The sequence below is a fragment of the Actinomyces sp. 594 genome (assembly GCF_019325145.1).
Classification (GTDB): domain Bacteria; phylum Actinomycetota; class Actinomycetes; order Actinomycetales; family Actinomycetaceae; genus Actinomyces.
The window spans coordinates 1-48264 of the sequence record NZ_PIZC01000015.1; the positions used below are offsets into that span (position 1 = coordinate 1).

38 protein-coding genes, 1 tRNA gene, 4 pseudogenes, 1 CRISPR repeat array and 1 riboswitch are annotated in these 48264 nt (G+C 68.4%); of the genes and pseudogenes, 20 read left to right on the top strand and 23 right to left on the bottom strand.

The genetic code is table 11. The features are described from left to right. The 4 genes and pseudogenes from GZ998_RS02090 to GZ998_RS02105 all read right to left on the bottom strand — a co-directional run. Positions 1–287, bottom strand: a pseudogene (locus GZ998_RS02090) (hypothetical protein); the annotation flags it as partial. 288 nt (positions 288–575) lie between these two features. Further along, positions 576–1127 (bottom strand): hypothetical protein, encoded by a 552-nt coding sequence (locus GZ998_RS02095; RefSeq protein WP_219108690.1) that lies wholly within the window; start codon positions 1125–1127, stop codon positions 576–578. Then, positions 1120–1308 carry a helix-turn-helix transcriptional regulator gene (locus GZ998_RS02100; RefSeq protein ID WP_161923293.1) on the bottom strand — a complete coding sequence of 63 codons (189 nt, stop codon included), beginning with the start codon at positions 1306–1308 and terminating at the stop codon, positions 1120–1122. The genes GZ998_RS02095 and GZ998_RS02100 overlap by 8 nt, the downstream gene beginning before the upstream one ends. Positions 1309–1449: 141 nt before the next feature. Further along, the gene (locus tag GZ998_RS02105; RefSeq protein WP_162679279.1) at positions 1450–1872 is read right to left on the bottom strand and encodes a hypothetical protein; all 423 of its coding nucleotides are present in this window, start codon (positions 1870–1872) and stop codon (positions 1450–1452) included. A gap of 132 nt (positions 1873–2004) precedes the next feature. On the opposite strand from GZ998_RS02105, the gene GZ998_RS02110 reads away from it, so the two are divergent. Genes GZ998_RS02110 through GZ998_RS13290 form a run of 3 tightly spaced genes read left to right on the top strand, consistent with a single transcriptional unit; the run spans position 2005 to position 5032 of the window. Continuing rightward, positions 2005–2148, top strand: coding sequence for a hypothetical protein (locus GZ998_RS02110; protein ID WP_162679280.1), 144 nt, complete (start codon positions 2005–2007; stop codon positions 2146–2148). Continuing rightward, a complete protein-coding gene (locus tag GZ998_RS02115) occupies positions 2145–4004 on the top strand; it encodes a helicase-related protein (protein WP_219108693.1) in 1860 nt (619 codons plus the stop codon). The genes GZ998_RS02110 and GZ998_RS02115 overlap by 4 nt, the downstream gene beginning before the upstream one ends. Continuing rightward, positions 3992–5032, top strand: coding sequence for an ATP-dependent helicase C-terminal domain-containing protein (locus tag GZ998_RS13290; RefSeq protein WP_219108695.1), 1041 nt, complete (start codon positions 3992–3994; stop codon positions 5030–5032). Before GZ998_RS02115 ends, GZ998_RS13290 begins: the two co-directional genes overlap by 13 nt. 156 nt (positions 5033–5188) lie before the next feature. Here GZ998_RS13290 and GZ998_RS02125 read toward each other — a convergent pair whose 3' ends face one another. The 3 genes from GZ998_RS02125 to GZ998_RS02135 form a co-directional block, all read right to left on the bottom strand. After that, the gene (locus GZ998_RS02125; RefSeq protein WP_162679281.1) at positions 5189–5608 is read right to left on the bottom strand and encodes a nuclear transport factor 2 family protein; all 420 of its coding nucleotides are present in this window, start codon (positions 5606–5608) and stop codon (positions 5189–5191) included. A 212-nt stretch (positions 5609–5820) separates the two neighbouring features. Further along, positions 5821–5909: transfer RNA gene (locus GZ998_RS02130), tRNA-Ser, on the bottom strand. Positions 5910–6012: 103 nt separating this feature from the next. Further along, positions 6013–6450 carry a nucleoside deaminase gene (locus GZ998_RS02135; RefSeq protein WP_162679301.1) on the bottom strand — a complete coding sequence of 146 codons (438 nt, stop codon included), beginning with the start codon at positions 6448–6450 and terminating at the stop codon, positions 6013–6015. 382 nt (positions 6451–6832) lie between these two features. Between GZ998_RS02135 and betT the strand changes: the two genes are divergently transcribed. From betT to GZ998_RS02150, 3 genes are all read left to right on the top strand, one after another. Next, complete coding sequence (betT, locus tag GZ998_RS02140) at positions 6833–8962, top strand: choline BCCT transporter BetT (RefSeq protein WP_272927758.1); 2130 nt, start codon at positions 6833–6835, stop codon at positions 8960–8962. Positions 8963–9045: 83 nt separating this feature from the next. Next, the gene (upp, locus tag GZ998_RS02145) at positions 9046–9684 is read left to right on the top strand and encodes a uracil phosphoribosyltransferase (protein ID WP_147681642.1); all 639 of its coding nucleotides are present in this window, start codon (positions 9046–9048) and stop codon (positions 9682–9684) included. A 100-nt stretch (positions 9685–9784) separates the two neighbouring features. Beyond that, complete coding sequence (locus tag GZ998_RS02150) at positions 9785–11152, top strand: hypothetical protein (RefSeq protein WP_162679282.1); 1368 nt, start codon at positions 9785–9787, stop codon at positions 11150–11152. A gap of 465 nt (positions 11153–11617) precedes the next feature. On the opposite strand, the gene GZ998_RS02155 is transcribed toward GZ998_RS02150, so the two are convergent. The 3 genes from GZ998_RS02155 to GZ998_RS02165 all read right to left on the bottom strand — a co-directional run bounded on the left by GZ998_RS02155 (position 11618) and on the right by GZ998_RS02165 (position 14411). Continuing rightward, positions 11618–12469, bottom strand: coding sequence for a MetQ/NlpA family ABC transporter substrate-binding protein (locus GZ998_RS02155; protein ID WP_161923289.1), 852 nt, complete (start codon positions 12467–12469; stop codon positions 11618–11620). Positions 12470–12609: 140 nt separating this feature from the next. Next, a complete protein-coding gene (locus GZ998_RS02160; protein ID WP_257504933.1) occupies positions 12610–13332 on the bottom strand; it encodes a methionine ABC transporter permease in 723 nt (240 codons plus the stop codon). Positions 13333–13334: 2 nt separating this feature from the next. Then, a complete protein-coding gene (locus GZ998_RS02165) occupies positions 13335–14411 on the bottom strand; it encodes a methionine ABC transporter ATP-binding protein (protein WP_374939144.1) in 1077 nt (358 codons plus the stop codon). Continuing rightward, a riboswitch (SAM riboswitch) is annotated at positions 14405–14495 on the bottom strand. Its footprint overlaps the gene before it by 7 nt. A gap of 179 nt (positions 14496–14674) precedes the next feature. Between GZ998_RS02165 and GZ998_RS02170 the strand changes: the two genes are divergently transcribed. Next, positions 14675–15883 carry an alpha/beta hydrolase gene (locus GZ998_RS02170; protein WP_219108699.1) on the top strand — a complete coding sequence of 403 codons (1209 nt, stop codon included), beginning with the start codon at positions 14675–14677 and terminating at the stop codon, positions 15881–15883. A 119-nt stretch (positions 15884–16002) separates the two neighbouring features. On the opposite strand, the gene GZ998_RS02175 is transcribed toward GZ998_RS02170, so the two are convergent. The 3 genes from GZ998_RS02175 to GZ998_RS02185 form a co-directional block, all read right to left on the bottom strand. Next, positions 16003–16551, bottom strand: a complete 549-nt coding sequence (locus tag GZ998_RS02175; protein ID WP_219108766.1) for a low molecular weight protein-tyrosine-phosphatase — start codon at positions 16549–16551, stop codon at positions 16003–16005. Positions 16552–16844: 293 nt separating this feature from the next. Further along, positions 16845–17394: a CRISPR direct-repeat array (repeat unit 37 nt; unit sequence GTCTTAATGCACCTTGAGGTGCGAGGTGCTTCCTGAC). A 647-nt stretch (positions 17395–18041) separates the two neighbouring features. After that, positions 18042–18989, bottom strand: coding sequence for a hypothetical protein (locus GZ998_RS02180; protein ID WP_257504929.1), 948 nt, complete (start codon positions 18987–18989; stop codon positions 18042–18044). 242 nt (positions 18990–19231) lie between these two features. Then, entirely contained in the window at positions 19232–20662 is a 1431-nt protein-coding gene (locus tag GZ998_RS02185) for an LssY C-terminal domain-containing protein (protein WP_219108701.1), read from the bottom strand. A 507-nt stretch (positions 20663–21169) separates the two neighbouring features. Here GZ998_RS02185 and GZ998_RS12955 point away from each other — a divergent pair. The 5 genes and pseudogenes from GZ998_RS12955 (at position 21170) to GZ998_RS13450 (ending at position 23938) form a co-directional block, all read left to right on the top strand. Beyond that, positions 21170–21667: pseudogene (locus GZ998_RS12955) on the top strand (transposase). Between the two features lie 36 nt (positions 21668–21703). Next, positions 21704–21997 (top strand): annotated as a pseudogene (locus GZ998_RS13440) (hypothetical protein); the annotation flags it as partial. Between the two features lie 38 nt (positions 21998–22035). Beyond that, positions 22036–22419, top strand: a complete 384-nt coding sequence (locus GZ998_RS12960) for a transposase (protein WP_308807135.1) — start codon at positions 22036–22038, stop codon at positions 22417–22419. Between the two features lie 264 nt (positions 22420–22683). Then, positions 22684–23577, top strand: a pseudogene (locus tag GZ998_RS13445) (transposase); the annotation flags it as partial. 208 nt (positions 23578–23785) lie between these two features. After that, a complete protein-coding gene (locus tag GZ998_RS13450) occupies positions 23786–23938 on the top strand; it encodes a helix-turn-helix domain-containing protein (RefSeq protein ID WP_374939146.1) in 153 nt (50 codons plus the stop codon). Between the two features lie 511 nt (positions 23939–24449). Here the strand turns inward: GZ998_RS13450 and GZ998_RS02200 are convergent. After that, positions 24450–25472, bottom strand: coding sequence for a LacI family DNA-binding transcriptional regulator (locus GZ998_RS02200; protein WP_219108705.1), 1023 nt, complete (start codon positions 25470–25472; stop codon positions 24450–24452). Positions 25473–25772: 300 nt separating this feature from the next. Here GZ998_RS02200 and GZ998_RS02205 point away from each other — a divergent pair, with 300 nt between their 5' ends. From GZ998_RS02205 to GZ998_RS02215, 3 genes are all read left to right on the top strand, one after another. Then, complete coding sequence (locus GZ998_RS02205) at positions 25773–29027, top strand: glycoside hydrolase family 2 TIM barrel-domain containing protein (protein ID WP_219108707.1); 3255 nt, start codon at positions 25773–25775, stop codon at positions 29025–29027. Next, positions 29027–30472 (top strand): MFS transporter, encoded by a 1446-nt coding sequence (locus GZ998_RS02210; RefSeq protein WP_219108709.1) that lies wholly within the window; start codon positions 29027–29029, stop codon positions 30470–30472. Before GZ998_RS02205 ends, GZ998_RS02210 begins: the two co-directional genes overlap by 1 nt. Positions 30473–30929: 457 nt before the next feature. After that, positions 30930–31901: a DNA cytosine methyltransferase gene (locus GZ998_RS02215; RefSeq protein ID WP_257504930.1), complete on the top strand. Its 972-nt coding sequence runs from the start codon at positions 30930–30932 to the stop codon at positions 31899–31901. A gap of 3 nt (positions 31902–31904) precedes the next feature. Here the strand turns inward: GZ998_RS02215 and GZ998_RS13455 are convergent, their stop codons facing one another. Together GZ998_RS13455 and GZ998_RS02225 are read right to left on the bottom strand one after the other, a co-directional pair. Further along, positions 31905–32693: an HNH endonuclease gene (locus tag GZ998_RS13455; protein WP_374939145.1), complete on the bottom strand. Its 789-nt coding sequence runs from the start codon at positions 32691–32693 to the stop codon at positions 31905–31907. Between the two features lie 340 nt (positions 32694–33033). Then, a complete protein-coding gene (locus GZ998_RS02225; protein ID WP_219108715.1) occupies positions 33034–33525 on the bottom strand; it encodes a very short patch repair endonuclease in 492 nt (163 codons plus the stop codon). A 179-nt stretch (positions 33526–33704) separates the two neighbouring features. On the opposite strand from GZ998_RS02225, the gene GZ998_RS02230 reads away from it, so the two are divergent. The 3 genes from GZ998_RS02230 to GZ998_RS02240 all read left to right on the top strand — a co-directional run bounded on the left by GZ998_RS02230 (position 33705) and on the right by GZ998_RS02240 (position 36516). Continuing rightward, positions 33705–34439, top strand: a complete 735-nt coding sequence (locus GZ998_RS02230) for a hypothetical protein (protein ID WP_219108717.1) — start codon at positions 33705–33707, stop codon at positions 34437–34439. A 155-nt stretch (positions 34440–34594) separates the two neighbouring features. After that, positions 34595–35506, top strand: a complete 912-nt coding sequence (locus GZ998_RS02235; RefSeq protein WP_219108719.1) for a fructose bisphosphate aldolase — start codon at positions 34595–34597, stop codon at positions 35504–35506. A gap of 26 nt (positions 35507–35532) precedes the next feature. Beyond that, the gene (locus GZ998_RS02240) at positions 35533–36516 is read left to right on the top strand and encodes a fructosamine kinase family protein (RefSeq protein WP_308807136.1); all 984 of its coding nucleotides are present in this window, start codon (positions 35533–35535) and stop codon (positions 36514–36516) included. Positions 36517–36661: 145 nt separating this feature from the next. On the opposite strand, the gene GZ998_RS02245 is transcribed toward GZ998_RS02240, so the two are convergent. The 5 genes from GZ998_RS02245 to GZ998_RS13370 all read right to left on the bottom strand — a co-directional run bounded on the left by GZ998_RS02245 (position 36662) and on the right by GZ998_RS13370 (position 42722). Further along, a complete protein-coding gene (locus GZ998_RS02245) occupies positions 36662–37534 on the bottom strand; it encodes a DUF5926 family protein (protein ID WP_219108721.1) in 873 nt (290 codons plus the stop codon). A 152-nt stretch (positions 37535–37686) separates the two neighbouring features. Next, positions 37687–39399 (bottom strand): DUF5129 domain-containing protein, encoded by a 1713-nt coding sequence (locus GZ998_RS02250; protein WP_219108723.1) that lies wholly within the window; start codon positions 39397–39399, stop codon positions 37687–37689. A gap of 41 nt (positions 39400–39440) precedes the next feature. Continuing rightward, the gene (locus GZ998_RS02255) at positions 39441–41087 is read right to left on the bottom strand and encodes a DUF5129 domain-containing protein (RefSeq protein WP_219108725.1); all 1647 of its coding nucleotides are present in this window, start codon (positions 41085–41087) and stop codon (positions 39441–39443) included. A gap of 614 nt (positions 41088–41701) precedes the next feature. Beyond that, on the bottom strand, positions 41702–41947 hold the full coding sequence (locus GZ998_RS02260; protein ID WP_162679295.1) for a MarR family transcriptional regulator: 246 nt from the start codon (positions 41945–41947) through the stop codon (positions 41702–41704). Positions 41948–41963: 16 nt separating this feature from the next. Continuing rightward, the gene (locus GZ998_RS13370) at positions 41964–42722 is read right to left on the bottom strand and encodes an ATP-binding protein (protein ID WP_219108727.1); all 759 of its coding nucleotides are present in this window, start codon (positions 42720–42722) and stop codon (positions 41964–41966) included. Positions 42723–42983: 261 nt separating this feature from the next. On the opposite strand from GZ998_RS13370, the gene GZ998_RS02270 reads away from it, so the two are divergent. Further along, on the top strand, positions 42984–44210 hold the full coding sequence (locus tag GZ998_RS02270) for a Gfo/Idh/MocA family oxidoreductase (protein ID WP_219108729.1): 1227 nt from the start codon (positions 42984–42986) through the stop codon (positions 44208–44210). Between the two features lie 130 nt (positions 44211–44340). Here GZ998_RS02270 and GZ998_RS02275 read toward each other — a convergent pair whose 3' ends face one another. Both GZ998_RS02275 and GZ998_RS02280 read right to left on the bottom strand, forming a co-directional pair. Continuing rightward, the gene (locus GZ998_RS02275; RefSeq protein WP_219108772.1) at positions 44341–45783 is read right to left on the bottom strand and encodes an ATP-binding protein; all 1443 of its coding nucleotides are present in this window, start codon (positions 45781–45783) and stop codon (positions 44341–44343) included. A gap of 85 nt (positions 45784–45868) precedes the next feature. Beyond that, positions 45869–46276 (bottom strand): Rid family detoxifying hydrolase, encoded by a 408-nt coding sequence (locus tag GZ998_RS02280; RefSeq protein ID WP_219108731.1) that lies wholly within the window; start codon positions 46274–46276, stop codon positions 45869–45871. A 236-nt stretch (positions 46277–46512) separates the two neighbouring features. Here GZ998_RS02280 and pgm point away from each other — a divergent pair, with 236 nt between their 5' ends. Further along, on the top strand, positions 46513–48192 hold the full coding sequence (gene pgm, locus GZ998_RS02285) for a phosphoglucomutase (alpha-D-glucose-1,6-bisphosphate-dependent) (protein ID WP_219108733.1): 1680 nt from the start codon (positions 46513–46515) through the stop codon (positions 48190–48192). Positions 48193–48264: the final 72 nt, after the last annotated feature.

Genomic DNA, 48264 nt, shown 5'->3' on the forward strand with positions numbered 1-48264 from the left:
ATGAAGATCAGGGAGTGCACCTGGCCGGTAGCCGGCGGCTTGGGGACGGGGACGTCCCAGCACCAGGCCATCCGGCGGCCAAACGCCCTGTCGCTACCGCCGGCGGCCTCGGCCTGGGAGCGAGTGCCGGTCCCCCACGCCACGAACGTGGTGAGGTCTTCTACCTGCCTGGGCGTGGTGCCGTCCTGAGCGGGTGCCTGATCGCGGCGGCTTCGGCTGGTCCAGGCCCCACAGTCCTTGCACCTCCAGCGCGGGTGCCGGGCGGTGGTGGAACCGTTACGAATCATCCCGCAGCCGCATACCACACAACGCGGCCTGTTAACGCGGGGCATGCTGAATCATGCCCCATCCCCAATCAACCCCGATCATCCCCCACTATTTCAACGAAAAACCCCGATCCCACACACACATCAGCGCCGATTACTCCCGGATGAAGACCCGGGTACGGGCAGCACCGGCTCGGCGCGTCGCACAAGCGCAGCCGTATGGCTGCATGGCTGCATGGCTGCATGGCTGCATGGCCGCATGGCCGCATGGCCGCGGCGGCACGCTACGTGCGCGCAGCGCGGACCCGCTCACATAGTGCGCTCGTAGTAGAAGCGCGAGCCGTACAGAATCACGATGTTGATCCACATGCCGCCGACGGCGGCAGTGCCCAGGTCGATCTCCGCACCGAGCAGCGCGACGATCACCGCCCCCAGGACCACGTACCAGGCCACTTTCCCGGTCATCGCCCAGGCGGACTTCCAGATCTGCTCATCGCGCTCGTCCTGGGTGCCGTCCAGCGCGCGCGAGTAGGAGCTGCCGCCGCGCCGACGCACCCACCTGCCGATCAGCCAGAGGGCGAAGATACCCATCGCGACACCGCTGACGTAACCACTCAGGGAGTCCGCCTCACGGCGCGCGGGGTCATACACCCAGGCGACCGTAACGACTATGAGCATGACAATAGAGAGGACTGCGGTGATAGTCCTTGTCTTGCGCCGCCGAGCCGCCTTCGCCGCCGCCTGCGGGTTGCTCACCGCGGGGATGCGCGAGTTGCCACGTTCAGGCGCATGCTCCGGCGCATGACGGTTGCCGGAAGCGTCGGCGGCGGGCGTACCGGCGCCGTCGGGCAGGTCAGGCATGGAAGATCTCCTCGACTGCTTTGCCGAAGTAGCGGGCGATGGCAATGGCCAGCGGCAGGGACGGGTCATAGCGGCCCTTCTCAATGGAGTTGATGGACTGGCGGGACACGCCGACGACCTCTCCCAGCTGGGCCTGGGTGAGACCCCTGGCCTCGCGCAGGGCGCGCACGTCGTTCTCCATCGTCGGACTCCTCTGTAGCTTCAGCACGATAGTAGCGAAGGCTCCGGCGGCAGGCCCTGGCGCGCGAGGCAGGGCCTGCCGCGGTCCGCAACCGCAGACTGATACCGCAGGAGCGGCTGACCCTAGCGCAGGGAGAACAGCTCACGCCTCCGCTTTCCCATTCACCTGCCCCCGGGCGGCAACGACCACCGCATTGCCTGCGACGCTAACAAGCAGAACGGCGATTCCTGCGCCACTGAGCACGAGACTTCCATTCGTAGAGCCAACCAGCTGGGCAGCGAGGGAGGCACCCAGGCCGAGCTGCAAAAGGGCAGCCCACAGGCCAGTCATCTCCGGGGAGCCCACAGACACTGCCGGAGCCCCGGAGCGGCGCCGGGCGTAGCGGCGGACAAGCCCATACAACACACCCGCCAGCGCACCGCCGATGGTCAGCCCGAGGCCGAGGTCGAGCAAGAAGCGGCGCTGACCGGGCAGGACCGTGGCGATCACGGCGCCTACCAGCAACGCCGCAGCGACGATCACAATCAGGCGGGTCCTCATCGTTTGCGCAGCTAACCAGTTCATGGCGGAGTCCTTTCGGATCAGCTTTCAGACGGGGCTTCGTGTCCGTATTCACGGAGGCGCAGCCACCGGGATCAACCCAGCAGCTCACGTCCAGCTCCCTTGACATGACTAGCATGCTTGACATCGTCGCTCATGTCAAGCTTGCTTGCCCACCGTGACATCTGGTCACCTGCGCTCACCCGCCGCGTGGAGGCGGCAGCACCCGGCGTCGTGCAAGCCCGTCGTGCGCTCGCGGTAGGTGCGCGCGCCGTGGATGCGGGCATGATGGGCGGGTGAAGCAGACCGCGGACCCCGTCGCCCGACTCCTGGCCGACCCGCCAGGTCTGCCCGTCGTCGCCGCTCTGCCCCGACTGCGCGCACTGCTCACGTCTGGCTCGGACCACGACGCCGCAGCAGACGCCGCCATGAACCAGCCGACACCCACCACCCCGCTATCGCCGCGGGCCGCCCTCCCCACATCCACGTCCGACGTCGCCACATCCACGTCCACCACCAGCAAACCCGCATCTGCCGTCGTGGTCACCGCTCCGCCCGGCACCGGCAAGACCACGCTCGTCCCGCCCCTGGTAGCAGACGCCCTCGCCCACCCTGTCGTAGGCGCCGACGGGCAGGTCGACGCGCATCGCCCCGACCGCGTCATCGTCACCCAACCTCGACGCGTGGCCGCACGGGCCGCCGCCCGCCGCCTGGCCTCCCTGCTGGGCGAGGATGTCGGTGAGACGGTCGGCTACGCGGTGCGCGGCGAGCGCCGCACCTCGGCCCGCACCCGCATTGAGGTGGTCACCGCCGGACTGCTGCTGCGCCGCCTGCAGGGCGACCCGGAGCTTGCCGGCGTGTCCGCGGTGATCCTGGACGAGGTGCACGAGCGCTCCCTGGAGTCGGACCTGCTGCTGGCGCTACTGCTGGATGCGCGCGCCGCCCTGCGCGAGGACCTGACGGTGGTCGCCATGTCCGCCACTGCCGACCTGACGCGCCTGCCCGTACTACTAGGCGGCGCCGCCACTCCGGCACCGGTGGTTGAGGTGCCCGGCGTGCTGCACCCGCTTGAGGAGTTCTGGGCGCCGCCGCCGTCGGGCACCTCCCGCCTCGGTCCGCGCGGGGTGCCGCGAGAGTTCCTCGCGCACGTGGCCGCCACAGTGCTGCGCGCGCTGGCGGAGCGGGACGGGGATGTGCTGGTCTTCCTGCCCGGCGCCCGCGAGGTCGACGACGTCGTCGCCCGGCTGCGCGAGGCCGTCCGGGGCGACGAGGCACAGCCCGTAAGCGCAGCCGGTCGTAACGCACCTACCGTTCGGGTGCTGCCGCTGCACGGGCGCCTGCCCGCCCCTGCCCAGGACACCGCGCTGGCGCCGGTGGCCGGGGCGCGGCGGGTGATCGTGTCCACCGACGTGGCCGAGTCCTCCCTGACGGTGCCGGGCGTACGCATCGTCGTGGACGCCACCCTTGCCCGCGAGCCGCGCCTGGACGTGGCCCGGGGCATGTCCGGCCTAGTGACTGTTGGCGAGTCCCGGGCGGCCGGCATCCAGCGGGCCGGGCGGGCAGCGCGCACCGGGCCTGGCGCCGTCTACCGCTGCTGCACACAGGTGGACTGGGCACGAGCCGCCGCCGCGCCGACCCCTGAGATCCTGACCGCGGACCTGACCCGTACCGCCCTGGAGCTGGCCGCCTGGGGCGTGCCCGGAGGGGAGGAGCTGGCCTGGATCGACCCGCCGCCCGCCCCGGCACTGGCAGCGGCCACCGACACGCTGCGCCGCCTTGGCCTGCTTGACGCCGGCGCCGTGACCGCGCTGGGCCGCGCCGTGGCCGCCATCCCGGCGGACGTGCGGTTGGCACGGGCGCTTTTGGCGGCCACCGGCGCGATCGGCCTGCGGCGCGCCGCCGAGGCGACCACGCTGCTGAGCGCCGACCTGCGCGCACCCCAAGCCGACCTGACCGAGCTGGCGCGCAGCGTCCGCCGTGACCCGGAGGAGCGAGCCTGGAGGGAGGAGGCGCGACGCCTGGAACAGGCTGCACGTCGGCACCCGGCCGGGGAATCCGCCGCCCCGCTTGCAGCCGCCACCACCCAGCCTGGCGCAGAGCGCAGCGGGGCCGGCACGAAGGCGGCCAACGACGCTGCCCCGGCATGGGTGGACTGATTGGCCCGGCGGCAGCTGACGCCGTCGGGCTGGTTGCGGCGCTGGCGCACCCGGAGTGGATTGCCCGCCGTCGTGGCCCAGCACCGGCTGCGGGGCGGTCCGCCGGCTATGCGAGCGTCGGCGGGACCGGGCTGCGACTGCCGCCTGGTTCTGCGCTGGCCTCCGCCCTGTGGCTGTCGGTCGCCGACGTAGACCGCACCCCGGGAACTGCAGACGCGACGATCCGCGCGGCTGCACCGATTGATGAGACGCTCGCGCTGGCGGTGGCCGATGCCTGGCTGACCGAGGACGCGCACACCCGCTGGGACGGGGACCGGCTGCGGGTGGAACGGGTGCGCCGTCTGGGTGCGATCTCGCTGACCTCCGTTTCCGCCGGGGCACCGACACCGGCGCAGGTGGCGGACGCCGTCATCAAGCGGTGCCGCGACGAGGGGCTTGGCGTGCTGCCCTGGCGCGGCGGCGCCGAGCTGCGGGCGCGGCTGGCGCTGCTGCACCGGGAGCTGGGTGGACCCTGGCCGGACGTGGGGGACGCGGCACTCCTGGAGCGGGTGCGCGAGTGGCTGGTTCCGGGCGTGCAGGCGCTGGCGGACAAGTCCGGCGGGCACTTGGACCTAAGCCGACTGGATATGACGGCGTGCCTGCGCGCCCTTCTGCCCTGGCCCGAGGCCGCGCGCCTGGAAGAGCTGGTGCCGGAGCGGCTCCTGGTGCCGTCGGGCTCGCAGGTGCGCGTGGACTACCTGGACGAGCGAGGCGAGGCGTTGAAACGTCCGGTGCTGGCGGTGCGGGTGCAGGAGTGCTTCGGCTGGGCTGATACACCGCGGATCGTGGACGGGCGCGTGGGCGTGGTGATCCACTTGCTGTCCCCGGCGCGGCGACCGGTGGCAATCACCGATGACCTGCGCTCGTTCTGGCGGAATGGTTACCCGCAGGTGCGCGCCGAGATGCGCGGGCGCTACCCCAAGCATGCCTGGCCGGAGGACCCGTGGACCGCGCCGGCCACCCGCGGCACCGGCAGACGCCCTAGCTAGCGGTGTCCCTTCGCCTTAGGAGCTCGCCCTTGTCACCAGATGCACCACTTTTCCAAGTGCCTACCCTCTTCAGGTACGCCTAATCGCATGATCCCGCGAGTGACTCGGCAGATACGGCAACGGCTGGGCGTAAAGCGGTGCATTTCATGACACCGTCTAGAACCGGCTCGCGTCCAGGCGGCGGAAGCGCCACCCGGTCGGGTTGCGCGCGGTGCCGGCGGCGGAATCCGGGACCACGTATCCGAGGATCTGCAGGTTCCAGGTGCCGCGTACGCCCCAAACCGTAGCCTCGGTGCGGGAGCGGCCGCGGACCACGGGGAATCCGTCGGAGGTTCCGGTCTCTGCAGAGACGAACTGCGAGGCGTGGTAGGCCAGAGTGCCTTCGCGAATGTCGGACAGCCACTCGACCTTGGGCTGGGGGTAGCCGGTCATATGGGTCAGCACGCAGTCCTCGGTGAGCAGGGCGTCGATGGCGGCCGTGTCCGCCGCAACCATGGCGTCGCACAGCCGGCGGTAAAGCTCGATCGACGCGTCTTCGGAGTCGGCCGGGTGCACGGGCGGATTCGTCGCAGTCATGGCGCTGACTTTATGGCTGCGCGGCGGCACCGAACCAGGCCCTGGCAGGAACCCGAAGCTGTGCCGACAACGATCGGCGGGCGCATAGCACCCGGGCGATGCTTGTTCCGCTGTACCCGTTCCGCTGTACGCACTGGGTCCCCACGGCGGGGAAGCGCTACATGAAAAGATCCCCGGACTCCGACTTTTCGCCTGGATTCCGGGGATCGGTTTGGCGGTAGCGCTGGGATTCGAACCCAGGGTGGCTATGAACCACACAGACTTTCGAGATCTGCACCTTCGGCCGCTCGGACACGCTACCTTCGAAAGAGAGCCTACATGCCCGCAGGCCCCAAGCGCACCCACACGGCCTGCGAAGTCGCTCACGGCACCCCGGCCGGCCAGTACCGGAACCGTCCGCTGCACTACCCGGGGCGCCGTGAGGCAAAGAACTCCTGCAGCAACGTCTCGGACTCCTGCGCGCACAGCCCGGCCACCACCTCCACCTGGTGATTGGCACGCGAATCACGCAGCACATCCCGCATGCTGCCGCATGCACCAGTCTTCGGCTCCCACGCGCCGAACACCACCCGCTCCAAGCGGGCCAGCTGAGCAGCACCTGCACACATGGTGCACGGCTCCAGCGTGACCACCAGGGTGCAGCCATCCAGGTGAGACCTGCCCAGCACCGCCCCCGCCGCCCGCAGGGCAAGGATCTCGGCATGCGCCGTCGGGTCGTTCTGCGCCTCACGAGCATTGGCCGCCCCGGCGAGCACTGCGCCACCGGGTGCCAGCACCACCGCACCCACGGGCACCTCCCCGGACTCGCCCGCCGCGCGCGCCAGCGCCAGCGCCCGACGCATGGCGCCGTGGTAGCGCCGCTGGGTGATACCTGGAAGAGTCACACCCCCACCCTGCCACAGTCCACTTCCGCCCCTCGATCGGGTCAGAGCCCAATCCGGCGCCTCAACAGGGCCGCATCATCGGGCAGTTTGCGAGGCGCGGAAGGGAAATGTGGGAAGAATCTCGCCGACGCCCATTTATCGCTGACCTCATGCGGCTGTCAAGTCCACCCAACGTAGCCGCCCCAGGGGCCTTCACTTGCGGACGCGCACAAACCCTGAAAGATTCACAATCTTGTAAACGTCCTCATGGTCACGCGTTGAAGGCCATGTGCACGCCGATCACACCAGCAGTGCATCAACAGCACAATGGTGACGCATACCCTGCATCAAGGAGTGCCACGTGTCTGATTCCCCTAGCACGACTAGCAATCAGCCAACACCACTAGCATCCGCAGCCCCTGAGCAGCGCAGACTCAACACGGTGGTCTTCGCCGTCTCAGCAGCCATCATCGCCACCATCGCCGGCGCCGCGATCATCGCCCCGGAGACGGTCTCAGCTGCCTTCAATGCTGCCGTTTCCTGGGCCGGACGCTGGTTCGGCTCCTTCTACATCCTGCTGGTGACGGCAGCGCTGTTGTTCGTGATCGTCCTGGCGCTGTCGAAGTTCGGGAAGATCCGCCTGGGCCCGGACAACTCCACCCCGGACTTCTCCACCTTCTCCTGGGCCGCCATGCTCTTCGCCGCGGGCGTGGGTACGGGAATCATGTTCTATGCGGTCGCCGAACCGGTGGCCCAGTACATGAGCCCGCCGACCGGTGACGCCCAGACCGTGGAGGCGGCGCGCAACGGCATCGTGTTGACCCTGCTCCACTACGGCATCAGCGGCTGGGGCCTGTACTCGATCCTCGGCATGGCACTTGGCTACTTCGCCTACCGCCGCCACCAGCCGCTGGCGGTCCGCTCCACCCTGCGCCCGCTGCTCGGCGAACGCGTGGACGGTCGGCTCGGCGACGTCGTCGACGCCGCCGCCCTGGTAGGCGGGGCCGTTGGCATCTCCGCCTCGCTCGGTGTGGGCGTCGTCCAGTTGAATGTCGCCCTCACCATCCTGTTCGGCCTGCCGCAGGGGACCGCCACCCAGATCGGCCTGATCGCCCTGAGCGTCCTCATGGCCACCGTTTCCGCCGTTTCCGGCGTCGACCGGGGTGTACGCGTGCTATCCAACATCAACGTGCTGCTCGCCGTCGGGCTGGCCCTATGGGTGCTGCTGACCGGGAACACCTCCTTCCTGATTGATGCCCTGGTGGGCAATATCGGCGACTTCGTCACCCAGTTCCCAGGCCTGACCCTGGAGACCTACGCCTATGACCGTCCCACCGAGTGGCTCAACAGCTGGACACTGTTCTTCTGGGCCTGGTGGATCACCTGGGCCGCCTTCGTCGGCATGTTCCTGGCGCGCATCTCGCGCGGCCGTACCGTGCGCGAGTTCGTGGTCGGCTCCCTGGTGCTGCCCTTCTCCTACGTCACCATGTGGGTGTCGATCTTCGGCAACAGCGCCCTGGACCTGATCCGCTCGGGCAACCTCGAGTTCGCCGAGCTGACGGTGGAGCAGCCGGAGCAGGGGCTGTACACGCTGCTCGGCTACCTGCCCGGAGGGAAGTTCCTGATCGCCCTGGCCCTGTTCATCGGCATCCTGTTCTACGTCACCAGCGCCGACTCCGGAGCCCTGGTAATGGCCAACCTGTCCAGCCGCGCGCTGCCGACCTACCACGGTGACCCGCAGGACGCACCCGCCTGGCTGCGCATCTTCTGGGCGGCCCTGACCGGCGTGCTCACGATCGCCATGCTCGTGGCCGGAGGCATCCCCATCCTGCAGCAGGCAACGATCGTGATGGCCCTGCCGTTCTCCTTCGTGATCATCGCCGTCATGGCGGGGCTGTGGCGGGCAATGCGCACCGAGGCCACCCGCGAGCAGGCCCGCGGCATCGCCAACCGCAACCGCCTGCTGGGGGCCACGGGCACCGCCGCCGGCATGAACCGGATCCCCTGGCGCGACCGGCTGTCGCACACCTTCGACATTGTTTCCCCCGCCCGCGCCCAGCGCGCCATGTCCAACCGCGTAGTCCCGGCCCTGGAGGCGGTCGCCGACGAGTTGCGCAAGGAGGACTTGGTGGCCGAGGTCGTCGTCGCAGGCCCCGAGGCGCAGGACCCCGACGACGTACGCAACTTCCTCGGTTCGGCCACCCTCGTGGTCACGCCCCCGCCCACGCTGGTGCAGGCGACCGAGACGCAGGGCGAGCGCCTCACCGGCTCCCACTTCCGTTACGCGGTGCGCATGGTGCAGGCGCCGGTGCCGGCCTTCGGCGTGGTAGTCCACGAGGCCGACGACCTCACCGTCCGCCTGGAGGTGCGCCCCCGCGGCGGCGGTCAGGGCTACGACGTGATGGACTGGTCGCGCGAGCAGGTCGCCCACGACGTCCTGGACCACTACGAGCGCTGGCTGGAGTACCTGGGCGCCGCCGAGACCGTCTGAGCCGACTGACCTCCAGGAGGGGCGGTCGCGCCGACCCGGCCGACCGCCCCTCCCCCGGGGGACGATTCATCTAGGCTTGACCCATGCGCCTGCACGTTGCCGATCACCCGCTCATTGACCACAAGCTCTCTGTCCTGCGCGATGAGAAGACCCCCTCGGCCGTCTTCCGCCAACTCGTTGACGAGCTGGTCACTCTCCTCGCCTACGAGGCCACCCGCGACGTGCGCACGGAGGAGATCCGCATCAAGACGCCCGTGGCGGAAACGACCGGTCGGCACCTGGCCGAGCCGCGACCAATCGTCGTGCCGATCCTGCGCGCCGGGCTGGGCATGCTCGAGGGCATGACCCGGCTGCTGCCCACCGCCGAGGTCGGCTTCCTGGGTATGAAGCGCAATGAGGACACCCTGGAGGTGGAGACCTACGCCAACCGCCTGCCGGATGACCTGTCCGGGCGGCAGTGCTTCGTCGTCGACCCCATGCTCGCCACCGGCCACACCCTCGTGGCCGCCATCAACTACCTGCTGGAGCGCGGCGCCCGTAATGTCACCGCCATCTGCCTGATCGCCGCGCCGGAGGGCATCGCCACCCTGGAGGCGGCCATCGGCGACCGGGCCGATGTAACCGTGGTCACCGCTGCCCGTGACGACCGCCTCAACGAGCACGCCTACATCGTGCCCGGCCTGGGCGACGCCGGCGACCGCCTGTACGGCATCGTGGACTGAAGGCGGCACCCTTAAAGGCACGGCACCGTCGGGCCGGTGGGCACCTCTCCCCGTGCCCGCCCGCTTCTGTGCGGCGACCGAAGCATTTAGCATCGAGACCATGACTTCCCCGACGCCGTTCCCCGGGCAGTCTGGCCCTGCGCCCGCCGACCAGGACCGGCTCAGCCCACGAGCCATCGGCACCGCCATCCTGGCGGGGCTGCTGGCCTTCGGTGTGGTGCTCGGGGGCGGCCTGGCGCTGGGGCGCGGAAAGGACTACGCCACACCGGCCGCCACCGACCTGGTCACCTACATCTCACCGTCCCCGGACTGGACTGCCGGGGCGGAGCAGACCTGGACCACCACGGTGGCCGCCAACGCCCAGGTCATAACTGTCCCGGGTCATCTACTCACCCTTGAGACCGGGGACAATCCCGCCGATGCGACGCTCACGGCGTACGCGCTGTCTGACTCGGGCGCAGCCAAGTCCTGGTCGGCTCAGGTCGACGCCTCCACGGATGCGGGGGACACGGGCGACGACTTCGACATCCCCATGAAGCCCGCCTACCTCATGTGGGGCAAGAACACTCTCATCCATGACACCACCTTGTACGACCTGGACACCGGCGAGACCCGCGAGGCTCCCTGGTCCTCCAGCGACGGCGTGATGATCGCCGAGGACATTGCCATGGCCTGCGCCTCCGGCGGCAAATGCACCGCGTATCGCGAGGACCAGCCGGATACACCGCAGTGGACCGCAACCATGGAGTACCCCGAACGCTACTTCCAGTACGTGTCAAACTTCTACCAAACGGTATTTGTACGTGATGGCCAACGGTACTGCATTCTCGGGAGCCGCACCATACATAACATCGACACCGGTGAGCGGGTTCCCCTCACCATCCCGGTCCCGGAGGAGAACATCGTCGGGTACGGCACTTATGCGACGACCGATGGCTGGATGATTTATCTGACCGACTTCAGCAACCGGAACACTGTCTACGCATTTCCCCCTGAAGGCGGCGAGCCAATCGACTCCTATGCGGACAGCGAGGCTGGGGCCAACAATCAGTCGTCTGTCAGCACCTACAGGGCACGTTCGCAGGCTGAGCTTAAGGACCGATTCGCCGACGGCTCAACCGAGACCTTGCTCGGCATAGTGAACCGCGATGACAACAACTGCGCCCAGTCGGTTGAGGTCATTGACAAACGAACGATTGAGGTTACGCAGTTCACCGACGACCTCTCCTGCCTGTCAGCAATCCATATCTCTGAGGACCGCACCGTAATGACGGCCGGCCTCGGGGCAGCCGACGCCCAGGATGTTCTGACCTTCCGCCTGATGTACAACGCCGACACCGGAGAGGAGATCACCTTCCCCGGGATGGACACGAGCTCGGGCGCCCTCTTCGACCTCGTAGCCGAGGACTACGCCATCGGCTACGACCCGGCCACCGGCACGCTGATCGGCTACCGCCCCGCCTCCTGATCAAGCTCGCCCCGTCTCACCGCGCGAATCGCTACCTGCCGCCCGAGTCCTCCAGTCTTCCGGGTGAGCCGCGGTAAGGGCGGCGCCCCGGGCAGCACCCCGTCAGACACTGGATCGGGCAGGGGCACGGCCAACCTCGTGGCCATGCGGTTAAGGTACGCGGCCTACTCGGAGCCAACGCATGTAGGCACCATGTCAACGGTGTCGTCCCCGCCCAGGCCCAAGTCCAAGCACGAGGCCGGGAGTCGGCCGAGCCCACACCCGCAACCCGACGGACAAGCCCGAATACGTCCTGTGCTCGGCAAGCCGCCCTCACCGGTCCCCTCCACGTTCGGGATGCTCGGGGATGACAAGGTCGTGCCCGGCAGGCCGACGCCTACCGAACACGACCTTGTCAGCCTGAGCGCAACCAACCCGCACAGCAGCCGCAGTCAGCCCACCGCGCCCGCGGGTAGCGGATGCGCCTCAGAAGGCGGGGACCACGGACTCGTCGGTCCAGGTCTCCTCGATGTAGGTGCGCAGCTCCTCGGTGTTCAGCAGTCCGGCGAGCTTGAGCAGGTACTCGTTGTCCTTGTCGGCCCTGCGCACCACGAGCTGGTTGGCGTAGGGGGACTCCCCACTGGGCTCTAGGACGAGAGCGTCCTCGCTGGGGTTCAGGCCTGCGCCGAGCGCGTAGTTGCCGTTGATCACGGCCAATTCTGAATCAGCCATCGAGAGGGGCGTCTGGGCGCCGTCGACCGGGATCAGGTCGAACTTCTTCGGGTTCTCGGTGACGTCAAGGGTGGTGTGAAGCTCGACGTCGGGGTCGAGCGTGATCAGGCCAGCGGACTCCAGCAGCTTCAGGCCGCGGGCGGTGTTGGCGGGGTCGTTGTTGAGCACGATCGTACCGCCCTCGGCGGCCTCGTCGACTGAGCTGTAGCCCTTGTCGGTGTAGATACCCATCGGCTCGATGTGCACGTCAGCGATGGCCACCAGGTCGTAGCCCTTCTCCTCGTTCTGCTGCTCCAGGAAGTTGGGGGTCTGGAAGAAGTTCGCCGCCAGGGAGCCGTCGCTGAGCGAGGCATTGGGGATGTTGTAGTCCTCGATCTCTACGATGTCGAGGCTGATCCCGGCGTCGGCGGCAAGGTTGTCCTGCACCCACTGGAGGATCTGAGCGTGGGGCTGGGAGGACGCGCCGATTTTTATGGTGGCCGTGTCGCCGTCGACGCTGATGCCGTCAACGCCGCTGGAGTTGCCGGAGCAGGCGGCCAGGGTCAGGGCAATAGCGGACGCGACGCCGCCCACGAGGGCGCTGCGGCGGGAGATAGTGAGTCCCATGACTTTGGTTCCTTGTCTTGAAGTCGTGAAGGCTGCGCGTATTTCCATGACTGGCGCGAACGTGCGCAGCGAGGCGTCGGCACCATGGTTTACGAGCCGAGCCGTCGGGGCATCGCCCCGGGACTCCGGCTGGTCGAGGCTCAGCGGTGGTCGACCAGCCGGCTGAGCATGTCGCCACACACCTGGATGACAGCAACCACGAACACGATCAGGACGACGACGATCACCATGACGTCGGAGGCGTTCTGCCGGTAGCCGTACTGGATGGCCAGGTCGCCCAGGCCGCCGCCGCCCACGGTCCCCGCCATGGCGGTGTAGCTGAGCAGTGTGATCAGGGTGACCGTCGCGGACTGGATGAGGGTGGGCAGGGCCTCACGGACCAGCACGCCCCAAGTGATCTGGCGGTCGGACGCACCCATCATCAGGGCCGCCTCAACCTTGCCGTGGTCGACGTCGTTGATCGCGGTCTCCACCAGGCGGGCGTAGAAGGGGATCGCGCCGATAGTCAGCGGCACACATGCCGCACCCCAGCCCAGTGAGGTACCCACGAGCGCGCGCGTGAAGGGAATGAGCGCCACCATCAGGATTATGAAGGGCATGGAGCGCCCAATGTTGACGATCTGGGACAGCACCTCGTACACGGCCCGGTTGGCGTGCTGCCCCCGCTTGCCGGTGGTGACCAGCGCCAGGCCCAGCAGCATGCCGAGCACAATCGTCAGGACCCCGGACACGCCGAGCATCTGGAAGGTCTCCAGGGTGGCCGGGGCGAGCTTGCGCTGAATCGCCGGGTTGTTGAACCAGGTGTCATCGCCGCTGGCAGCCAGGGCGAGGATTCCAGCAGGATTAACGGAATTGATCAGCATGTTCATGCGCGCACCTCCGCGGTGACGCCCGCTTGGCGCAGGGCGGTGAGCGTGCCCGCCGCCTGTTCGGCGCGGACGGTGAGGGCCAGGCGCCCAACCTGCGCGGACCCGAGGGTCTCGAACAGGCCGCCGGCGACGTCGGCGCCCCGCTCGGCGGCGAGCGCTAGCACCTGCGCGGCAGCCGGCTGGCCGGGGCGGGCGGTGAGCGCGACGTCGATGACGACGTCGCCGTCGGGCAGGCTCCCCTCGGGGATCTCGGGGGTGGGGACCAGCTCGTGGGACAGGCGGGAATCGACGTCGGAGACGACCGCCTCAATCGGGCCGGACTCGACCACGCGGCCCGCCTCAAGCAGGCTCACGGAGTCGCAGATCTGACGCACCACGCTCATCTCGTGGGTGATGATGACGACCGTGACGCCCAGGCGGTCGCGCACGTCCCGGATGAGTCCGAGGATCTGGCGGGTAGTTTCCGGGTCCAGGGCGCTGGTGGGTTCGTCGCACAACAGGACGGGGGGCTGGTCCGCGAGCGCCCGGGCAATGCCGACGCGCTGCTTCTGGCCGCCGGAGAGCTGGGAGGGGTAGGAGGAGCCGCGGTCTGCCAGGCCCACCAGGTCGAGCATCCGGACGACCGTGTCATGGCGCTGCCCCTTGGGTACGCCTGCCAGGGCGAGCGGGTAGGCGACGTTCTGGGCGGTGGTGCGCGAGTCCAGGAGGTTGGCGTGCTGGAAGACCATGCCGATGGCGCGGCGGGCCTCGCGCAGGTCGCGGGCGGAAAGGTCGGTCATGTTCTTCCCCGCGACGCGAACCTCCCCGAAGGTGGGGCGCTCAAGGCTGGTCAGGCAGCGCACCAGGGTTGACTTACCGGCGCCGGAGGTGCCGACGATGCCGTGAATGGAGCCGGCCTGCACGTCCAGGGTGACACCGTCCAGGGCGCGTACAGTCTTCCCGCCCGGGAGCTTGTACACCTTGTGGACGTCACGCAGGGAGATCATGGGCTCAGCTACTGCGGCGCCGTCCCGGTCCAGCACCCGCGTGCCGGGTGTATCGGATGCAGGTGGTTGCGTCACGTAGTCCTCCATCGGTCCTGGCGGTAGCACCCTCACCGTGAACGGGGGTTGCTGCAACGTCGATGAGCCAGGTCTCTCGGTTGCTCTGGATGGTCTGCGCCAACGTTAGGCGGCGGGTGGCACCCGAGGCAAGCGGGGCGCGCAAAACGATGCACGCATCACTTCGCCGAGATCGGTCGATATAACCGCCGAGATCGGTAGAAGTTGCGCATCGGCCGGCACTAGCCACCGGTAGCGACCGACCGCTATGAGGCCGTCCGTGACAGGATGCAGCCATGGCACCCACGAACGCGACGACCCCTGCCCCGCGGCCGGAGCCGACCAGCCGCGCCTCCTCCCCCAGCGCTGCGCCGGCCGGGCCTGCGCCGAAGCTGTCAACCGACATCCTGGGGGAGCCCTGGGTTGCCCGCACCATTCCGGTGGCTGAGTCCCCGGCCGCTCCGGGTGCGGACCACGCCGTGCTCGTGCACCAACGGGGCGCGGCGCCCGCTCCGGGATCGGCGGGGCAGCCAGGCACCCCCCGCCACGAGCGGGCCGTGCTGTACCTGCACGGACGCAACGACTACTTCTTCCAGACCTGGCTGGCCGACGCCTTCCTGGCCGCCGGCTATGAGTTCTATGCGCTGGAGCTGCGCGCCTGTGGTCGGGCCGGAGTGGGTTACTGGTCCCCGCACGACGTGCGCGACCTGCGGGTGCATGACGAGGAGATCGCTGAGGCGCTGCGCATTATCCGCAGCGAGCACGGGCACTCCACGGTGGTGCTCAACGGCCATTCCACCGGCGGGCTGCAGGCGGCCATCTGGGCCGGGGACCATCCTGGCTCGGTCGAGGCGGTCACGCTGAACTCCCCCTGGTTGCAGCTGAACTCCTCCGGCCTGGTGCGCTCCTATGGCTCCGCCTTCATTGACCTGCTCTCCCGGCGCGATCCGGACCGGATCATCGACAACCCCAGTGAGAACACTAAGCTTGAGCAGGCTGCCGCGGATCCCGCCGCCACACCCGGCCAGGACCCCGCCACGGGTGCGCAGGAGGATGCCGACGCCGCCGCCTCGATCCCCGCGAACACCGATCCCGGCCCGATTGAGGTGGACATTTACGCCCGGACCCTGCACCGCCGCTGGGGCGGTGAGTGGGATTGGGACCTGACGCTGAAGCCCTCGCCGTCGTTCCCCGTGCGGGCCGGCTTCCTGGCGGGCATTCGCCGACTTCAGCGGGAGGTACGCCACGGGCTCGGCATCGGCGTGCCCGTGCTGGTGTGCTGCTCGACGGCGTCGGGCGGGCCGGGAATTTCGCGACAGGAGGCGCTTCGCTGCGACACGGTGCTGTCGGTGGAGCAGATCGTGGAGCGCTCCCGTTTCCTGGGCGAGGACGTCACCGTGGTGCAGATCCCCGGCGGCGTGCACGACCTGGTGCTGTCGCCCTCGCCGGTACGTGAGGAGTACCTGGGCACGCTCACCGGTTGGCTGACCGAGCGGCTGGGTTGAAGACTGGGATGCCGACTGGGCGTCCGGCCCGGACTTAGCGGCGCCGCTCACCGTGTGCCGGAGGCTCCCACCGGTTCCGCGAGCGCGGGGGCGCGCCGCGCCCACGGCGGCAACAACCGTCAGCCGGCCACCAGCTCCGTGAGCGCGGGGGCGAGGGCGTCGCTGACGCGTTCTACGACGTCGAGGGTGTCGATGAAGTCTGCCATGGTGCCGTACCAGGGGTCGGGCACATCCAGGTTCGCCGCGCGTCCGGGTGCGCCAAGCGCGCCGGCCGCCGTCGGGTCGTACTCGCGGAACATGCGGATGCGTGCGGGGTCGACGCCGAGCCGCTCGCCCCGACGCATCAGGGCACGGTGGTGCGCGGCGGTCATGGCGAGTACCAGGTCGGCGCGGCGTAGTTCGACGTCGCTGATGCGGTGGGCGGCGTGGTCGGCGATCGCCGTGGCGGTAGCCCGCGCAGTCGGGTCGGCACCGACGCCGTAGCCGCCCTCGGCCAGGACTTGCCGGGCGCGGGGGTCCATGGGGTTGCCGGACTCCTCGTCGGACACGCCCGCAGAGGTGACGACGACGCCGCCGGGACCGTCGGTGGGGATGCCCGCGGCGGTGAGGCGATCGATGAGCACGACCTCAGCCATGGCGGAGCGGCAGATATTGCCGGTGCACACCATGACGACGCCGTAGGGCGCGGCCGGATCGCGCGGCGCGGGCAGGTCGGGGACTGCGGCGTGGGCCGCCGCATCTGGGTTGGCGGGATCGGTGGAGCCGTGTGGGCGTGAGGTCATGGCAGGAGGGTGGCGGAGTCGAGGCGATGTTTCAAGCCTACGTCACCGAGGCGGCGCGTGCTGGCCGAGGCGTCTACGACGCGGTTCTCGTGCCCCGCCCCGGAAGCGCCCTTGTCGCGTCTGGAGATGCGAGGTGCTCCCTGGCCCGACATAATCGCCGGCGGCATCACCGGATGCCCGTCTTAATGCACCTTAAGGTGCGGGCGCTTTCTGACCGGTACAAGATCGACAGGAAGAGCGGCGACGTTGCGTCTTAATGCACCTTGAGGTGCGAGGTGCTTCCTGACTCGAAGGTTTCACCTTCGACCGACAGACTGCAACTATCGAGTCTTAATGCACCTTGAGGTGCGAGGTGCTTCCTGACGAGCGGAGGGGTCTATGTCGTGTTATCGCGACAGCGGTCTTAATGCACCTTGAGGTGCGAGGTGCTTCCTGACGGAGGAATGCCTGCGAAACAAGCCTCGACGAATGGAGTCTTAATGCACCTTGAGGTGCGAGGTGCTTCCTGACGCGAGCCGGAGGTCACGCTGAAGTGCCTGGAGTGCGGGTCTTAATGCACCTTGAGGTGCGAGGTGCTTCCTGACCCACCTATATGATCCCCTCCGTCGCTGGAGATATGGTCTTAATGCACCTTGAGGTGCGAGGTGCTTCCTGACCGAGGGTAAAACCCTTGACAGCACCCAGGAGGTAGAGCCTTAATGCACCTTGAGGTGCGAGGTGCTTCCTGACCCCTACCCCTGGAAACCGCGCCATACCGCCACTTCCAGGCTCGAGATCGCCACCGACCCCGCAAGCACCCCACGAGACCGACTAGCACCAGGCCAAAACTACCACCTTTCGTTGAAAACAAGCCAAGCGCCACCGACACCCCCAAAGACCCCTCCAGCCACCAACTTTCAACGAAGTCATGCGGAAAAGTCGAGGTCAAAACGTACCACACTTTGTACCGTAGACCGGATTGTGACCCTCAGGAGTGCGCCACACCAACCCCACACACCCCAACTGCATCACACGCAACACTCGCAACCACCGCTCTCGCCACCTCCAGGCCTCCCCGCCGCACCGACGCCACCGCCCCAGACAACCCGTGAGCACCCACCACCCCGCCGCGCCTTTACTACGCTACTTTGCCGTTAACAACGCTAGTTAACGGCCTGCTGAAGGGCGCGGAGGTATACAGCAAACGGCTAAGTGGCGTAGCAGACCGCGAACCGGCGTTCTAAACGCCCTCCCGAAACACCCTCTCCCTCAACGCCCTCCCGGGCAACCTCAGTCGAACAGCGTCGGCAGCATGGCCTCCACACCCGCACGCAGCTCATCCAGGTCCGGCACCAGCGGGCGGCCGGAGCCGCCGTCAGCCAGCAGATCGGTGCCGGTCACGGCGAGTATGTCCCCGTCGGCATGATCACGGAGAACCCCAGTGCGAAGGGAAAGCCCGGGCGCAGCAGGCACTCCACGACCGGACGGGCCATGTCGGTCAGGCGCTCGAGCTCAAGCCCCTGACCTCCTTGACCGTTGTTGGACAACAGGCTCTGGTAAGGGATGTCCAGGTCCAGCAGGGTCATGTTGTCGGACCGCTTGGCGTGCGCCCAGGCGCCGTCGTCCATGTCCAGCAAGGTACCCAGGTGGAAGTGCATGACCTGGCGCGCGTCCACCTCGCTGGGCACGGACAACAGGTGGTGCGCCTCGGGGTCGCGGGGGGCGCGCAGCGTGAACAGCAGGATGGCGCCGTCGCGCGCCGCCCGCAGCATGAGACGAGCGATGTGGACGGCAAAGCTGGTGCGGTCCAAGCCGCTTGCCACGCCCATGGCCTCCTGGGCCGGCAGCGCCGGAGACAGGCGGATGGGGGCGCCGTCGCCCGGGTCGTTGATCGCGCGACGGCCCGACGGTGTGACCGCGCGCAACCGCAGCACGGGGCCGTCGTCGGAGTCGGAAGCGGGTGGCAGCAGGGTGGCGGTCTCAACGAGTTCCTGCCAGCCCTTGGGCGTCGCGGTGGGGCCGGGTTCGGTCTGCACGTAGCCCAGGCCGAGGATCGAGGCGAAGTCAACCTCGTCGAGCGGGCGGTGCCAGGTGATGTCGGTGCCGTCGTGCCACAGGGGCAGGATGTCGTTGAACGGCAGCCCGAAGCGCACGTGCTCGGGCGTCGGCGGCGCCACATGACGGCCGCGCGAGCGTTCTCGGGGCCGGGACCGGCCTGGAATGTCAGCGCTGGAAACGGAATCCGGTCGGCGCCCCGGGAAGGGCGTCCAGGGCTCAGACCGTCCGCTCTCCGGGAGTCCCCCTGGTGCGGCCTGGCCCCGCTTGCCCCCGAAGTACTCGCTCATGGGGCCAGCCTAAGGCGCCGACGTCGAAAAGGCGCTGTCACGACGCGGCCCCTGCGCGTTCGGCAGAACTGCCTGCACAGAGCGCTTCACCGCGCGGCTCGTGCAGGTCATCCAAGCCCTCAGGTCCTCCGCGAGTGCGTTTGCCGTCCATATCCTTCGTCGTGGGCTGTTACCTGCACGCCGCCTGCTCGACGAGCACATGACCATGTGAGACGGCCGGAGCCTCACAGATCACTCACGGATTACTCGGCCCGTGCCCGCAGCCGCTCGGCCTTACGTGCCCTCTCCCAGCGGGGAACCGGCCTGGCCGTCATCGCCAGCAGCGCCAGCACTCCCAGCGCCGCGGCGGCGATCAGCCCCCATCCGGCCTGCCTGACCCCGACGGCGGAGATCGCGGTCATCACCGAGCCGATGTTCAGACTCAGCACCACCATCAGGGCGATCCTGGCGCGGGGATGCCCGAACCAGACCGCGACCGCCAGACCCAGAATCGCGAGCGTGACGACGGCGGTGGTCACCGTCGCCGTCGTCATGACGATCCGGTGACCGTCGGCGGCGCCGGCACCGTCCACCTCACGAACGAGTTCATCAATGGTCCCGCCGCCGAACAGCCTCAGCGCATTAGCGGTAAGAACCGCCACCACCAGCCCCATGGCCACGATCAGCTCCGCCGGGCGTCGACGGCGCACCTCGGCCTCCGCCCTGCGGGCCTGCTGCAATTCGCCGCCGGAGTCGGGAACCAGACGATCCAGATCCAGCACATACAGGTCGCCGTCGGTGACGATCCGGTCGCCGCCGCCGTTGCGGTGGTGGTAGGCAGTGAAGAAGTCCGGCCATATCTCCAGCAATGCCGCATCATTCGCCCAGCGGACGTCGTCGACCACGTAGTCGCGTTCGACGTCGATATCGGCATCGATCTTGTGCGTCACCTGGAGGGTGAGGGTGGACAGCCCCACGGAACGGTCGTAGGTCGCGCCGGCCAGCCAATCCACCCGGCGGCCGCCCGGCATCAACCATCCCTCGGGCACGCGCCAGAAGCGGATATGGTGTCGCTGGGCGGGATTGCCCTCCACCTCCTTCTGATATGCGAAGTCCTGCTTGCGCCCAAACAGCAGCAGGTCGGAGACCGGGGCCGCCGGGTAGGAGCGGCGCAGCAGCGAGGAGACGACGATCCCCCAGGACGATCGCAGCGTGATGGGGTCGGCGCGCACCCAGCCTGCCTTCGTCATCGCAGCGTGGATGTCCTCCTCGTCACCGAGCACGGCGAGGTTGACCGGGTCGCCCAGAAGGCCGTCAGCGGTGCGGGTCCGGCCGATGAAGTAGTCGGGCACGTACAGCCAGGTGAGGATCTGATGCAGGCGGGGCAGAGCCAGGTAGGACAGCACCGCCCAGAACAGCAGAATGTTGACGATCGCCCCCGGGTTCAGGCGGGTGCCCGAGCCGAGCAGCAGCCAAGCCAGCCAGAGCGTGGCCAGCGCGGCGACGGCGAAGAAGACGGCGTCCAGGACGTCGTCGAGGCCCCATTCGCGGGCGCCCGCGGCCAGTACCTTGTCCGACCCGGCTGAGTAGACCGGCGGAGAGTCCGGACGCGGGCGGGTGCGCGCCCTGGGCGCGGCGTCGCCGCTGCGGGCGACCCGGGCCGGTATCACGCGGGCATCCTGTTCACTGGTCATCGCCCGCACGGTACACGACCTATGACATCAGACAAGTCGACTCAATACCGCGATACCCGCCGCGCATACGTTGTATACGTTGTGTTTGTTGGGTACGTTACCCGCAATGTTGCCTGCAATATAGATATGCAGCGCTTCCGGTTTGAGAGTGTGGCGGTTCATCCGCCGGGTGGGGTGACACACCATGGCCGGCACTTATGACATTCCGAGATGGTTGAGTTGGTGGCGCTTTAGTGTGCGCGGTAGATCTGACGCGACGGTTCGTACGTTGTGATCGACGATTCGTACCCTCTCGTGACGGTTCGGCACCCAGAGGTACGTACCGTCGGGGCGTGTTCAATGGTCTGTGTAAGCCCTGATTGAGAGGACCTACTGTCATGACTGTGACTGATGAGAAGAAGAAGACCGCGCCGTCTGAGACCGTTCCGACTGGTAGTGGTGTGGCCCGGGAGCTAGCCGCCTCTGGTGCGTTGGATGACCTGTTTGAGCAGGCCCGGGTCCGGCAATGTGGAGCTCACTGGTGCTGACGGTCTGCTGCCGGCGCTGTTGAAGGAAGCCCTGGAGCGGGGCCTGCAGGCGGAGCTGACCGACCACCTGGGCTACGAGAAAGGCGAGCCGACCAAGGCCGCCCGTGGTAACGCTCGTAATGGCACTACGACCAAGATGATCGACTCCGAGGTCGGTTCCTTCGAGACCCGTGGTCCCCCGGGACCGGGCCGGCTCGTTTACGCCCCGCCTGGTGCGTAAGGACCGTGCGGCGCACGGGGCGGCCTGGACTCGATGATTGTGAGCCTGTACGCGGGCGGCATGACGGTGCGGGAGATCCGCCACCACCTGGAGACCACCCTGGGTGCGGGCGGGGTCGGCCCGGGGGCGATCAGTAAGGTCACCGACGCCGTGTGCGAGGCGGTCCTGGAGTGGCAGAACCGCCCCCTGGAGGAGTTCTACCCGGTCATCTACCACGGGTGCCATCCGCACCCAGGGTCCGCGCCGACCACCGCGTGACCACCAGGTCAGCCCACATCGCCGTAGGTGACGGGCATGGACGGCTATCTTGCACGTGCTGGGCATCTGGGTACAGGCCGAGGAAGGAGCCTCGCTGAAGGGCGGCTCGTGTGCGCGCAGCTGGCCAACCGCGGCATCAAGGACGTGCTTATCGTGTGCCGGGCGGACTTGTCGGCCTGCCCAGGGGCGACCCGAGGCGACCTGGCCCAACTCCCTGGTCCAGACCTGCGTCGTGCACCTGATACGCGCCCCTGGATGCGGTTCGTGGCCTATGGGGACCGCAAGCAGGTTGCCAAAGCGCTCAAGCCCGTCTACACCGCCCCCAACGACCAGGCCGCCCTGAAGGCACTGGCCGACTTCTCCGACCAGTGGAGCAGCAAGTATCCCCAGGGGCGGTGGCGACCTGGGAGAGGGCCTGGGAGCGTTTCACGCCGTTCCTGGCGTTCCCGCCGATGCTGCGCCGGGTCATCTACACAACCAACTCCATTGAGTCGCTGAACTACCAGCTGCGCAAGGTCTCGAAGAACCGGGGACAGTTCCCCTCCGACGAGGCCGCCGTGAAGCTGTTGTGGCCGGCCATCTGCAACATCGAGGACAAGCGCGCCAGAGAACGAGCCAAGGAAGCCGGCCTACCCGCCAGCAAACGCAAGGCCAAGGGCCGCATGGTCGAAGGACAAGTCACCACCAACTGGAAACAAGCCCTCGCCCAACTCACCGCCGCCTACCCCGAACGAATCCGCCCCTACCTGTAAGCAACAACCCGCTTACACAGAAAACTGACGTTTATGTTGGTTGTGCTCGTCGTGGGGCGTGACCCTCAAACTGACTGGCCTGCCGGTGGTGGTGCCTTTCGCGTGATTTGTCCGCCTCGCCGACGAGCGCAGCCGCCCGGGCCGGCGCGTGACCTAATAGGAGCCTGAACAGTCCTACGAATCGTCCCGTAAACGTCTTGTCCGCGCACGACCCGGGCGGCCGCAGTCCCCACACCACATACTGCGCGAGAGGCAGGACTCATCATGACAAGGACACCCGAGCATGTCCACACCGACGCCGCAGGTGGCGGACCGGGAGCGTCGGCGAGCGTGTTCGCCGGCGTGGACACCCACGCCGACACCCACCACGCGGCCGTAGTGGACGCCCTGGGCTACCCGCTGGCGGACCGCCAGTTCCCCTCCACCCCGGCAGGCCACCAAGACCTGTACGACTTCATCACCAGCCACGGCCGGCCCGCACTAGTGGCGGTGGAGGGCACCGGCTCCTACGGCAGGACCCTGACCAGCCACCTACTGTCCCAGGGCCTGCAAGTACGCGAGGCCCTGCGCCCCGGCACCCCCAAGCGCCCCAGAGGCAAGACCGACACCATCGACGCCTACCGGGCCGCACGCACCGCCGCAGCGGATGACGGATCACTACCGATACCCAAGACCGGCACCGGCACCTCAATCGCAATCCGCGCCGCCAACAACGCCCGCCGCCAGGCCGTACGCGCTCAGGGCGACACCATGCGCCAGCTCAAGGACCTACTGATCACCGCCCCCACCAGCGTACGCGAGGACTACCGGGGCCTTGACGACCGGGCCCTTCTGGACGCGCTGGCCGCACTGGACCAGCCCGACCCCCAAGACGACCCCGGCCAGATCGTGCGCTCCGTCCTGGGCTGCCTGGCTAGACGCTGGCTCGACCTGGACACCGAGATCAACCAGCACACCCGCCTACTCGACACCCTGACCCTACAAGCCAACCCGGCCCTGCGCGCCACCAAGGGCGTAGGCACCGTCGTCGCAGCCGAACTACTGTCCCTGGCCGGAGACAACCCCGGACGCATCCGCTCCCAAGCCGCCCTGGCCGCCATGACCGGCACCTGCCCCATACCCGCATCCTCAGGCCGCACCAACCGCCACCGCCCCAGGCCGCGGCGGCGACCGCCAAGCCAACTGGGCCATCCACCAAATCGCCCACAACCGCGCCACACACGACCCCACCACACGCACCTACATCCAACGCCTGACCTCCCGAGGCAAGACCAAACGAGAAGCCATCAGATGCCTCAAAAGAGCCATCACCCGCGAGATCTACAAAACCCTGACCAACCCCCAACCCCTACCAGACCACACCACCCTGCGCCAACGCCGCAAGACCAAAGGCATCACCCTCACCCAAGCCGCCACCGCCCTACACACCTGGCCCGCCCGCATCAGCGAACTCGAACGAGGCAAACGCCCCGACCGCGACCTCGCCACCACCTACGACCAATGGCTCACCACCGCTTGACACACATAGGAGCATCAGGCTCTACCGTCGTCGGAAATGCCGAAGCGTTGGTGCCAAGTGACGAATCGTCGCCCGGAGCACGCGGACGAACGCCGGGGCCGCCCCCGCGCAGCGCTACATGCGCGCCCGGGCACGGCACCGGAAACACTGAGAATCACCGATGCCACCGGCATGCACCGCCAACGGCCGCCACCCCGGTCCGATACCCGCATAATCCCTATCTTGCCTGTAATACGCGCAGGGGCCCGGGCGACATGCACGCGAGGTGCCCGAACACGATCTCGCCTCACCGGCGTGGGAGCATCACACCTCCGATCGCGCAGCCGCACACCGGTCCGGGAACACCTCCTCCATGCCCGCCGAAGAAGTCGATCGACAGCTGGGGATTGAGGTCGCCCCCGTCGCCGACGCCGCAGCAAAGACCGACCTCGACGGTCATATCAACCGACCTCAGCACGTAACTACTACCGATCTCGGCACGTAACCTCAACCGACCTCGGCGAGGGGCGGGTCAGCGGGCGGGCGGGGCGGTGGAGCCGCGCACCACCAGCTCGGTGGGGATGATGATGCGCCGCGTCCCGTCCTGCACCCCGGAGGCGACCTGCTCCAGGACCAGGTTGACCATCTCCACGCCGGCGCGGTGGAAGTCCTGGCGGATGGTGGTCAGCGGCGGGAAGCAGTACTCGCCCAGCTCCAGCCCGTCAAAGCCGACCACGGACACGTCCTCGGGCACGCGCCGCCCCTCCTCGTGCAGGGCGCGCACCAGTCCGATGGCAACCTCGTCATTGGCGCAGAAGACCGCCGTGACCTCCGGGTCGGCGGCCAGTCTCCGCCCGGCGGCATAGCCGGCGGCGGCGTGCCAGTCACCAGGCACGGCCTCGGGCACCTCCCGCCCGGCCTCCTCCAGGCATGCCGACCAGGCGGCGGAGCGGATCAGGGCGGACTGGGAGTCGGCCGGCCCGGTGATGTGGTGAACGGTGCGGTGCCCCAGCTGGAGCAGGTGCCCCACCGCGGCGCGCACGCCCCCTACCTGGTCGGCCGACGCCGAGGGGTAGTAGCCCACGAGCGCCGAGTCCGACACGGCCACCGGCATGCCGGCCGGCAGCGCCAGGTGCTCGCGCCCAGCCCGCCCGGCCTGGACGACGACGAGTCCGTCGACCGCCTGCGCGGCCAAGCGGTGCACCGCCGCGCCCATGTCCTCCGACTGGGGGCGGTCCACCTGCACCATCGACACCGTGTACCCGGCCTCCCAGGCGGCCTGCAGCACGCCGTCGGTAGTCTGCGCCTCGCCGGTGCGCAGGATCTGCTGGGTGAGCACGCCGATGGCCTTGAACGAGCCACTACGCAGCGCCTGAGCGGCACGGTTGGGGGTGTAGCCGAGCTGCTGCATCGCATGCAGGACCTTGTCCCGGGTGGCCGGACGCACATTGGCCGCGCCGGCTGAGACGCGCGAGACGGTCTGCGAGGACACGCCGGCCAGGCGGGCAACGTCGGCTACCGACGGCGCACCCCTGACACGTCGCTTCCCGTCCATTTTCGTGAGCCTAGCAGCCCGCCCGGGCACAAGCGCGAGCCCACCCCACCCACAGATTAATGATAACGTCGCCACCGCCGATGCACATCCTCCCGCACATATTCGTCAGATCACACTGACTACCTACGATATCGGGTATTCCTAACCCGCGCCTGCTTATGTTAACGTCGACATACGCGGGCCGCTAGGGCATGGCCGCCCATCACCGTGGCGCCCCGCCCCCACCGACGTCCACCAGCGCCGTCGGGCAACAAACCAGGCGGGCCGCCCGGCCCGCCGCCGCACACAGGAGAGTCAGCGATGATCCTTCCCGGGCACCACGAGAACCTCACCGTCCTGCACGAGGGCGCCCTCCCCCAGCGCGCCTACTACATTCCCGCCTGCGCACCCACGCACGCAGCACCCTGGCAACGGGAGTCATCCGACCGCTTCCACCTGCTCAGTGGCGAATGGGCCTTCGCCTACTACCCGGGCCCCTACGCCGTCCCCGAGGAGTTCTGGGCGGGCGAGGCCCCCGCCGCGGACCTGGACCGCATCCCGGTCCCCTCCAGCTGGCAGCACCTGGGCTACGACCACCACCAGTACACGAACTATCGCTACCCCATCCCCCTGGACCCGCCCTTCGTCCCACAGGACAACCCCTGCGGCACCTACCTGCTGGACTTCGAGCACACCGCACCGGCCGAGGCCCCGCTCACCCACCTGGTGTTCGAGGGCGTCGACTCCTGCTTCTACGTATGGCTCAACGGCCGCTACCTCGGCTACAGCCAGGTGGCCCACGCCACTACCGAGTTCGACGTCACCGACTACCTGCTCCCCGGCCCCAACCGCCTGGCGGTGCTCGTACTCAAGTGGTGCGACGGCACCTACCTGGAGGACCAGGACAAGTTCCGCACCTCCGGCATCTTCCGCGACGTCTACCTGCTGGACCGGCCGGCCGCCCACCTGCGCGACTACGCCGTCACCACCACCCTGGACGACGGCGGAGCCACCGTCACCGTCCGCGGCGCCTTCAGCGGAGGGAGCGTCACCACCCGCCTGGAGCTGCGCGACGCCGCGGGCGCCGTCGTCGCCGCCGGCGAGCTGACGCCCCTCGCCGACGAGCCGGTGCCGGAGTCCGGAAGCGACGGCACTGAGCGGACTGCACGGGCTGAGGGGCACCGGCCAACCGACACCGGCCCCGCCCCCTTCACCCACGCCGCCGTGCTGCACGTGACCGACCCGCACCCCTGGTGCGCGGAGGACCCGTACCTGTACACGCTTCACCTCACCACCCCCGGGGAGGCCATCACCGAGCAGGTGGGCCTGCGCGAGGTCACCACCGCAGGCGGCGTCCTGTACGTCAACGGCGTCCCCGCGACCCTGCGCGGGGTGAACCGCCACGAGTCGGACCCGGTGACCGGGCCGGTGGTCGGCGTCGAGCACATGCTGCGCGACCTGAAGCTGATGAAGCAGCACAACATCAACGCGGTGCGCACCGCCCACTACCCCAATGACCCCCGCTTCTACCAGCTGTGTGACACCTACGGATTCTTCGTCATGTCAGAGGCGGACGTGGAGTCCCACGGCACCCAGGTGCGGGTGCTGGCCGACTCCTCCTGGGAGAGCCAGGTGGAGCACTGGAACGAGCCCATCGCGGACAACCCCGAGTGGATCGAGCCCACCCTGGACCGGGTGCGCGCCATGGTGGAGCGGGAGAAGAACCGGCCCTGCGTGATCTCCTGGTCGGCCGGCAATGAGTGCGCCTACGGGTGCACCTTCGAGGCGGCGCTGGCCTGGATCAAGGCCGCCGACCCCACCCGGGTGACCCACTACGAGAGCGCCTTCTACCGCGATTCCAAGCGCACCTACGACTACTCCGGCATCGACCTGTACGGGCGCATGTACCCGGGCCTGGACGAGGTGCACGCCTACCTGGAGTCTGATCCGGACAGGCCCTTCCTACTGGTGGAGTACTGCCACTCCATGGGCAACAGTCCAGGCGACCTGGAGGAGTACTGGGAGCTGATCCTCGCCGAGCCGCGCATGTGCGGCGGCTTCGTGTGGGAGTGGTGCGACCACGCCATCCGCGCCGGGAGCGTCGACGGGCGCCCCGTCTACCTCTATGGGGGCGACAGCGGCGAGACCCTGCACGACGGCAACTTCTGCGTGGACGGGCTGGTCTCCCCCGACCGCGTGCCCCACACCGGGCTGCTGGAGCTGAAGAACGTGCAGCGGCCCGCGCGCGTGGTCGCCTTCGACGCCGACGCCGGCACACTCACGCTGCGCAACGACCTGGACGCCACCGACCTGGCCGACTACCTGGAGGTCCGCTACGAGGTGCGCCGCGACGGCGTCGTCGTCGACTCCGGAGAGCTGCCGCTGCCGGAGTCGGTGCCGCCGCACACCACCGCCACCATCCCCTGCTGCGCAAGCATGCCCGAGTCCGGCCGCTGCCACCTGCTGGTGTCCTACCGGCTCAGGGCCGCGGTACCGCTGCTGGAGCGCGGGCACGAGCTGGGCTTCGACGAGGTCCCCCTGGCTAATCCGGCGCCCCATCACCACGTGTTGGAGACACTGACGGCGCTGTCGGCTACGGCCGGTCCGCGCCCGACGGCGAAGGCGGGCACCGCGCCGAGCTCGTCGGCCCCGGCGAAGGCACCGGCCCCGACCGCCAGCACCGCCAACGCGACCGCACTGGTGGTGGCCGGGGAGTCCTTCAACTACGAGTTCGACACCCGCACCGGCCTGCCCAGCCGGCTGGTGGTGGGCGGCCGCGACCTGCTCGCCCGCCCCATGGAGATCAACACCTGGCGCGCCCCCACCGACAACGACGCCGAGGTACGCAAGCAGTGGGAGACCGCCCAGTACCACCGCACCTCCACCCGGGCCTACCGGGTGGAGGCCGAGGCGCGGGGCGACGACGTCGTCCTGCTGGTGGAGCTGTCAGTCGGCGCGCCCGCGGTGCAGCCGGTGCTGCGCGCCGCCGGCAAGTGGATCATCAGCCCCACGGGACTGATCGAGCTGGAGGCGCGGATCGCGCTCGACCCGGCATTCCCACCGCTGCCGCGCCTGGGCCTGCGCCTGTTCCTGCCACCGTCCATGACGTCCGTCTCCTACCACGGGCTCGGCCCGCACGAAAGCTACGTGGACAAGCACCGCGCCAGCTACCACGGTGCCTTCCAGACCGACGTCGACGCCCTGCACGTGCCCTACCTGCGCCCGCAGGAGGGCGGCAGCCACGCGGACTGCGACTACGTGACCGTCAGCGACGACGTCGCCTCCCTGACCGCGGCCGGGCTTGGACCGCTGTCCTTCAACGCCTCCCGGTACACCCAGGAGGAGCTCACCCGCGCCCGCCACGATGTGGAGCTGCGGGCGAGCGAGACCACCGTGCTGTGCCTGGACCGGGCCATGGCGGGCATCGGCTCCGCCTCCTGCGGACCCGCCCTGGGGCAGGCCTACCGGGTGGATCCGCAGCGCCTGGCGGACCTGGACATTCACCTCTTCCTCCTTCCATCCATTACCCGTGGCGAACCGGCGCTCGCGGGTACGACTCACAGTGAGGTCAACTGATGCAAGAGAAGAAGTACCTCAAGTGGTACAACAAGGTCGGCTACGGATCTGGTGACGTAGCCGGGAACGTGGTGTACGCGCTCCTGTCCGCGTTCGTCATGATCTACCTGACCGACACCGCCGGCCTGAACCCGGGAGTGATCGGCACGCTCATGATGCTGTCGAAGTTCTTCGACGGGTTCTCCGACATCCTCTTCGGCACCCTGCTGGACCGCACCCGCACCCGGATGGGCAAGGCCCGCCCCTGGATGCTGTGGGCCTTCTTCGGCTGTGCGCTGATGATCATCGCCGTCTTCGCCATCCCGCCCAGCCTGGGTGAGACCGCCAAGTACGCCTGGTTCTTCATCGCCTACACGCTGCTGAACTCGGTGTTCTACACGGCCAACAACATCGCCTACTCCTCGCTGACGGCCCTGATCACCAAGAACAGCGCCGAGCGGGTGCAGATGGGATCGATCCGCTTCATGTTCGCCTTCGGCACCAGCCTGCTGATCCAGACCTTCACGGTCAAGGGTGTGGAGCTGCTGGGCGGCGGGGCCGAGGGCTGGCGCAGCATTGCCATCATCTACGCGCTTATCGGCTTGGCGGTGAACACGCTGTCGGTGCTGTCCGTGCGCGAGCTGTCCCCCGAGGAGCTTGCCGACCGCTCGGACATGCCCGCCGAGGACGCGCAGCGCGCCGCGGCCGCAGATGCTGCGGCGTCCGGCGGGGCCGACGAGAAGCTGCCGTTCAAGGAGTCCTTCAAGCTGCTGCTGGAGAACAAGTACTACCTGATCATCCTGGTGGTCTTCCTGATGACCCAGATCTTCACCGCGACGCTGAACATGGGCATCTACTTCATGACGTACATCCTGGGGGACGCCAACCTCCTGGGCGTGTTCGCCTGGGCGATCAATATCCCTCTGATCGCCGGCCTGCTGGCCACTCCCTGGGTGGTCTCCCGGGTGGGCGGCATGTACCGGGTGAACATCGTCGGGTACATCATCGCCGTCGCCGGCAGGCTCGGGGTGGTGGCGGCCGCCTACGCGGGCAGCCTGCCGCTGATGCTGGTGTTCTCCGGGGTCGCCTCCATCGGTATGAGCCCCCTGCAGGGGACCGTCAACGCGCTGATTGCGGAGGCCTCCGAGAACACCTTCCTGCGCTCGGGCAAGCGCATCGACGGGCTGATGTTCTCCTGCACGTCGCTGGGCGTGAAGATCGGGGGCGGCCTGGGTACGGCGCTGGCGGGATGGCTGCTGGCCGTGAGTGGTTACGTGGCCAACGCGCCGGTGCAGCCGGAGTCGGCCATCAGCATGCTGTACTTCATGTACCTGTGGATCCCGGCGATCGTGAACGGCACCATCCTGTTCCTGCTCTCGCGCCTGGATGTGGAGCGGTCCAACGACCGGTTGCGCGCGCGCCACGAGCTCGAGAAGCTGGCTCCGGTTCAGTCGGCGGAGCACTAGTCGGCAGCCGCCGTCGGCAGGCGGGCACCAGGCGTGTCCGCCCGCCGCCCGGGCCGCATTCCACGACCTCGGTGACACTGCACGACCTTGGGGTACGTTCCACGACCACCCCGGGGTCGTGGAACGCGCACGGGGGTCGTGGAGTGTGCACGGGGGTCGTGGAGTGTGGCCCAGAGGCGCAGGGGGCCGCATCCTTGCGGACGGAATTCGTGTCAGACTCCAGGTAGACAGTAGATGCGGAAGATGGCGGCACGCCGCGCCCCAGGCCACGGAGGGAGAACCAATGACCACGTACGCGACTAACGCACTGTCCGCGCCACAGACGCTTCCGCTCGGTACCGGCATCCATGGCCGGCTAGCCGTCCCGGATCAGCGACACACGCGCGGGAACACACCTGGCGCGTCTAGCGTTCTCACCGTCCGTGAGGAACCGTCGAGTACGCATGGAGTTACTACGTTGAGCAAACCTTCCACCTACACCTCGCTCGAGGTGTGCGCTGGTGCGGGCGGCCAGGCACTCGGCCTCGAGCAGGCGGGCTTCGAGCACCTAGCCCTGGTCGAGCTCGAGGACTGGGCTTGCAAAACTCTTCGCCACAATCGCTCCAAGTGGAACATCATCCAGGACGACCTCAACACATGGACGCCACCCGCGGACCTGCACCAGGTTGACCTATTTGCGGGAGGCGTGCCCTGCCCGCCGTTCTCAGTCGCAGGTCGGCAACTTGGCGCCGCGGACGAGCGCAACCTGTTCGATCGCGCTATCGACATCGTCCAGGAGATTCACCCAAGAGGGGTAATGATCGAGAACGTCCGGGGACTACTCGACCCAAAGTTCAGCGCATATCGGGAACACATACTGGCCCGACTCGCAACAATGGGTTTTGTGGGCGAGTGGCGTCTACTGAATGCCTCCGACTACGGGGTGCCCCAGCTTAGGCCGCGCGCCGTGCTCGTAGCCCTGAAGGACCACGACTGGGAGAATTTTTCCTGGCCGGCCAAGCACCCAGAGAGCGCAAAAACGGTCGGAGAGACACTCGTTGACCTTATGGGCTCGCGCGGATGGCGCGGCGCAGAGGCATGGGCGGCATCAGCCAACGGAATAGCTCCGACGCTAGTAGGTGGCTCAAAGAAGCACGGCGGCCCAGACCTTGGACCAACACGCGCGCGCAAGGCCTGGGCGGCAATGGGGGTAACAGGTAACACCATTGCGGACGAGCCCCCCGGCCCAGACTTTGAGGGAGCCCCTCGCCTCACTCCCCAAATGATGGCACGCATCCAGGGCTTCCCCGACTCCTGGGAGATTACCGGGAGAAAGACCAACGCATGCCGACAAATCGGCAACGCGTTTCCGCCGCCGGTCGCGCGCGCGGTCGGCACCAGTATCTTTAAGGCGTTCTCGGCCACCGACGCGACCACTAGCGCCCGGTAGGTGTCAGCGCGCCTCTCGTCCACCTTCGCGCTTCTCGAGCTCCTGCAGGTACTCCACCACTGCTTTCTTTGCCGCAGGCCCGCTCAATCTAACCCGGTCGTATACGTGATCAAGGTTTGACCTGCTCCGCTGCCCTCGCCTTATCCATTCCAGAAGCACGCGCTGGTCAGCCCGCTTGAGGCTGCGAACGGCTTCAACGATCGCTTTTGGGTCTGCCGCGGTCCCCGTATCGGCGCGCGCAGACTCATTGCACTTGCGGCACTCAGTCCGGAGATTGTCAAGGCTCGCAGACCCGCCATGAGCGTTCGCTACTACGTGCCCCGCCGTAAGAACGACCCTAGACCCGTCCTCGTAGTACTCACCAGCCGCGCGACCGCATATAACACACCTGCCCCCGTCACGTTCGAATACTTGGCGCCTCACTTTGGCGGATATGGCCTGCCTACGTGGCCGCGGCCCCTCGCCCGGCCACCATCCGTATTCGAGGAGCTCGCACTGCTCACCGAGTGACGGGTCCTCCTTGGCTGACAGGTACCTCCATCCGTATTCGCGCAGCTCTCTCTGCCTGCGCTGGAAGTGCTCCTGGTCAATTCCTAGGACGCTGCGTAACTCCCGCGTACTAAAGCGCTGTCCGGGCTTAACATTCCAGCGGAGCCATGCCGCCATACGCGGCAGGGACCCTTTGCTCCCAGGAACGATCTTCTGATCATGCTGTTCCCACCACAGCACGCCGTCGTTGGCATAAGCGTCAGGGGGATAGGTAAGTGCTCCATCGTCGGCCACACGGAGCATCCTACCGCCTCGGGACGCCACCGCAGCAGGTGCACGGGACCCGTAAGCGCTTCTTCCCCTTTCGCCACCCGGACCGAAGTAATTACCGGCGCTTCGTGCTGGGGGTGCGGCTGGCGGTCCGCTCTGGTCGATCCGAGGACAGCGCCCGCGCCCGAGGATCACCTCTCCCACAACCGCGCGCGACCTCCGGCGCCCATGGACGGCCACCGCGTGGTAGTTCCGAGCGGCCGCATCTTTGAGCGCGAGACGCTGTGGGTCGGCCGCCCTCGCAGCCGGCGCATCGGCATCGCATCCTCAAGCACGAGGCGCCTAACTACCTCGCCCTAATTGAACCGTCTCCCTACGCAGGGCCGGCCAGCTGCGCGACTACCTGTGCGAACGCGCTTTCGACTGACTCGTGCTCCCACACACGCACTACAACCCATCCCAGCGCCCTGAGCTTCTCGTCCGTATCCCTGTCCCGCGCCTGGTTGCGGGCGATCTTCCACTTCCACCACTCCGGGTTCCTCGTCGGCGGGACGCAGTGCTCCGGGCAGCCGTGCCAGAAGCAACCGTCAACCTGGACCGCCACCTTTCGCCTGGTGAAGGCGATATCCACCTTCCTCCGCGGCAGCCCCGGAACTACATACTGCACCCTGTACCTGAATCCGGCTCGCCACAACGCGCGGCGCAGCGCTATCTCCGGCGCGGTGTCGCGGCTGGGCAGCGCAGCGTAACGCGCACTCACCGCGCTGCTTGTGGGCCGTTCGCGGTCCGGCTCCGGCACGTGCAACGCGTCGGGAACAGCCCGTCCGCCGGCACCGCTCACATCAACCCTGCTGGCCTCCGCCATACCGATTTCCTCCCGACACGACCAGGTCGGCCTGGCCACCATGGTAGCCCCCGCCATGCCCCTGGGCATCAACGCCTAGCGCCCCGGGCAGGCCGCGCGCCGTTCCCCGGCACTTTGCCACGGCAACACCCACGGCGCGCCTCACCACGATCCCGCATCGAGAACATAACATTCACGTCATGACCGCTCCGACGCTGTCGCCCCAGCAAGACCTCGAGCTCCGCTTTAGATCCGCGACAGCACGCGATTTGCTAACCACCGGAGTGCGTGTGCTGCGCGAAGGGGGCCTGTCGGAACCGAATCGCGACTCGGTGACCACCACCCTCGCCGTGGGACTCGGCCGTTTGTACGAACTGGCGCTGGGACTGCAAGCACTGAACACCCAGGGGCAGTGGACAGCGCGTACGGGTCACGCACCCGGCCCCTGCACCGACCTGCTGTCGATGCATGACGCGGTATTCGACTTCCTCAGCCTGGCTCACTCCGAGCCCGCACCCGAGGCGAGGCGCTGGCTCAGCCGGATCAACACCGATCCGGCCATACCGCGGCTCGTCGCGGCTCTAGACGCATATTGGGATTGCGCGACGGGCGGCCCGGCTCAGGCACGGCCAGACGCCGATGCCTGGGCTGACGTCGCCGACGCCGTGCGGCAGGAACAGCCCGAGTACGAGCTCAATATCCTGGGTGGCCCGAACGGCGAGCCGGCCGAGTACCTGGCGTGGCGAAGCTCGGTGCGCAGCTCGCGCGGCGAGCAGATGCAGGACTGCGGCCACAGACTGGCCGATGGGGTGGAGACCATTTGGTTCACGTTGGGCATTTGCGGCCGTGACGGCGTGCTTGGACCGCCCGGGGAGGTCTTCGCCGCCGAGGCGCTGCCCGTCACGGGTGTCCGCTCTGCCCCGGCCGCAGCCTGAGCGGTGCCGACGCCGTCGGCACCAACGCTGCGCCCGCCCGCTCTTTATATGAGAACCGTTCGCGCATACAATTGTTCATGCCCGAGCTGGCACAGCCGCCAACGCCGCGACAACGTCGTCCCGAGCACCCGCACCACCCAGCCAGGAGGCCAGCCATGCCCACCCAGTCGAGCACTGAACGACGCAACCAACAAATGGAACGGATCCGGCACGGCGCCGGCTTCATCGCCGCCCTAGACCAGTCCGGCGGCTCCACCCCGCGCGCCCTGAAGGCATACGGCATCGAGCCCGATTCCTGGAGCAGCGAGGAGGAGATGTTCGAGCTGGTCCACACCATGCGCACCCGCGTCATGACCAGCCCCGCCTTCACCTCCGAGCGGATCCTCGCCACCATCCTGTTCGAACGCACCCTGGACTCCGAGGTCGAGGGCCGCCCCACCGCCGACTACCTGTGGGACGTCAAGGGCATCGTCCCCTTCCTGAAGGTGGACAAGGGCCTGGAGGCGGAGTCCCACGGTGCCCGTGTCATGAAGCCGATCCCGGGTTTGGAAGACACCCTGGCCAAGGCCGTGGACAAGCACGCCTTCGGAACCAAGATGCGCTCGGTCATCCTGCACGCCGACACCCAGGGCGTGGCCGCCGTAGTCGACCAGCAGTTCGAGATCGCCAACCAGATCCTCGACGCCGGACTCACCCCCATCATCGAGCCGGAGGTGGACATCAACGCTCCGGACAAGACCGGCATCGAGCTACTCCTGCTCGCCTCGCTCAGCGCCCACCTGGACGATCTGCGCGAGGGCCGGGACGTAGTGCTGAAGCTGACCATCCCGTCGGTCACGGACTTCTACCACGGCATCATGCACCACCCGCGCGTCGCCCGCGTGGCCGCGCTTTCCGGCGGCTACACGCGTGCCGAGGCGAACCGCCGCCTGGCCCGCAACCGTGGCCTGATCGCCAGCTTCTCCCGCGCCCTGCTGGAGGGCCTGGACGCCTCGCAGACGCAGGCGGAGTTCGACGCCGCCCTGGAGGCCTCGATAGCCGAGGTCTACCGCGCCTCAACCACCTGAGCACAGCCGCATGGAATGCTGGGCCGGTGAGTAGCAGACCCGTATTCCGCAAGCAGGACGATCTGCCCGGCGCCACGCGCCTGGAGGCGCAGGGGCTGGCCTGGCTCGCCCAGGCGATGGCCGACGGCGGCGCGTGCGTGGTCCCCACGCGCGCCGGCGACGGCTGGCTGGAGGAGCCGCGGCTCACCGACTCCCATATCACGCCGACTGCGGCCGAGGCCTTCGGGCGGGCACTGGCCGTCACCCACGCCGCCGGGGCGCCGGCCTTCGGTTGCGCCCCGCCCGGCTGGGACGGGCGCACCCAGATGGGGCGCAGCAACATCCGTCTGCGTCCGCACACGGTCGAGTCAAGCACACCGCGCCGCTGGGGCGAGTTCTACGCAGCGGACCGCATCGCCCCCTATATCCGCCCGGGTCGGGATGCGGGCACGCTTTCCGCCGCCGACGCCGCCCTCCTGGAGCGTGTCTGCGAGCGCCTGGCCGACGGCGACTTCGACTCCGACCAGCCCGAGCTCACCCGCCGCGCCGCAGCCGAGCGGGGCGCCGCCGGCGCCGTGGCGCGCACGCATGGGGATCTGTGGACCGGCAATGTCCTATGGGTGCCGACGGCGGAGGTGGCCGCCTGGGCGCCGCCCGCCGCCGGGCGCGGGCCGCAGCGAGACGGCGCCGAGCACGGGCACGCCACACCCCGGGAAGCGCGTCCCGTCTCGGCGGACGCGCACACCGGCCACAAGCGGCACAGCGACGGGGGCGCCGGCGGTGTCGTCGGGGTGCTCATCGATCCGCTCGCCCAGGGCGCGCATGCGGAGACGGACTTGGCCGCGCTGGGCGTGTTCGGCCAGCCGTATTTGGAGCGAATCGTGGCCGGCTACCACGAGGCCTCCCCACTGGCGGACGGCTGGCGCGAGCGCGTGGGACTGCACCAGCTGCACCTGCTGATGATCCACGTGTTCCTGTTCGGGGGCGGCTACGGGCCCCAGGCGGTGGCGGTCGCCCGCCGCTACGCCTGAGACCGACGCCGGGCAGCGCCGCGAAAGCCGACCCGCGGTCGCCGCGGCTCTGGGCGCGCCGCTGCAGGCGCGTCAGCGGCGTCGGCCGCCGCGGTCGGCCTTCACGCGGGGTGTCCGGGCGGCGGGACGCCGGCTGCTCGTCGCCCTACAGGTTCACCTGGCGGGAGATGATGCCCGCCTTGGCGCGGCGGGCCTCGGCGTCGAGCGGGGCGTCATCGGCGAGGGCAGCCTCAAGCCGCTGCGCCATGGCCTGCATGGGCACGGTGAGTTCCTCGGCCTCGGTGCCGGGCACGAGCTCCCACACGGGGATGGCCAGGCCGCAGGCGCGGAAGGCGCCGAGGAAGCGGGCGCCCTCCTCCAGGTCGGACTCGCGGGCGGCATGGATGCGGGCGAAGGCGTTGAAGAAGGCGTCCTCGTCCTCACCGCGCACCCAGCGGACGAACTCCTTGCCGTTCATGCGGCACCAGTAGGCGTGCTCGACGCCGGGCACCGGCACGGTGGGGGCGATCCCCTCCTTGGCGTCCTCCACAATCCGGAGCGCCTCGGGCTCTTCGGCCTGCTCGCCGGTGAGCCAGAAGTCGAAGGACTCGCGCACGTCGATGCTGGGGGTGTAGTCGGGGTCGAGGATGTCCTGCAGGCGCTCGCCCGGCTCGGGCAGGCCGCTGGGCGACAGGCCGGTGCCGGGCTCGAGGTCGAGGGCCTCCAGCAGTGCGGCGGCAACGTCGCGACTGGCGTCCCCGGAGCGGACCGTGGTCTGCATGGCCACGAGCACCTCGCCGTCGGCGCGCTTGAGGGAGCGGGCCAGCTCGGGCAGGAGGGTTACCAGCTGCACCTCCTGGCCACCGTGGTCGGCGTCCAGGCGGACCGTCATGGAGGCGGCGGGGATGATCTGCATCATCGCCACCAGGTCCGGCTCGGCGGGCAGCCCGGCGAAGGGGCGGGCCACGAAGGGGATCTGCTGCTTCTTGGCGGCCTTGCGGTCGCCGTCGCGACGCCGCTGGCGGTTCTTCTTCGACATGCGCGCCAGCCTACCGGCTGCGGTCGGCCGCACGGCGTCGGCGACCGACCCCGGCGGGCCGCGACAACCACCGACCGCAGGCAACGCGCCTGTACCACAGGCGGCCGGCTCCACGTGCGCCCCCGGACCACCGCACAGCGCCGCCGTCGGCCTCAGAAGTGAGAGCTGGAGCCGGAACCGGAGAAGCTGCCGCCGAAGCCGCTCGAGGAGCCAGACCCGCCGGAGGAGGACCCGGAAGAGGAGCCGGAGGAGGGGGACACGATATTGCTGTAACCGGTAACCAGGCCGTCGACGGGACGGGAGAACAGCGGCACCGCGCCGACGCCGGAGGCACCCGACTCCGAGTACGGCCAGTTCGCGCCGTACGCCCCCACGTCATGGGCACCCGGCCGGCGCACAACCGCGTCATACAGGCCCGGGGCGTCCAGGCCCACCGACTTGGAGTTGATGCGGATGGTCGCGGCCAGGTCGTAGTGGTGGCGCTCGCTGCGCGCCGAGGTGGACCACCAGCCTTGATAGTCGGCGCCCTCGCCGGCGTACTTGCCCTGCGCGTAGTCCTTCTCGTAGCGGGCCAGCCGCTTGCGGCCCGTGCTGGAGGTGTCCGCCGCCAGCGCCCGCCGAGCCAGGTCGTCGCAACGTTGGTGGACGTCCACGACCATCGCGTCGAGCTCGTCCAGGGCCGCCGTCGGCGTCAGGGCACCGGAGGCGAGCTCGCGCGTCATGGCCGCCAGCCGGTCGCGCCGTTCCCGGACCAGGTCACGGTCCGGCGCGACGTCGAAACTCACCTTGGCCTGCAACGTACTGAAGGCGACGGAGGCGCACAGAGCGGCATATGACCCGATGTCCTCGCGCACCGGCCCCTGCTCGTTCTCCCACACCTCCTCCCAGCCGGGGCCCAGGGTGAGGAAGGTGGAGGCCGCGGCGATGAAGTCGTCGAGCCGGTCCAGTTCCTCAGCCCTGTCGTCCAACTCCGCAGCATCCCCTAAGCAGCCCAGGGCGAACCACTGGGCGCCACGGGGCTCGCCGAACTCGCGGAACAGACGCACCAACTGCGCGTACCGTTCCTCGAACCAGGCGAAGCGGGCGAGCACCTGGGCGCCGTATGCGTTATCGGCGGGGACGCTGCCTGCCCGGATCTGGGTGGCGTCGTAGTCCGCGGTTACCTCGGCGAAGCGCCGCCGGGCCTGCTGCAGGCAGTCGCGCGCCACGTGGCGGAAGAGGAAGATCAACCCCAGCAGGGCGATGGCGGCGGCAATGCTCAGGCAGGTCACGAGTACCGCCACCCGTGCCGAGGTGATGGGCTTACCGAGCGATTCGGCGGTGCGCTGTGCCATGGCCTCCAGGCCCGCCCCCCACTGCGACGTGCGGAAGGAGTCCTTGGCGGCGTCCTGGATCTTCCCCTCGGTGTACTTACCGACCTTGACGTCCTCGCCGAAGTAGCAGCCGACCCACCTGCCCCGCTGGGACACTGCGAGGATCACCAGTCCGTCGGCCCAGTAGTCGGGGTCCGCGGTGGAGATCCACGACGGCTCGTGCTCTAGGGCGTAGGCGAGGACAGCGTCGTTGAAGGCAGTGTTGTTGACCACGGTGTTGTTGAGGACGGTCTCGGTTTCGACGTCGTCCATGGTGAGGATGGCCAGGCGGATATCGCGGCGGAAGCCGACGCCCTCCAGGGCAGAGCGGAGGGCGTCGTCGTCAATAATCTCGGCCTCATCGTGGATCTCGACCGCCGGGGTGTGGGTGGCGCCGAAGGGAGCTGCGAGGTACAGCGGGATCACCAGGCCAAGCGCCACGACGATCAAGAACTTGACGGCGAGCGCTACGACGGCGCGCAGGCCACCCCAGCGGACGATCAGATTGGACACGGGCACCCCTGGTTTTGCTGACTGCACACTGCTGGTCTCGCTCAGAAGCGGGAGGAGGAGCCGGAGCCGTGGAAGCCGCCGCCACTGTGACCACCGCCGCCGCTGAAGTGGCTTGAGGAGCCGGACCCGGAGAACCCGAAGGAGCCATCCCCGCTCGCGAAAGGGGGCGTGTAGGTGGACGCCCTACTGTAACCGGTCACCAGGTTGGCAACCGGACGGGAGAACCGCGGCACCGGGCCGACGCCGGAGGCGGACAGGCCCGGCGCACGCAGGCCCACCGATTTGGAGTTGATGCGGATCGTGGTGGCCGGGTTGTAGTAAACGCGGCCGCTGAGGGAAGCGGACCACCAGCCCTGGTAGTCGGACTCGCCGCTGCGGTGGACGCCCGACCGGCGATCGTCTTCGTAGCGGCTGAGCCTTTCTCGGCCCAGGCTCGAGGTGTCCGCCGCCAGGGCACGCCGGGCCAGGGTCTCGCAGCGGTGATGCACATCCGCGGCAATCGTGTCCAGTTCGCTCAGGGCGGCCGACGGCGTGAGCCTGCGCAGTACCAGGTCGAAGGTCATCGCCGCGAGCCGGTCTTCACGACTCCGGATCCAGGCGCGGTCGGATTCGACGTCGAAGCTCACGTTGGCCAGCCGGGTGCTTTCGGCAACGTAGGTGCATAGTTCTGCGTAGGAGGCGAGGTCTTCACGCACCGGCCCCTTCTCATTCTCCCAAGCCTTGTCCCAGCCGGGGCCGAAGGTGAGGAAGGCGGATGCGGCGGCGATGACGTCGTCGACCTTGTCCAGCTCCGTGGCGCTGTCGGCCAGCTTCTGGGCATGCCGCCGACGACCGCCCATAAACCACTGGGCGCCGCGGGGGGAGCCGAAGTCGCGGAACATGCGCACTAGCCCCGCATAGCGCTCCTCGAACCAGGCAAAGCGGGCCAGCACCTGAGCGCCGTGGGCGTCATCAGCGGGGATGGTGCCGGCGCGGATCTGGGTGGCGTCATAGTCGGTGGTGATTCGCGTGAAGTGGCGGCGGGCCTGCCTGTAGGCGTCGCGCGCCTCATGGCGGGACCAGAACATCCACGCCAACAGCGTAAGGGCGGCGGCCAGGCTCATGAACGCGACGTACAACGCCATCTCCGTGGACGCGATCGGCCTGCCGAGCGAGTCGGCGGTGCGCTGTGCCATGGCCTCCAGGCCTGCTTCCCAGCGCGCCATGCGGAAGGAGCCCTTCGCGGCGTCCTGGATATTCTGCTGAGTGCGCAGGTCGACCTTGACGTCCTCGCCGAAGTAACAACCGACCCAGCGGCCCCGCGGCGAGACGGCGAGGATTACGAGCCCGTCGGCCCAGACGTCGGGGTCTGCGGTGGAGATCCACGACGGCTCGTGCTCTAGGGCGTAGTCGAGGACGGCGTCGTTGAAGACGGTGTCTGACTCGGCGTAGCGGTCGACGTCGTTGGTGGTGAAAACGGCCAGGCGGATGTCGCGGCGGAAGCCGACGCCCTCCAGGGCGGGGCGGAGCGCGTCATCGTTGAGCGCGTCGGCCTCATCGTGGATCTCGACCGCCGGGGCGTACGTGGCGCCGAAAGGGTCCAATACGTACAGCGGCACGAATACGCCGAGCACGATGATGAGCAGAGACTTGACGGTGAGGGCGGCAACGGCGCGCAGGCCACCCCAGCGGATGATCAGGTCGGACACGTGCACCTCCGGAGCATTCTTGCAGAACAGTAACGGTACCGGCACGGCCGGGCCATGGGGAGCGCTGCCCGCGCGCCGGGCGGCGGGAGGTGGCGGCGGGCGGCGGGAGGTGGCGCCAGGCGGCGGGCGGACAGGCCTAGCGCCTACTACGAACTTTTGCACCCTGGTGTGCAGGTATTTGCCATACACCAGGGTGCAAAACGTCGTAGCAGAGGGCAAAGGTTCGCAGTACACCCGCCCAGCGCCGAGGAGGCCGACGGGCCCTGCACCGGCGCGGCCCACGGGGCATACACCGGGCATACACCGGGGGCGGCCAGGGCGGACACAACTTCCCCGCGATTTCCAAGGTCTGGTGGGGGTGATCGTCCAGGCGGGGCGGGTTATATGAGTCCTGCCGCCGGACGGTGCGGGTCGCGAGGGTTGGGGAGCCCGATGACCGACCCACCACCGAGGACAGGCCGGGTACATGGGAGCCCGCGCCATTCCGCTCCGGCGAAGGAGGCGCGAGCCCCCGGGATGTGGGAACCCCGGGGAGGCTCCCCTCGACGCCACGGGCCGGCGGGACCGGGAGAGACAACCCGGCCCCGCCGGCCAGCTCACACTTTGGGCGACTGTCACATGCCTGCGAGCAGGTACTTACGGCGGCGGCTCGTAGGCGGCGCCGTCGCGACCACCAAGCCACGCTCGACAAGTTCCCGCAACACCGGCCGAAGCGCAGTTAGCGTCTTGCCAGTAGCCTTTGCTGCATCCCGAATGGAAAGAGCTTCGTCCGCACTCAGGACGGCAAGGATCTCCCACTCAGCTCTCGTCGCCTCAACGCTCCTTGTCTGATCGGCGAGCGCATAGGGGCCGTCATTCATACCCACCAGGAGACCGTCAGCGACAAGACTCGCGAGAACGTGACGCAGAGTGTCCATCGGTGACGTTTTCCTTGGTGCGATCACCCCAGAAGCCGCCAGGGTTGATGACCTCGACGCGATCGGCATACACATTGACAGCAACCTGCTGCCCTGTAACGAAGTGGGAGTAGTCGCGGTGCATGACCGCGTTGGCAATTGCCTCCCGCAGGACGTCCTCCGGAATCTCGGGAATGTCGGTACCACGGGCCCCTTCAACGATTCGACGCGCGCGTAGGTTGCGCATGACGGTGTGTACGGCATCGTCAATTGCCTGCGGCAGTGGACCATCACAGTTACGGCGGTCTAGGAATCTGACGGTGGGGTCCTGAGACTTGGTGGTACCAGGATGAACGGTTACATCGATGGTCAGCTGGGGATACTCCTGTTGTGGGTAAGTACCGAGAGCCAGATAACCGGCCAGGGTGGGAGTGCCGTCGACCGTAAGAGCGTTAAGCCTCTGCAGTGCGGATACGTGATCATCCGGGGCGAGCCCTGTGAGTGCACGCGAGCCGCTTGCCCGTACCCTTTCCACCGTGCGGCTCACCAGGTCCGGATCGAGATCTGCGAAGGTCCGCCCGCCAACAGGCTGGCGATCGGCATGATCGTTGACGTTCCGAGTCCTCAGGAGGTGTACCTCGTACGTGGTCAGGCGCTTGTCCGCATCGCCGACTCGCTTATAGCTTCCCCGTTCCAGGCCCTGTGCGACGACGTGTTCCTGAAGTTCCTCGTCAGTCACGACCTCAGTGCACGTCAGTGAGAACCTCACTCTATAGAGTGAGCACGTCAGTGACCTGAGTGAAGTCGTCGCTGAGAGCAGTGGGTCATGCACCCGCGCAGCGAACGGGTTCCAGGCGTGTTGGCGGATGGCCGACGCGGTAACTGCCACCGCACTTACGGAGTACACACAGGCCTACCGCCGCACCGTTGCCTCCGCCTCGCCCGGGGTATAGCGTCGTTACCGTCTCGACGATGAAGTCTGCAGCCCGAGGAGACCGCCGTGAGCAGCGACGCCCACACCACCGACCATGCACCCGTCCCGGCCGCACAGCCGCCGCGATACCCGCGTCACCCCTCCGCACCCAAGCCCACGCGCCCCTACAGCGCCCCTATGCCCGACCAGAGCCCGGCCCCACCCCCGGACGAGCCGGTGCGCTTCGGCGTCGTCGGCGCCGGCTGGCGCGCCCGCTTCTTCCTGCGCCTGGCCGCCATGGCTCCCGAGCGCCTGGAGTGCGTGGGCGTCCTGGCCCGCCGCGGCGAGGCTCGCGCGGCCCTGACCGAGGAGTTCGGCGTCGCCACCACCGACTCCCTCGACGGCCTGCGAGCCCGCTCCCCCGAGCTGGTCGTGCCGTCGGTGAGCTGGGCCGCCATGCCGGACCTCATCCGCGAACTAGTGGACCGCCGCGCCCCCGTCCTGGCGGAGACCCCGCCCGCGCCCGACCCCGACTCGCTGCGCGCCCTGTGGCACGACGTCGGCGCCTCCGGGCTGGTACAAGTCGCCGAGCAGTACACGCGCATGCCCGGTCACGCCGCCCGCCTCGCGGCCATCCGCGCCGGCGCCATCGGCACGCCCGCCTGGGCGCAGGTCTCCTCCACGCACGGCTACCACGCCGTCTCCCTGCTGCGGCACTTCCTCGCCGACGACGACGCCCCGCTGGACGGTCCCGTCACCGTCACCGCCCGCAGCTTCCCGGCACCGCTCCTCCAGCCGCTCGGCCGCGACGGCTGGAGCGCCGTGCCCACGGTTGAGTCCGGCCAGACGGTGCTCGCCACCCTCGCCTTCGACTCCGGCCGCACCGGCGTCTACGAGTTCACCTCTAATCAGTGGCACAACCCACTGCTGTCCCGCCGCGTGCTGGTGCGCGGCACCCTGGGGGAGATCGTCGACGACGCCGTCACCCGCTGGGTGCCCGACGCCGGGGCGGTGACCAGCCGGATCGAGTACCGGCGCACGGGCCGCGACCTGAACCTCGAGGGCAACGACCTGATCCACGCCAGCCTGGACGGGCGGGTCCTTTACCGCAACCCGTGGGTGGGTACGCGCATGAGCGAGGACGACCTCGCCGTCGCCACGATCCTGGCCGACGCCGGCCGCTGGGTGCGCGAGGAGGGACCGGCACCCTACCCGCTGGCGCAGGCCTGTCAGGACCACCTGCTGTCATGCGCCATCGATGAGGCCGCCGCGTCCGGCCGGGACGTGACCACCGACGTCGAGGACTGGGCCTAAGGGCCGGCGTCCACCGACCAGGACTGCCAACTACTGACAACTACTGTTAAAAAATTAACAGTAGTTGTCAGTAGCTTGTCAGTAGCGGGTACCTGCGGAATCCACATCTTCGGCCGTACGTACCTGCTGGTCAGGCCCCGGGGATGACCCACGTAGATCGCGGGTCTCGCGGCGACCTACCGGTGCGCATCACCAATCCCTCGGCCTCCAGAGCCTTGAGGCGCTTCAACGCCGTTTGGCGGGTGACACCCATCGCGTCAGCGATGTCCGCAGTACCGAGCGGCCCGGTGCTGCGCAGCAACGCCATGGCATCGAGCGCGGGCCGGCCAAGCCGGTCGGCAACCGTCGTCGATATTCGCGAGGCGGCATCCAGACTCACTATTACGCTCGTCGACGTCTGCCGGTACACCGGATCGCCGAGACCTGCCTGGCGCATCTGCCCCACCATGCGACGAATCCCCTCACCCAGTTCCTGAGCGAATCCCAGGTCCGAGCAGACGCGCGCGATACGCGGGTTACGCGCATATCTGGCGATCTCAAGCGGTCGGGACGGGTCGACCAGTCCGGGGAAACGGCCCGGCGAGGAGACCTCAATACGATGTGGGAAGATCGAGACCCGGATGTGGTCACCAGCCATCGAGTACGAGCGGTGGATGACTGCGTTGACGATCGCCTCCATCCACGCCTCGCGAGGAATGACATCCACCGGACCGAATTTGCCATCTACGCCGAGTGCACGACGGCGTGGAGCCCACTCCTCGACCAAGGAGAAGGCGGCTTCAATCATCTCCGGGATCGTGCCCTCCAGGCGGCGATCACCATCGGCAACCATCGTCTGGCGTGATCCCACACCGGTCTCATCGGCCTGGTATCGCAGCACGCGCACGAGTGCCTGCGGGAGGAAACGCTGCGGGTGCACCCCCACCAGGAGCAGTCCGGCAACCGTCAATCGATCATCGGGAGTTACTAGAGAGCGTGCGCGCAGTACGTGCAGGTCATCCCCTTCCGCGCCAATGACCTTCCGAAGTGCGTCTACACGAGCCGAGTCCACACCTTCGAGGCCGACTGGAGCCGGCTGCGCCTCATAGGCATCGGCCTCACGGTCGTAGACGAGTTCCTGCCAGGCTGTCCGACTCAGCGTGATGGTCGAGTCACCCGCCCGAATGAAGGCCTCCTCGTCGGTGCGTTGATGGGCGTGACGACTCGGCTCCACCAGAAACACCAGGACATGGTCCTGCGTGTGGTCGGAGCGTTCGACCGGCATCTCCTCCGCCCTGAGCACGAGTGGCGGATCGATGAGATCAACCGGGACCCGGCGCAGTCGGTTGACCTTGCGGGTCTCGCCGTCAATACCTTCAATCCGCCCCTCGCTGACCCCCACAGCCACCATACCGCCTTCGGCATTGGCCATGCCGATCAGCGCGGCAGCGAGCCGCTTGGCGTCGACGCGCACCGACTTGCGTTCAAACCATTGGGTCTCCGGCGCACCAGCGAGCAGCATCCCGCGCTGCCGCGGTTCTGCCACCGCCAGCGCATCGATGTCGATCTTGCCTGTCGGCTCTCTCGCAGCCATCTTCACAGACCTACTGTAAAGAAATCAACAGTAGTTGTCAGTAGCTTGTCAGTAGCGGGCGCCGCGGCGGCGTCGGCGGCGCCCCTCAGGGGCGCACCGCGACGGCCTCGATCTCCACGCCCGCGCCCAGCGGCAGCGCCGCCGCCTGGAAGGCCGCCCGGGCGGGCAGCACCGCGCCGGTGAAGAAGCGCGCGTAGACCTCGTTGACGGCGGCGAAGTCGGCGATGTCCGCCAGCAGCACCGTGGTCTTGACGACGTGCTCGTACCCCAGGCCGGCGGCCTGAAGGATCGCGCCGATGTTGGCCAGCACCCGCTCGGCCTGGGCCACGATGCCGCCGTCGACCAGCTTGCCGGTGGCCGGGTCGAGCGGCACCTGCCCGGAGATGTAGACGGTGGCGCCGCTGCCCGCGCCGGTGGACACGGCCTGGGAGTAGGGTCCGACGGCGGCCGGGGCGCTGGTAGTGGCAATGGCGGTCTGTACAGCGGTCGACATGTCGGCATCCTAGCCGCGCGCCACAGCCCGCCATCCCGCGAGACCGGCGCCAGTAACACGCCGAGACCGGCACTAATGACACACCGAAACCGGCACCAATGACGCGCCGAGGCCGGTCTGCCCGGGCAGGCCCGCGCCGCCCCACGGACCGCCGCCCTGCCCGCTCCAGCAAGACCAATACGTCCGACTTCCGGGATTCCCGGGACATGCCCCGTGGTCCGTGACACACTGCACCCATGCACGAACGCGCAGGACTTCCCGCCCAACCAGAGGACCTCATTGACGTCGATGAGGTCGTCAACGCCTACTACGAACTTGTCCCCGACCCCGCGATCCCGGCCCAGAAGGTCGTCTTCGGCACCTCCGGCCACCGCGGCTCCTCCCTGGACACCGCTTTCAACGAGGCTCACATCGTCGCCACCACGGCGGCAATCGTCGAGTACCGGCGTTCCCAGGGAACCGACGGCGTGCTCTACATCGGCCGCGACACCCACGCCCTGTCCGAGCCGGCCTGGCGCACCGCCATCGAGGTGCTCTCGGGCGCCGGCGTCACCACCGCGATCGACGCCCGCGGCTCCTACACGCCCACCCCCGCCGTCTCGCACTCGATCCTGCTGGCAAACGGCGCCGGCACCGAGTCCGGCGTGCGCACCACCGGCCCCGGCCTGGCCGACGGCATCGTCGTCACCCCCTCGCACAACCCGCCCCGCGACGGCGGCTTCAAGTACAACCCGCCCCACGGCGGCCCCGCCGACTCCGACGCCACCAGCTGGATCGCCGCGCGCGCCAATGAGCTCCTGGCCGACGGCTGGCGCGATGTGCCGCGCGTGCCGATCGCCGAGGCCCTGGACGGCAACTACGTCGTCAAGCACGACTACCTCGAGACCTACGTGGCCGACCTCGAGAACGTCATCGATATGGATGCCATCCGCGACGCCGGCGTGCGCATCGGGGCCGACCCCCTGGGCGGCGCCTCGGTGGACTACTGGGGCGCCATCGGCGAGCGCTACGGGCTGGACCTGACCGTGGTCAACCCGAAGGTCGACCCTGCCTGGTCCTTCATGACCCTGGACTGGGACGGCAAGATCCGCATGGACTGCTCCTCCCCCAACGCCATGGCTTCACTGCGCAACGCCATGACCCCCGACGCCGACGGCAACACCCCCTACGACGTCGCCACCGGTAACGACGCCGACTCCGACCGCCACGGCATCGTCACCCCCGACGGGCTGATGAACCCCAACCACTACCTGGCCGTGGCCATCGAGTACCTGTTCACGCACCGGCCCGGCTGGCCCGCGGACGCCGCCGTCGGCAAGACACTGGTGTCCTCCAGCCTCATCGACCGAGTCGTGGCCGCCATGGGCCGCAAGCTGGTGGAGGTGCCGGTCGGCTTCAAGCACTTCGTGCCCGGCCTGCTGGACGGCTCCGTCGGCTTCGGCGGCGAGGAGAGCGCCGGCGCCTCCTTCCTGCGCAAGGACGGCACCGTGTGGAGCACGGACAAGGACGGCATCATCCTGGCCCTGCTGGCCAGTGAGATCATCGCCGTCACCGGCAAGACCCCCTCCCAGCTGCACGAGGAGCAGGTGGAGCGCTTCGGCGCCTCCGCCTACGCCCGCATCGACGCCGCCGCCACCAAGGAGGAGAAGGCCAAGCTGGCCGCGCTGTCGCCGCAGGACGTCACCGCCACCGAGCTGGCCGGGGAGCCGATCACCGACCGCCTGGTGCGCGCCCCCGGCAACGACGCCCCCATCGGCGGGCTCAAGGTCACTACCGCCAACGCCTGGTTCGCCGCGCGCCCCTCGGGCACCGAGGACGTGTACAAGATCTACGCCGAATCCTTCAAGGGCGCCGACCACCTGGCGCAGGTCCAGGAGGAGGCCAAGCAGGTGGTCTCCGCCGCCCTCGGCGGCTGACCGCCGCGCGGTAGGCACAGCACCACGCCACAACACAGCCGGGGTCCGGCGATGGGACGTCCCATCGCCGGA

Bases quoted from the DNA above. Each gene is read 5' to 3' on its own strand.
- GZ998_RS02200 (WP_219108705.1), bottom strand. From the start codon at position 25,472: ATGGACGGGAAGCGACGTGTCAGGGGTGCGCCGTCGGTAGCCGACGTT.
- upp (WP_147681642.1), top strand. From the start codon at position 9,046: ATGCGCCTGCACGTTGCCGATCACCCGCTCATTGACCACAAGCTCTCT.
- GZ998_RS02260 (WP_162679295.1), bottom strand. From the start codon at position 41,947: ATGAATGACGGCCCCTATGCGCTCGCCGATCAGACAAGGAGCGTTGAG.
- GZ998_RS02165 (WP_374939144.1), bottom strand. From the start codon at position 14,411: ATGGAGGACTACGTGACGCAACCACCTGCATCCGATACACCCGGCACG.
- GZ998_RS02245 (WP_219108721.1), bottom strand. From the start codon at position 37,534: ATGTCGAAGAAGAACCGCCAGCGGCGTCGCGACGGCGACCGCAAGGCC.
- GZ998_RS13290 (WP_219108695.1), top strand. From the start codon at position 3,992: ATGGGTGGACTGATTGGCCCGGCGGCAGCTGACGCCGTCGGGCTGGTT.
- GZ998_RS02275 (WP_219108772.1), bottom strand. From the start codon at position 45,783: ATGGCTGCGAGAGAGCCGACAGGCAAGATCGACATCGATGCGCTGGCG.
- GZ998_RS02210 (WP_219108709.1), top strand. From the start codon at position 29,027: ATGCAAGAGAAGAAGTACCTCAAGTGGTACAACAAGGTCGGCTACGGA.
- GZ998_RS02125 (WP_162679281.1), bottom strand. From the start codon at position 5,608: ATGACTGCGACGAATCCGCCCGTGCACCCGGCCGACTCCGAAGACGCG.
- GZ998_RS02110 (WP_162679280.1), top strand. From the start codon at position 2,005: ATGTCAAGCTTGCTTGCCCACCGTGACATCTGGTCACCTGCGCTCACC.
- GZ998_RS02230 (WP_219108717.1), top strand. From the start codon at position 33,705: ATGACCGCTCCGACGCTGTCGCCCCAGCAAGACCTCGAGCTCCGCTTT.
- GZ998_RS02175 (WP_219108766.1), bottom strand. From the start codon at position 16,551: ATGGTGTGCACCGGCAATATCTGCCGCTCCGCCATGGCTGAGGTCGTG.
- GZ998_RS02100 (WP_161923293.1), bottom strand. From the start codon at position 1,308: ATGGAGAACGACGTGCGCGCCCTGCGCGAGGCCAGGGGTCTCACCCAG.
- GZ998_RS02105 (WP_162679279.1), bottom strand. From the start codon at position 1,872: ATGAACTGGTTAGCTGCGCAAACGATGAGGACCCGCCTGATTGTGATC.
- GZ998_RS02155 (WP_161923289.1), bottom strand. From the start codon at position 12,469: ATGGGACTCACTATCTCCCGCCGCAGCGCCCTCGTGGGCGGCGTCGCG.
- GZ998_RS02095 (WP_219108690.1), bottom strand. From the start codon at position 1,127: ATGCCTGACCTGCCCGACGGCGCCGGTACGCCCGCCGCCGACGCTTCC.
- GZ998_RS02280 (WP_219108731.1), bottom strand. From the start codon at position 46,276: ATGTCGACCGCTGTACAGACCGCCATTGCCACTACCAGCGCCCCGGCC.
- GZ998_RS13455 (WP_374939145.1), bottom strand. From the start codon at position 32,693: ATGCTCCGTGTGGCCGACGATGGAGCACTTACCTATCCCCCTGACGCT.
- GZ998_RS02185 (WP_219108701.1), bottom strand. From the start codon at position 20,662: ATGACCAGTGAACAGGATGCCCGCGTGATACCGGCCCGGGTCGCCCGC.
- GZ998_RS02235 (WP_219108719.1), top strand. From the start codon at position 34,595: ATGCCCACCCAGTCGAGCACTGAACGACGCAACCAACAAATGGAACGG.
- GZ998_RS02135 (WP_162679301.1), bottom strand. From the start codon at position 6,450: ATGCGTCGGGCGCTGGCGCTGGCGCGCGCGGCGGGCGAGTCCGGGGAG.
- pgm (WP_219108733.1), top strand. From the start codon at position 46,513: ATGCACGAACGCGCAGGACTTCCCGCCCAACCAGAGGACCTCATTGAC.
- GZ998_RS02205 (WP_219108707.1), top strand. From the start codon at position 25,773: ATGATCCTTCCCGGGCACCACGAGAACCTCACCGTCCTGCACGAGGGC.
- GZ998_RS02170 (WP_219108699.1), top strand. From the start codon at position 14,675: ATGGCACCCACGAACGCGACGACCCCTGCCCCGCGGCCGGAGCCGACC.
- GZ998_RS02160 (WP_257504933.1), bottom strand. From the start codon at position 13,332: ATGCTGATCAATTCCGTTAATCCTGCTGGAATCCTCGCCCTGGCTGCC.
- GZ998_RS02150 (WP_162679282.1), top strand. From the start codon at position 9,785: ATGACTTCCCCGACGCCGTTCCCCGGGCAGTCTGGCCCTGCGCCCGCC.
- GZ998_RS02225 (WP_219108715.1), bottom strand. From the start codon at position 33,525: ATGGCGGAGGCCAGCAGGGTTGATGTGAGCGGTGCCGGCGGACGGGCT.
- GZ998_RS02180 (WP_257504929.1), bottom strand. From the start codon at position 18,989: ATGAGCGAGTACTTCGGGGGCAAGCGGGGCCAGGCCGCACCAGGGGGA.